Origin of the sequence: Sorangium sp. So ce145 (genome assembly GCF_051525985.1) — a bacterium.
Lineage (GTDB): Bacteria > Myxococcota_A > Polyangia > Polyangiales > Polyangiaceae > Sorangium > Sorangium cellulosum_B.
Window position 1 is genome coordinate 632,597 of the sequence record NZ_CP150315.1, and the last position, 56,942, is coordinate 689,538.

A 56,942-nucleotide genomic window follows, 5' to 3' on the forward strand; every position below is an offset into this window, starting at 1 on the left:
CCGGCCCAGAACGCCCGGTCGTGGTAGCCCTCGCAGAGGACGACCGACTCGACGGAAGCGCTCATCGCAGGTCGTCTCCGATCGCCTCGCGCGAGAGGCGCACCTCGCCCCCTTCGAGCCGGCTATGCCTCAGCTCGCCGCCGGCGAGCTTGAGCCGATAGAGCGAGAGCAGGCCGAGCTCGTCGTCCTTCAGCGTGCTCAACAGGGCGTCGAGCAGCTCCAGGCTGTGCGTGGAGAGGATGATCTGGAGCCCACGCCGGACACCCTCCACGATGCCCTGCGCGCTGGCCCAGATTGCAGCGGGGTGCTGGTGGGCCTCGGGCTCCTCGAGGAGCACGGTTCCACCTGGGCGCGCCGCGAGCTCGAGGCTCAAGCGGACGAGCGCCTGGACGCCATCTCCCGCGAGCGCGACCGGCACGCTCGAATCGGCGAAGGTGAGGTGGAGCCTAGGGTCGTTGTGCTCCGTCAGGATCTCGATGACGTCGAGCCCGGGGACGATCGCCGCGACGAGATCCCGAACGGCCTGCCTGCGGCCGCGCTCCGCGATGCGCGAGTACAGCTCGGACAGGGCGTGCCCGAACCGCGTGTCGACCATCCAGACGTCGAGGGGGGACTGCTCGTCCCGCGACTCCATGGAGACGTACGTGTTGTCAGCCGCGACTAAAGCGATCCCGCGCGCGTGATCCCAGGAGGTAGGCTCGTGCTTCAAGGGCGGCAAGTCCCAGGAAATGAGGGAAGAGTCCGGCTTGGCGCTGACCTCGATGGTGCTGAAGGGGTGTTCGGCGCCCTTCTCTGAGAGCTGCCGACGCAGGCTCTCGCCCAGAGCCTGCTCCGACCACACGATCGTACGACCATAGGCTCTTCGCGCCGCTGTTTGTACCACGATGGTCGCGTGGTTCTCCTGTGTGCCCCGCCAGAGCAGCCAGCGCGCGCCGTGCCGCAGGCCGGCCCTGCGCCGTACGGCGTAACCCGCGTTCGACGCAGGCTTCTGCCCTGCCCCGATGAGCAATGCATCCAGGACGGTGCTCTTCCCCGAGCTGTTCGGTCCGACCAGCACGACGAGGGGCGTCATCTGTTCGATGGATCCCGCGCGGATGCCGCGCAGATTCTCGATCCTCACCGAGGTGATCACGCCCAAGTCTTACGCTCGCCGGGCAGCGGCTGACAGAAAAGACCGCACCCGCGCGGCGTTTCCATGGTGTGCCTCGCCCCGTGCATGGGCTGCGCGCCTCGGCGCGCGGTCTGCCGCCCCGCCTGCCGCGGCTCCCGCCGCGCGAGCCGCCTCGACGCGCCCAGGCGGCTGGGCTAGTCGCTCCCCGTGGCTACCGTCCGACCTTTCCGCGCTTACCGACCCCCCCAGGCCCAGGCGGCTCGCGTCGCGAGCCCGCCGTACGACGTCATCTCCACCGCCGAGGCGCGCGTCCTCGCGGCGGGAGGCCTGCACAGCTTCCTCCGCGTCTCCCGCCCCGAGATCGACCTGCCCGAGGGGACGGACGAGCACGACGACGCCGTCTACGCCCGCGGCGCGCAGAACCTCGCCGATCTCATCGCGCGCGGCGAGCTCGCGCAGGACCCGGAGCCGCACCTCTACCTCTACGCCCAGAGGATGGGTGATCACCGGCAGATCGGCGTCGTCGGCTGCGCCGCGGTCGCCGAGTACGAGCAGGACGTCATCAAGAAGCACGAGAAGACGCGCCCCGACAAGGAGGACGACCGCACCCGCCACATCGAGGAGCTCGGCGCCCACGACGAGCCGGTGTTCCTCACGTACCGCGCCGACGCGGGCATCGACCGCGCGGTCGCGGAGGCCTTGCAGTCGCCGCCCATCTACGATTTCACGACCGCCGACGGCGTCGAGCACAAGCTCTGGGTCCTCGGCCGCGCGGCGACCGCCGACCTCGAGGAGCGCTTCCAGGCGGTCCCGACGCTCTACGTCGCCGATGGCCACCACCGCAGCGCGGCGGCGGCGCGCGTCCACAGGAAGCTGCGCGGCGACGGCGGCGAGCACGACGTCTTCCTGGCCGTGGTCTTCCCGCACGACCAGATGAACATCATGCCGTACAACCGCGTCGTGCGGGACCTCGCCGGCCGCAGCGCGGAGGCGCTGCTCGCGGCCCTCGGCGAGCGGCTCGACCTCGCGCCGGCGAGCGACGGCGCGGCCGCCACCCCGGCCGAGCCGCGGACCTTCGGGCTCTACCTCGGCGGCCGCTGGTACACCGCCAGGGTCCGCCCGGGGTCGTTCGACGCCAAAGACCCGGTGGCCTCGCTCGACTGCTCCATCTGCCAGGATCAGATCCTCGGCCCGATCTTCGGCGTCAGCGACCCCCGCCGGGACAAGCACGTCGATTTCGTCGGCGGCATCCGCGGCGTCGCCGAGCTCGAGCGGCGCGTCGACTCGGGCGCGTTCACGATGGCGATCCACCTCTATCCCACGCAGATCGACGAGCTCTTCGCGGTGAGCGACGCAGGGCTGCTCATGCCGCCGAAGAGCACGTGGTTCGAGCCGAAGCTCCGCAGCGGGCTCTTCATTCATACGTTCTGACGAGCGCGCCGCGCCGGGGGTAGACTGCGCCCCATGGTGGACATCAAGCGTGTATCCCCCCAGCAGGCCAAGAAGCTCATCGACGAGGAGGGGTATCTCTACCTCGACGTCCGGAGCGAGCCCGAATATGCGGCCGGGCACCCGAGCGGCGCGCACAACGTGCCGCTCATGCACGCCGGCGCCGGCGGCATGAAGCAGAACCCCGACTTCCTCGATGTGGTCCGCGCCCTCTATCCCAGGGACGCGAAGATCATCGTGGGCTGCAAGTCCGGACAGCGCTCGATGCGCGCGGCCGAGGCCATGGTGTCGGCCGGCTACACGGCCGTCATCGAGCAACGCGCCGGCTTCGAGGGGCCGCGCGACGCGTTCGGCGCGATCACCGAGCCGGGGTGGGGGCCGGCCGGGCTGCCCGTCGAGACGGCCACGCCCGGCGGCTCCTACGCCGAGCTCCGCAAGAGCGCTGGCAGGTAATACGTCCGGCGCGCACCGCTCGCGGCGCGGCGCCGGGCGCGTCGTCGCGGCGTCGATCGCGTTGCCGGAGGCCGCTCGCTCCGCTAGGAATCCGCGTGCTCCACGGTGCGCGCGTCGCAGTGGTCATCCCCGCGCGGGACGAGGCGCGATGGATCTCCGAGGCGGCGGGGTCGGTCCCCGCCTTTGTCGACCACGTGATCGTCGTGGACGACGCCAGTCGAGACGGCACGGCCGAGATGGCGCGCGCGCTCGGGGACGAGCGCCTCGAGGTGCTCGTCCACCCGGAGTGCCGCGGCGTCGGCGCGGCGATCGTCGCTGGCTACCGGCGCGCTCGCGCCCTCGGCGCCTCGGCCGTCGCGGTCATGGCCGGCGACGGGCAGATGGATCCGCGCGATCTCCCGCGCGTCGTCGCCCCGATCGCCTCGGGCGAAGCCGATTACGTGAAGGGCGATCGGCTGCGCCACCCCGACGTGTGGCGCGTCATGCCTCTCCAGCGGCTCGCCGCGACGGCGGCGCTCGCCGCGCTCACCCGCCGTGCGGCGGGGCTCGACGCCCTCTCCGACAGCCAGTGCGGGTACACCGCCATCTCGGCCCGCGCGATCGACGCGCTCGACCTCGACGGCCTCTGGCCCCGCTACGGCTATCCGAACGACTTGCTCGCCGCCCTCGCGGCTCGCCGGCTCCGCGTCTGCGAGGTCAGCGTGCGCCCCGTCTACCGCGGTGAGGCGAGCGGCCTGCGCGCGCGCCACGTGCTCACCATCCTTTTCCTGATCGCCAGGAACGCCATAAGGCAGTCCCTGAGCTGATCAGGAAAATCGCAGAACGCCCGCGCGCGGACGGAACATGTGAGTGGGAGTCGATCGAATCGACACGAACCGCTGCGCAAAACGGTCGACAACTCGCTCGTTGGTCTCATAGCAAAGCTGCCTGGCGACCTGACTCATCAACTTGGCGCGGAGGGGCCCGAGAGGCGCGAACCCCGCAGCCATGCTTCAACAAGGGGGGTGACGGACGTGGCCATCAGCCGAGCCGCCTGGGCTAGAATCTGGAATCCGGGGAGGTCGCGGACTCTGTCGTTCACGCCCCGGGTCGTGGCCTATGCATTCGGCATCGAGCTGCCGTACAGCCTGCTTGTCCCGGTCGCTCACCTGCGCCTCCTCGGCGTCGTGGACTCGGCGGTCCAGGCGCGGCTACTCGGGCTGATCGGGCTCATGTACCTCGTCAAGACGGGGGGGCTCATCGCGCTGCTCGTCCACATGCTGCGCCCGATCGAGCGCCTGCGGCAGTACGCCGTGGCCCATCGCCTCCAGAGCGGCGCGGGCGTCGAGGACACGAGCAGCGGCGGCGCGGCGCCCCCGGAGGAGGTCGTCCTCGCCGCGGCGAACGCCGCCTACGACACCCCGCTCGCGTTCGCGACGGTCTGGGCCGTGTCGTGGGGGCTCCTGTACCTGCCGGTCACGATGGCGCTCTACCTCATCGCGCCGGACCAGAGCCCGCTCGGCGTCCAGCGCGGCGTCGCGCTGGCCCTGTTCGCGCTGGCCCTGTTCGCGGCCGCGCTGCCGCTCGCCTACAGCATCCTCGGCCGCCTGCTCGCCCCCGCCGCCGGCGTGATCTCGCTCATCGCGCGCGAGCGCGGCCTCTCCATGCCCGGCAAGGGCTACTCGCTCGCCGTCCGCCTCGTGATCCTCGGCGCCTGCCTCGCCATCGCGCCGACGAGCTGGATGGCGGCGATGGTGCTCGGCGAGACGGCGGGGCCGGCCAAGCCCGGCCTGAAGCTCACCCTGGCGATCTTCTCGATGGTCGCGGTCACCTGGGCGCCCGTCTGCGCGGGCTTCCTCGCCGGCGCCCTCGCGGGCCCGCTCCAGCAGGTCGCCGCGGTCATCCAGAAGATCGTCCAGCGCGGCGAGGTCGACCGGCTGGAGCGGATCCCGGTCTATTTCAAGGACGAGATCGGCGCGCTGGCGGGCGGCGTCAACGCGATGGTCGATCGCCTGGAGGAGTCGTCCCGGCGCACGCGGAGATACCTGGCGGAGCGCGAGCGCCTGCTGCAGGACGCGGCGCAGCGCGCGGCGCAGCTCGGGGCCGTGCTGGACAACCTCGTCGAGGGGGTGTTCGCGTGCGACCGCCAGGGCCGGCTGACGATGATCAACGCCTCGGGGCTCAGGCTGCTCGGCCTCTCGGGCCGCTCGGAGCAGGCCGGCCGGATGGTCGAGGAGGTGATGGACCTCGGCCGGATGCGCCACAGCGACGGCCGCGCCTTCACGCGCGACGAGCTGCCCATGGTGCGGGCGCTCGCCGGCGAGACCATCGTGCAGGAAGAGCAGGTGCTCGCGGACGGCCGCGCGGGCCGCGACGTCTTCCTGCGGACCAGCGCGGCGCCGATCCGCAGCGAGGGCGGGGCGGTCCTCGGCGCGGTCGCGGTCGCCCGCGACGTGACGGAGCTCATGGAGCTCGATCTCGTCAAGGATCAGTTCATCCGGGTCGGCGCGCACGAGCTCAAGACGCCGGTCGCGATCATGAAGGGATACGCGCTCGCGCTCCTGCGCAACTCGAACGATCTGCCGGCGCCGCGCCGCAAGATGCTGGAGGCCATCGACCGGGGCGCGGACAGGATCAACCGCATCGTCGACGACCTCCTGGCCATCTCGCAGGTCACGCTCGACGTGCTCCAGGTCTCCGAGGAGGACGTCGATCTGAAGGAGCTCGTGCAGGAGTCGGTCGATCGCGTCGCGAAGTCGGCGAGCCGTCACCGGGTGCGGCTGTCGCTCGACGCCGAGCGGCCGCCCGTCGTGCGCGCCGATCCGGAGCGGCTGCGCCAGGTGCTCGCGAGCCTCCTCGACAACGCGGTGAAGTACTCGCCCGACGGCGGCGACGTCGACGTGCGCGTCGCCGTCGCCGAGCGCGCGCCGGCGTCGTCGCCGCCGTCCTCCTGCGACGCCGCGCTCTTCTCGCAGCGGCACGGCGCGGCGCCGCGCTTCGAGGCGGTCGTGTCCGTGCGCGACCAGGGCGTCGGCATCCCCGCCCACAGGCAGGAGCGGATCTTCGAGCGCTTCTTCCGCGCGCACACGGACACCCGACACGACTACGGCGGCATGGGGATAGGGCTGTTCCTTGCGAAAGACATGATCACGCGCCACGGCGGCCGTATCTGGTTCGAGAGCGAGGAGGACAGCGGCAGCACGTTTTATTTCACCCTTCCACTCAGCAGCGAGGCCCCCGCGGCCGATCGACGATGAGCGACAGACACGCAAAGACGGTGCTCCTCGTGGAGGACGACGCGGATCTCGTGGCGCTCGTCTCCCTCGTGCTCCAGGAGGACGGCTACCGGGTCAAGATCGCGTGCAACGGTCGCGAGGCGCTGGCCAAGCTGGAGCACGACCTGCCGGATCTCATCCTGCTCGACATGAAGATGCCGGTGATGAACGGCCCGGAGTTCGCGCGCGAGCTCGAGGTCCGGCACGGGCGCCAGGCGCCCATCGTCGTGCTCACCGCCGCGGCGGACGCGCACCGGCGGGCGGCCGAGGTCGGCGCGGACGCGTGGCTCGGCAAGCCGTTCGAGCCGGACGCGCTCCTCTCGACGGTGAGGCGTTACACGGGGTGAGCGCGGAGGAGCTGCCGCCGCTCGGCGAGGTCGCGCCGCACCTCGGCCCAGTACCGCGCGGGGAACCGGCGGTGATCGAAGCCGGTCGCGCGGAACACCCGTGTGATGCGGGCATAACGGCGCAGGCTCCACTCCCTCATGATCTGGAGCGAGGGGTGGAGGCCGCGCGCCTCGATGAACGGCGCCGCCCGCGCGTAGAGCGCTGGCATGACCTCATCGAGCCAGTACCGCATCAGGGCCTGGTATCCGGGCGTGTCGACGCACCGTCCGGAGATCACCTGAGCGCGCGCGACCCCATGGCGCGCGAGCTCCTCCTCGGGCAGGTAGCAGATGCCGCGATCGGCGTCCTCCTGCATGTCCCTCAGGTTGTTGAAGAACTGATCGAGCCGGCCGAACTCCCCGGCAGCGTCCCAGTGCTCCTTCGTCAGGAACGGAACCAGCTGAAAGATATGGCCTGACAGCCGCACCAGCATCGTGTCGTGCTCCTTCAGGGTGCGGATGAGCAGGCTGGGCGCGTGGTAGTCGGCGAGGGCGAGCAAGTAGGCGTCCCAGGCGGCGAGCGAGCGCGGTTGCATCTCGTCCAGGTCGGGACGATCGAGCGCGGGGCGGCGGAGCCACAGCGCGTGGATGGCCGAGAGCTCGCGCGCGAAGGGGCAGCACGGATCGACGAAGCCGCAGGAACGGACGCGCCTCCACGCCACCATGAAGCGGCTGAATCGCCGCGCGTGGGGCTCGATGCGCTCGTTCTCGGCGAGGCGATCGACGATCCGGATCCAGCGGATGCGATCGAGCCACGCCCGCTTCACGTCGGGCGCGAGGCCGAGCACCCACGCGGCGTTGTCCTCGTCCTTCAACGCGTCGTCCGACAGGGCGCGATAGTGCGATGAGCCGACGATCGCCGAGATCGGCTGGTAGGGAGTCCGCTCCGATGCCGGTGCGGCAGCGGGCAGGTAGGGCGGTCGAGAGGAGATGTGTTGAGTAGGTTTCACGATGTCGAGTGCCGCACGTTGAACGTGCTTGTCGCCGGTGTGTCGCCCTGGCTTCGCGCGCGGTCACTGGCGATTATGGACGTGGCTCACCCTGTTTGCTTGGGGCGCCTGCGTCGGTGATGGATGGTGGCTCTCTACCGTGTAGAACTTTCCGATCCTCCGAGAGATGCGCGGTGACGCCCGTTCGCCTTCCTTTATGAGGCCTTATTGTCCCCCAGTCGACGCGGAAATTCGTCGTCCAGGGCACGGGCGCCGGAGATAATGCATGGATTCCCTGTGTGTTTTGCCGGTGTGTTGGGAACACGCCGTCAATGATCGTCGGTGTATACCCTGGGTCGGTACATTGTCCAACGGATAACGTCAGTGAGGGCCTGACGGCTCGGCCCTCTCTCGCTCCGTCTCGGCGGTAGAACACGTGTTCTAGGCACATGGATTATTCCGGAGTTCCTGGCGGATAACCTCTGCGCCCCACGTGAGGGCGGGTGAGCGCCGGGGGCGAGCCTCTCTCTCCGCTGCTCGGTCTGTCTCGGTGAGCGGCGCGGCGGGAACGCTCCGACTCGCGATCGGACGCGATGCTAGACGCGCTCGTGAGAGGGGCGATTCAGCGGTTGTCATCGCGCCGTGCGTGCTGCGGTGAACGGCCCCGATCTGTGGTTGTGAGCACGATCCAAAGCGGTCATCCGCGCCCGGCGCGCCCGAGCGGCGTCCGCTCCAGACAGAGGAGATCGAGCCGCGTCCCCGCGCGTTCATCGTGTTCAGACCTGCAATCGAGAATCTCAGGTTCGAAAGACGTCAGGAGCGTCCTTAAGGTCGACTCCATGGGTCGAGCAAGGTCGGGCCCTGGCCCGTGTCCTGCTGAATGCCAAAGCGGAAGGGCAGAGCGCCCGTGACGGCCTCCCCCCCGCCGTCGAATGGGCGCTCTTTTTTGTGTTCTTCGTCCGGGACGCGAGGCCCTAGCGCTCGCGTAGCCGGGCGACCCGGTCGCGCCAGTACTGGAGATCGAGCGCGGAGAAGACCGCGGCGGCGCGCGCGATCTGGCGCTCGCGCTCCGGATCGCGGCGCGGGAGGTGCCGCGCGAGCTCGAAGCGGGCGCGCGCCTCCTCGACGGGCAAGCCGCGCTGCAGGGCGTCGTCGATCGCCGCGGCCCAGAGCCGCCTCGCGCGCGCGCGGCCGCCGGCGAGCCACGCGGCGAGGCCGCGCAGGCGGAGCGAGGTCGAGCGGCCGAGGGGGAAGATGCGCGCGTACCGGCCGAGCGCGCGGCACGCCTCCGCAGCGAGGTGGGAGAGCTCGCGCCGCTCCGCCGAGCCAGGGGCGTCCTCGAGCAGCGCGAGCAGCACCTCGCACGTCGCGGCATACCCGTACAGGCAGTGGTAGCCCGCCGGCTGTCCCTCGCGGAGCATGGGGAGCGTCCGCTCGGCGGCCGCGCGGGCCTCGCCCCGCGCGCCGCGGAGCAGGTGCCCCAGCGCGACCTGGCCGTGCGTGATCTGCTGCGTGCGGTCGCCGAGCCGCTGCACCTCGGCCGACAGGGCGTCGAAGATGGCGATCGCGCCCTCGCCGTCGCCGAGCAGCAGCCGGCACTGCGCGCGGCCGCTCTCCGCCCAGATGTGGCCCTGCGCGTTGTCGCTCTCGCGCGACGCGATCACCAGCGCGCCGTACAGGTCGAGCGCCTCCCTCCAGCGGCCCTCGGAGTACGCCGCGCCGGCGAGCAGCGTGATGCACTCCTCCTTGCGGCGGCGGTCGTGCAGCGCCTCGGCCAGCCGCTCGGCCTGGGTGAGCAGCGCCCGCGCGTCGCGGCACCGGCCCTCGCCGAGCGCCGTCAGCCCGCGCAGGCACGAGACGAACGCGACGCCTTGCGGATCGTCGAGCGCCGCGGCGACCGCCGTCGCGCGCGCGGCGTACGCGTCGACGACGGCCTTCCACGGGACGTACCCGAACGCGACGCTCAGGGTCGCGTACCCGCGCGCGAGCGCGAGCGACGGGCCGAGCCGCGCCGCGGCGTTGGTCGCCGCCAGCGCGGCCAGGAAGGCGAGCGTCGGCTCGTTGCGGAACAGGTAGGTCTCCGACAGCTTCTCCGCCGCGAGCGACGCCTCGGCGAGGCGCTCGCGCTCGGCCGCGTCGCGCGCGACCGGGGCCGGCAGGCCAGCGACGTGCGCGAGCTGCAGGCCGAGCTGCTTCAGCGAGGCCATCGCCGGGCGCAGCCGCTCCCCGAGGCCCGCGCGGCCGCTCGCCGCGCGCTCCCTCGCGCGGAGCCACGCGGCCTCGTCCCGGGAGAGCAGCTCCAGCGCCGCCGCGCAGTGCCGCTCCGCGCCGAGCAGATCGCCGAGGTTGTAGTGGGCCTGGCCGAGCCGCCGCTCCCAGCGCGCGCGCCGGATCGGCGGCGCGCGCTCCTCCGGCGGGTGCGCGCCGTCGAGGTCGAGTGCCCTCTTGTAAAAATCCACCGCGTCGCCGGAGGCGCCCGTCGCGAGGGCCTGGGCGCCCGCCTTGTCGAGGTACTCCAGCGTCTCCTGGACGGCGCCCGCGATTCCATAGTGGTGGGCGAGGAGCGGGTACGACAGCGCGAGGCCCGGCGCGTCGCGGTGGCGCTGCTCGATTGCGCGCGCGGCGGCGGCGTGCAGGGCCCGCCGCTCTTGCTCGGGGATGCCCGCGTAGGCGATCTCCCGCAGCTTGTCGTGCACGAAGCCGAGCCGCCCCGGCTCCGTCTCCTCGAGCACGTGGCGGCGGGCGAGCTCCGCGAGCGCGTCCATGGCGTCGACCTCGGCGAGGCCCGCGGCGCCGAGCAGCAGGCGCTCCTCGAGCTCGCGGCCCAGCACCGAGGCGAGCCGCGCGAGCGCGAGCGCCTCCCGGCTCAGCCCCGACAGGCGGCGCGCCACGAGCTCGCGCAGCGAGCCCGGCAGCGGCAGCGGTGCGGGCGGCTGGCTCCCGCGCGCGGCGCGGGCGAGCCGCTCCGCGGCGGCGCCCTCGGCGCCCGCGCGGATCCGCCACGCGTAGGCCTCGTCCCGGTAGATCACCCGCTCCTGGATCGCGGCCCGGAGGTACTCGGCGATGAAGAACGGGTTCCCCTCCGACTGCTCGAAGAGGTACTGCACGAACGCCTCCGGCGGCTCGTCCAGGGCGAGCATGTCGCGCACCATCCGCCCGACCGAGCCGCGGTCGAGCCGCCCGAGCTCGAGCCGCGAGGCCCAGGGGGCCCCGAGGAGCGAGGAGAGCGCGGGCGACGTCTCCTCGGTCCGGTACGCGCACAGGAGGACGACGGGGTGGGCCGCGAAGTAGTCGGCGTCGAGGTGCTCGAGGACGGCGCGCGAGTTCTCGTCGGCCCACTGGAGGTCGTCGAGCACGAGCAGGACGGGCCGCGTCGCGGCGAAGGCGGCGAGCGTGTCGGCGAGCGCGGTCCGCAGCCGGTAGCGGGCCGCGTCCGGCGGCAGCTCGGGCGGCTCGGGGTAGCGATCGTGGCCGTGGAGCTGGGCGAGCGACGGCTCGTGCGGCGCGAGGACCCGGCCGCGCGGACCGAGCAGCGCGTCGTAGCCCGCGGGGCCGAGCTCGTTGCACCGGTCGGCCACCGCGAGCAGCAGCGGGCGGAACGGGTGCAGCGGCGCGGCCTTGACCGCGCCCTCGCGCTCGATCTCGGCGGACACGGCCGCGCACGCGCCCGTGACCACGGCCATGCGGTTGAGCGCTGCCTGGTGCGCCGCCTCGACGGCGAGGCGCGTCTTGCCCACGCCGCTCTCGCCGCCGACGACGACGAGGCTGCCCTGGCGCCGCTCGTGGGCGCGCTCGAGCGCCGCGGTGATCTGCTGCAGCGCCTCCTCGCGCCCGGCGAGGCGCGGCCGGTACAGGTACGGCTGCGCATTCGGCACGCGCACGCGCACGCGCGCCGCGCCGCTCCAGTCGCGCGGCGGCGTGTCGGCCGCGCCGAGCTCGGCGAGGGCGGTCGCGACCTCGTCGGCGTAGCCGAGCCGGTCCTCGGGGCGCTTCTTCAGGAGCCGCGCGATGAGGGCGTCGAGCGCGGGAGGCACGTCGGCGACGAGCTCGGAGGCCGGGAGCGGCTCGGCGTAGAGGTGCATGGACAGCACGACGGAGCTCGAGTCGCCGAGGAACGGGACGCCCCCGGTCACGGCCTCGTAGATCATGCAGCCGAGCGCGTAGAGGTCCGCGCGCGCGTCGACGAGGTCGCCGCGGATCTGCTCGGGGGACATGTAGTCGGGGCTGCCCATCAGCCTGCCGCCCGCCTGGAGCACGTCGCGCCCGGTGTGCCCCTCGAACTGGAAAGCGAGGCCGAAGTCGAAGAGCACCGGCGTGCCGTCCGGGCGGATGAACACGTTGTCCGGCTTGAGATCGCGGTGGACGAGGCCCCGGCCGTGGACGTACGCGAGCGGCCGGCAGATCGCGCGAAGGAGCGTCAGCGCCTGGCGGAGCGCGCCGCCCGCCGCGCGGTGGAACGGGCGCGGCGCGAAGGGCTGGTACGAGCGCGGGATGATCGACGCGGGCGCGATCTCCGCCGTCGCGGTGCTGGCCTGCGCGTTCATGGCCGTGGAGACGCTCACGGTCGGCTCGCTGCTCACGCTCCCGCGGGCGCGCCAGCGCTCCTGGTTGTGATCGCGGAGCGTGCGCCCCTCGATGAGCTCCATCGCGTACCACGGGAGCCCGCCCTGGACCCCCTCGTCGAGCACCCGCACGACGCCCGGGTGCTCGACGCCGCGGAGCGCGTGGATCTCGCGGCGGATGCTGGAGACGAGGCTCTCGTCGCCCACGCTGACGGTCTTCAGCGCCGCGAGCGCGCCCGTGACGCTGTGCTGCGCGCGGTAGACGACCCCCATCCCGCCGCGGCCGAGCGGCGCGAGCACCCGCCACGGCCCGATGGACACCGGGACATCCGGGGGGTGCCTGGCCTGTCCCGAGCTCGGCGTCGTGATCATCGAGGGACCGACGCACCCTTGGCCCGGGCCTGGATTCGCCCCAGGTGGTAGGTCAAAAGCGGTTTCCCGACATCCACGCTGGAGCTGAGTACATCCACCCGACGGCGCGCGATGATGTCACGGCGCGGCCGACCGTACAACAGGTCTGTGTGGAGGCCAGCTCATCGCACGAACGCCGCGCGGCGGGGCTGCCGCACCGACAGGCGACTACACATGAGGCGGCGGAGCGTGGCTCGCGCGGCGCTCGGGCGGGGACGTCTCGGTTCCCTCGCGGCGCGCGGACCGCCGGGGATCGCCTGCTTTCCCCGCTTGGTGGATTCGACATCTCCGATGTCGTTGTCCCGTTTCATCGAGCTTCGACCGTGCCGTGCGATCCCATCGTGCACAGCTGAGCTCGCGGTACACGGTTTGCTCCCGGTGCGCTCGCGGCCCGCGCTGGCGGCCGCACTTAGAAAGGGAACCACGAATGAAGCATTCGACTCATCTCGGGGCCTTGTTGACCGTCCTGTCCCTCGCTGCGTGCGGCGGCGAAGGTGCAGATTCCGCCCCGACGGACAGCGCCGTGAGCTCCAAGCAGCTCAGGGATCTGACGGCCGATGACGTCCAATCCGCCTGCGATTCGCTCGCGGCGAGGGTGAAGCTCTCCAAGGAAGATGCCTGTGAGTACCTGGGCCTCGTCGCGTCTCCCGCCGTCGGGCAGCCGTGCGGCACGGTGAAGGACGAGTGCCTCTCCACGGCCGACGAGGCGGCCGCGGAGCAGGACGACCACGCGGCGGATTGCATGCCTCCGACCGAGCACCGCGCCGGCTGCTCCGCCACGGTGGCCGAGTACGAGGTCTGCTTGCTCGCCCAGACGCAGCGGGTCCGGGCGCTCACGTGCGACTCGGCGCTGAGCTCGCTCGAGACGGCTCCTCCGGAGTGTGATGCGGTGGCGCGCAAGTGCCCGCAGATCCTGGACATGGGCGGAGATCAGGGCGCCGAGAGCCCCTGAACACGGCGCCGGGGCGCGGGCGGCCACCGATCATCGGCCACCGATCATCGGCGATCGATCATCGATCATCGCGCTCGACGTGGACGCACGGCTCGCTGCCTGAACGAATCGCCGGTAGGCACGACACGGCCGCTTGGCGGCCGTGAGTGCCATTGTCCTACCTCTGTTTCCCTGGATCTTTTGATTCCTACCGATATTCGTGCTCGTCCGCGCCTTTCAGGGCATCTCGGCGTATGATGGGCTCCGCAGCCGGCGCGCCCGGGGAGGTTCAACCCTCGGCGTCTCGGCTCAGGCGAAGTCGCGGCTCGCGCCGAGGGTTCGCTGGCACAGAGGAGGATTTCATGAAGATCACCAAGGTTTCCGGAGTGCTCGCCCTGCTGCTGATCGCCGCCGCGGCTGCTTGCGGCAAGGGCGAGCAGCCGGCTGAGGCGAACGCGACGGTCGAGGTGACCGCCACCGCCGAGTCGGCGATCGGCGAAGGCGCCTACGTCGAGGAGCACGAGAGCGGCAAGGCCGCCTTCAATGTCGCTGCCGACGGGAACGTCAAGGCCGCGGTCACGGGCCCGGACGGCAAGCCGATCCGCGAGGACGTCAGCGGCACGCTGGTGTGGAAGGACGCTTCCGGAGAGAAGACCGTGCCGCTCACGCTCGACGCGAAGACCGGCCTCCTGGTCGCCGCCGGCCCCAAGCTGGAGGCGGATCTGACCGAGATCGGCTACACGCTCAACGTCGCAGGCAAGCCGTGGAACGGGACGCTGCACGTGCCCGCCGGCGGCACCGCCGAGCTCTTCGCCAACGCCAAGGCGTCGGCGGAGCTCGGGCTGCCGGAGGGCAAGCTCGGCCCGCACGGCGGGCGCATCGAGATCGTGGGCGACGACCGCCTCGAGCTCCTGGTCGACGAGGTGACCGGCGAGGTCCGCGTCTACGTGCTCGACGCCGATCTGAAGCCCATCGACATCGGCGAGCGCAAGATCACGCTCGGCGTGGTGGCCGAGGCGCCGCAGGTGGTCGTCCTCGCTCCGGCGGTCGCGACCGCGGACGTGGCCGCGACCGCGGCGGCGGGGGTGGCGGCGGGGGCGTACCTGACCGGCAAGCTCGCGCTCGCCGCCGATCCGCTGAAGCTGACCATCGCGGTGCGGAACGCGGGTCGCTCGGCCGTGGCCCTGTGCGGCTACCGGGCCGGGGCGGCGTTCGCCGTCCACGCGCGCGCCCCGCGGGTGAAGGTGCGCGTGAAGACGGACTGGGACGCGCACGTCCATGCCCTCGCGCAGGCCGACCTGAAGGCGAAGGCCGACATCGACCCGAAGGTCCACGTCCACGCGGGGGCCGGCGCCGCTGCGAGGGCCAACGCGAAGGCCAACGTGCACGTCAAGGCGCCGAGCGTCCGCGTGACGCCGCCGAGCGTGAACGTGCAGATCAAGGCGCCGAAGATCTCGATCCCCAAGCCGAGCTTCAAGGCGTCGGCGTCGGCCCGCGCGAGCGCGGGCGCGAAGATCGGGGCGCACTGACGCGCCCCGGCGGGAGGGGCGGGCGGCGCGGGCCGCCCGGCGAGCCCTCCCCCGACCCTCCTCCGAGGCGTCGGAGAGCGTGTCGTTGACGCGGAAGACCTCGGCAAAGCGGCCGCGGCGGACCTCTCCGCCCGCGGGCGCGGTGGCGGCTGTGGTGCTCGATCCGGCGTCGAACGCCCCGCTCCACCGGCAGGTTTACGAGGCGGTGCGCGGGGCGATCGTCGCCGGGCGGCTGCGGTCCGGGAGCAAGCTGCCGTCGACCCGGGCGCTCGCGGCGCACCTCAGCCTGTCGCGCAACACGGTGCTCGGCGCGTACGCGCAGCTCCTCTCGGAGGGGTACCTGCGCGGCCGGATCGGCTCCGGGACGTACGTCGCCGACGCGCCGCCGGAGCGCGTCCTGCTCGCCCGGCCGAGCTCGGAGCCGCAGCCAGCGCCCTCGCTGGATGGCGCTTCCCTCTCGCGGCGCGGCGCGCTCGTGGCGGGTGCGGCGTCGCCGTTCCTGCGCGCCACCGCGCCGCGCGGTCCTTCGGGCTGGGCGTTCCAGGTGGGCGTGCCCGCGTTCGACGCCTTCCCCGCCGCCGCCTGGGGCCGGCTGATGAGCCGGCGCTGGGACCGCTCGTGGCAGGCGCTCCTGACGCGCTGCGAGCCGCAGGGGTACGCGCCGCTGCGCCGGGCGATCACCGACTACCTCGTCACCGCGAGGGGCGTGCGGTGCACGCCGGACGAGGTCATCGTGGTCAGCGGCGCCCAGCAGGCGATCTCGCTCGCTGCCGAGGTGCTGCTCGATCCCGGCGATCCGGTCTGGGTCGAGGATCCGGGCTACACCGCGGCGCGCAGCGCCCTGATCGCGGCCGGGGCGACGCCGGTGCCGGTCCCGGTGGACAGGGAGGGGCTCGACGTGGCGACGGCCGTCCGGCGATCGCGCTCGGCGCGGCTCGCCGTCGTGACGCCGGCGCACCAGTTCCCGCTGGGCGTGACGATGAGCCTCGAGCGCCGACGCGCGCTCCTCGACTGGGCGAGGTCGTCGAGCGGCTGGGTTTTCGAGGACGACTACGACAGCGAGTTCCGCTACGCGGGCCGGCCGCTCGCCGCCCTTCAGGGCCTGTCGCCGGGCGCGCGGGTGATCTACGCGGGGACATTCAGCAAGGTGCTCTCGCCGTCGCTGCGGCTCGGCTACCTCGTGGTGCCGGAGGGGCTGGTCGACGCGTTCGTCGCGGCCAAGGCGCTGGCCGATGTGTCGTCGCCCTCGCTGGAGCAGGCGGTCCTGGCCGATTTTATGATCGAGGGCCACTTCGCGCGCCACGTGCGCCGCATGCGCGTGCTGTACGAGCGGCGCCAGGCCGCGCTGGTCGCGGCGGCGGAGCGAGAGCTGTCGGGGCTGCTCGAGGTCGCCCCGGCGCCCGCCGGCATGCACCTCCTCGGCTGGCTGCCTACCGGGCGCGCGGACGGCGCTGCGGCCGAGCGCGCGGCGGCGAGCGGCGTGCGGTGCGTCGCGCTGTCCGAGCTTCGCGCGCGCTCCGCCGGACGGGGAGCCCTGCTGCTCGGCTACGCGGCTTTGCCCGAGGACGAGATCGCCGAGGGCGTCCGGCGGCTGAAGGCCGCGCTGCGCCAGCGCTGAGCGCCCCGCACGTGGATCCAGCCGATCGGGACGAAGTGGATCTCGCGCTCGCCCGGCGCGCTGCCTAGAAAGTGCGTCCTAGCTCTACTGCGGGAAGTTGCCCCGGATCAGCAGAAAAACCGCCAAGGCGCCGAGGCCGCCAAGAGAAGAGGGGGAGGGCCGTCCCGGCATTCCCTCTTATTTCCCTGGTTTCTTGGCGGCCTCGGCACCTTGGCGGTTCGCTACTCAGGGCGACCTCCCGCGGTCGTGCTAGGTGCCCGCGCGCGGGGTGGCCGGCGCGCGGGCGAAGCGAAACCACGGAGGATGGACCCATGCAGTCACGCATGAATTACGAGAGCGTCGCCCCCGAGGCGTATCAAGCGATGCTCGGGCTGAGCTCCTACGTCAAGCGCTGCGGGCTGGAGAAGACGCTGATCTCCCTCGTGTTTCTCCGCGCCTCGCAGATCAACGGCTGCGCTTACTGCATCGATCTGCACTGGAAGGAAGCGCGGGCCGCAGGTGAGGACGAGCGGCGGCTCTACATGCTGAGCGCGTGGCGCGAAGCGCCCTGTTACAGCGAGCGCGAGCGGGCCGCCCTCGAGTGGGTCGAGGCGGTGACGCTCGTCGCGGCAGAGCACGTGCCCGATCGCGTCTATGACGCCGTACGCCAGCACTTCTCGGAGCGGGAGATCATGGATCTCACCTGGGCCGTGGTGACGATCAACGCCTGGAACCGCGTGGTGCTCGCCACCCGGGCCGTGCCTGGCTCCCACAGGTCGGCGAAGCGGGAGCAGGCGTGAGCCGGCGCGCGGCCGCGGGCTCCGTTCGAGCGGCCTGCGCGCCGTCGTCATTCAGAGCCGGCGGCGGATGACAATCTCCCTGTTCCGAACCGGAAGTACCTCGATCGCATGAGCCTGAGAGAGAAGCAGTGATGTTTGCTCACCCGGGGAGCGCGCGGTAATCGATCTTCCCCGTCGAGGTCCGCGGCAGCTCGTCCATCGCGACGATCTTCTCAGGGACCATGTACGGGGGCAGCCGCTCCGCAAGGTACAGCCTGAGCGAGCGGTCGTCCGCGTCCCCTGCGAGGGCGACGAAGCCGCGCAGCGTCTTGCCGAGCCGCGCGTCCTCCACGGCGATCACCGCGGCCTGGCGCACCGCGGGGTGCGACGCCAGCGCGGCCTCGACCTCGCCCGGCTCGACCCGGTAGCCCCGGATCTTCACCATCCGGTCGATGCGGCCGCGGAAGTAGAAGAGCCCGTCGGCCTTGCGCTCCACCCGGTCGCGGGTCCGGTACGGGCCGCCGTCCACGGTCGTCGGCCCCGAGACCACGAGCTCGCCCGTCCCGGGGCCCTCGATGACCCGGCCGCTCTCGTCGTCCGCGTCCAGCGCGAGCAGCGCGCAGGCGGCGTAGGGGCACGCGACGCCGATCGGGACCTCGCTCGCCCCGTCGAGCGCCGCGCGGTCGACCCGGTGGAACGTGCAGACGTTCGTCTCGGTCGGGCCGTACAGGTTGTAAAGCGCCGCGCCGGGCACCCGCGCCGCGAGCGCCGCGAGCTCGCGCGGCGGGAAGACCTCGCCGGCGAAGAGGATGGTGCGCACGGGGGGCGAGAGCGCGAAAGCCGGCGCCGGCGCGCCCGCGTCCGCCGCGGGGAGCGCCGCGACGAGCTTCATGAACATCGAGGGCACGCCGTAGATGACCGTCGGCGCGAGCGCGCTCACCGCGTCGCGGAGCGCGCGGCCCGAGGCGAGGTCGCGCCGCGACATCGTGGCGAGCGTCGCGCCCGCGCGGAACGTCGCGAGGTGGTCGAACCAGGCGAGATCGAAGACGAGCTCGGCCACACGGAGGACCCGATCCGCCGGCGTGAGCCCGACGAGGTCGATGCAGAAGGCCGTGAACGCGTCGAGCCCGGCCCACGTGATGGGGACCGGCTTCGGCTCGCCCGTGCTGCCCGAGGTGTGCAGGATGCACGCGACGTCCTGCGCGCGGTCGTCGCAGACGCCGCCGTCGCCGCCCGCGTCGGCGCGCGCCGCCCCGCGCAGCGCGCGCCCCTCGGCGTCGAGCTCCACGCGCGGCAAGCCGCCGCCGAGCTCGGCGTCCATGCCGTCCGCGAGGCCCGCGGCCGCGGCGTCGAGCACGAGCGCCCGGCACCCCCGGGCCCGCGCGATCCGCCCGAGCCGCGCCGGCGGCGCGGTCGCGTCGAGGGGGACCGCCACGGCGCCGGCCGTGAGCACCCCGGCCAGCGCCACCGGCTCGTCGTGCGCCCGGCCCAGCGAGAGCAGCGCCACCCGGTCGCCCGGGCGCACGCCCGCCCCGCCGAGCGCCGCGCCCACGGCCGCCGCGCGCGCCGCGAGCTCGGCGTAGGTCACCGCGGCGCCGCGCGACGCGAGCGCGACGGCGTCGCCGCGCGCGGCCAGGTCCTCGGCGCGCAGGCGGAACGTGCCGGCCACGCGCTCCCCGCTAGCCCTGCGCGGCCGCGATGCGGCCGGCGACGAAGCGCGCCATGCTGTCCACGGTCGACACCGCGTCGAGGTCCACCTCCTCGTCCGGGATCTTCACGCCGAAGCGCTGCTCGATGAACACGAGCACCCGCGTCAGCGACATCGAGTCGAAGCCGGACCCGCCGGCGAACAGATCCTCGTCCAGGGCGAGCGGCGCCTTGCGCAGCAGGATCTCCTTCGCGATATGGTCGTGCAGCGCGCGCCGCACCGTGTCGAGATCGTAGGTCACCGCAATCGTCCCTTTCCAGCCGGAGCTTCGGCGCTCAGCCGATGGCCGGCGTCGCCTTGCGGGCAAGATAGTCGATGAGGTCGATCTTGGACACGACGCCGAGCACCGTCTCCTTGTCGACGACGAGCGCGATCTTCGCGTCGCTCAGGACGCCCTTCAGGAGCTCGACCTTCGTCGCGGGCGTCACGGTCGCATAGTCGCTCTCGACGAGCCCGCCGATGCTCGAGTCGAGCGTGCCGCTCCCCGTCACGAGGTGCCGGAGCAGGTCGATCTCGTGGACCATCCCGCGCAGCTTGCCGTCCTGGGTCACCGGGAGCTGGCTTATCCCGTGCGATTTCATCATGTCGATGACCTCGCGGACCCGGGCGTTCGCGTCGGCGGTGACCACCGCCCCGCTGGGCTTGACGGCGAGCAGGTCGCGCACCGTCCCGAGGCCCTTGTCCTCCTCGAGGAAGCCGTTCTCTCGCATCCAGTCGTCATTGAAGATCTTCGAGATGTACTTGGACGCGCCGTCGGGCAAAAGGACGAGGATGTTCTCCTTCTTCCCGCTCTGCCGCGCATACTTGATCGCGCCGGCCACCGCCGCGCCCCCGGAGCCGCCCACGAAGAGGCCCTCGAGCCGCACGAGGTCCCGCGTCATGAGGAAGCACTCCTTGTCGTCGACCCGGATGATGTCGTCGATGATCTTGAGGTTCATCGTGCTCGGGAAGAAATCCTCGCCGATCCCCTCGACCTTGTAGGCAAACGGCTTCGTGATCCGCTGGGTCTTCACGTAATCGTAATAGAGCGAGCCGACCGGGTCGACGCCGACCATCTTGATCTCCGGCTTCCTCTCCTTGAGGAACTTGCCAATGCCGCTCAGGGTGCCCCCTGTCCCCATGCCGGCGACGAAGACGTCGAGCTCGTCGCCGCACTGCGCCCAGATCTCGGGGCCGGTGGACCTGACGTGGGCCTCGGGGTTCGACGGGTTGTGGTACTGGTTCGCGTAGAAGCAGTTCGGCGTCTCGTCGGCGATGCGCTTGGCCACCTGGTAGTAGCTGCGCGGGTCGTCGGGCTCGACGGCGGTGGGACAGACCACGACGCGGGCGCCATAGGCGCGCAGCGTCGCGATCTTCTCCTGCGACATCTTGTCCGGCATGACGAAGACGCACTTGTATCCCCGGATGGCCGCGACCATGGCGAGCGCGGCGCCCGTGTTGCCGCTGGTCGCCTCGACGATCGTCCCGCCCGGCTTGAGCCCGTTCGCCTCGGCGTCGCGGATCATGTTCAGCGCGACCCGATCCTTGTGGCTGCCGCCCGGGTTCAGGTACTCGCACTTCACATAGATGTCGCTCTCGAGCCCCTCGGTGACCCGGTTCAGCTTGACGATCGGCGTGTCGCCGACGGCCTTCGTGATATCGCTGCGCGCGCCTCGCATCATGGGGAGACCTCTTAGCCGCCGCGCGCCGCAGCGACAAGGGGAGCACGCGAGAGGCAGGCTCGCCGAGGCGCTGGCGAGAGCGCGCGCCAGCCGTGACGGCCGTGGCGGCTGGGCCCGGCCGCCGGTCATCCTTGCTGTCCTTCCGGAAGGAACGACAAATAAAACTGTGTTTACGATGGTGCCATATCGCCCCTGTCCGACACGTTATCGTCACGGGTTCAAAGGCCCTGACGGTGGCGAGCCAGAGCTCTCCTGCGCGAGCCGGGGCGCGGCGCTGGCGCGCTGACGCGCTGACGTCAACGCCACGCGGCGCCGCTTCGCGCGCCGGGGCGAGCGGACCGGCGGGCGATCTCGCGCCGCGCTCCCTGTGGTAGACTGGCGAAATGGCGTCCGAGCCGAAGATTCACCCGAGCGCCGAGACGGCGCTCCTCAAGGTCCGCTCCAAGGAGATCGCGTTCAGCCGCTTCCGCGTGCAGGTGACCGCCGGCCCGGACGCCGGGGCGTCCCAGACGTCGGACGCGACGGAGTTCGTGATCGGCACGGCGCCCGGCAACCAGCTCATCCTCACCGACCGGGCCGTGTCGCGGCACCATTGCGTGATCTCGGTCACCCCGCGGGGGTTCTTTCTCCGCGATCTCGGCAGCAAGAACGGCACGACCCTCTCCGGCTTCCGCGTCGAGGCGGCCTATCTCCTGCCGGGCGCCTTGCTCGGGGTCGGGCAGTCCACGCTCCGCTTCGAGCCGCTGGCCGAGGAGATCCGCGAGCCGCTCGGCGACGAGGAGCGGTACGGCCGGGTGCTCGGGCAGAGCGCCGCGATGCGCCGCATCTTCGGGGCGCTGCCGCGGATCGCCGCGTCGGACTCGACGGTGCTGATCGAGGGGGAGACGGGCACGGGCAAGGGCCTGCTCGCCGAGGCGATCCACGAGAGCAGCCCGCGCGCCGGGGGGCCGTTCGTCGTGATCGACTGCGGATCCATCCCGCCGACGCTCATCGAGGCCGAGCTCTTCGGGCACGCGAAGGGGGCGTTCACGGGCGCGCAGGCGGCGCGCGCCGGCGCCTTCGAGGCGGCGCGGGGCGGCACCGTGCTGCTCGACGAGATGGGCGAGCTCCCGCTCGACATGCAGCCGAAGCTCCTGCGCGTGCTCGAGGAGCGGCAGATCCGGCGCATCGGCACGATCGAGCCGACCAAGCTCGATATCCGGGTCATCGCGACGACCAACCGCGATCTCCGCCAGGAGGTGAACCGCGGAAACTTCCGGTCGGATCTCTACTACCGGCTCAACATCGTCCGCCTCCGCGTCCCCGCGCTGCGCGAGCGCCCCGACGACATCGCGCTGCTCACCGCGCATTTCTACCGGCAACTCGCGCAGGGGCAGGACCAGAGTCCCCCGGGCGAGCTGCTGGAGGCGTTCATGCGCCAGGACTGGCCGGGCAACGTCCGCGAGCTCCGCGGCGCCGTGGAGCGCGCGGTGCTGATGATCGATCCCGCGCTGTTCCGCGAGGCCGTGATGGGCTCCGAGGGGGCGGACAGCGGCGCTCCGGCGCTCCCGGCGCCCCGGGACGACGAGCTCAGCCTGTCGTTCCGCGAGGCGAAGGAGCGCGCCGTGGCGCGCTGGGAGCGCACCTTCCTCACGGCGCTCGTGCGCGCGAACGGCGGCAATCTCTCGCGCGCGGCCCGCGCGGCGCGGATGGACCGCAGCCACCTGCGCGAGCTCCTCCAGCGGCACGGCGTCTCGGCCACGGAGGCGTGACGCCGGGCCCGCGGGCCAGCGCCGGAGACGGCCGCGCGCGCGCGTCTGGTGAGCGGTGATCGGGCAGGGCGGCGCCGGATGCGGCCCGCCGGACCTCCGGCGGGCGGCGCCAGGGCGCGCCCTCTCGCTGGTTACTGATTGGCCTTCTGCCGGTTCTCTCCCTTGAGCTCCTTGGCCTTCCCTTCGGCGGCCATCTGCTCGTCGTCGACCAGCTTGCCGACTCGGTTCTTGATCGCGCCGGCGGCCTCCTCGAGCGTGCCCTTCGCGCGCTCCTCCGCCTTGGCCTCCTCCTTCTGTGCCTTTCCCCGGAGCTCCTTGGCGCGGCCCTCCGCTTCCATCTGCTCGTCGCCGAGCAGCTGGCCGAGGCCCTTCTTGATCTTGCCGCCCAGCTCTTCGGCGGCCCCTTCATTGCGATCGCTTGTGTTGCTCATTGTTTCCTCCTCGTGGCGTGGCTTCCGCAGAGCCTCTCTGCGGCGCGCCGCCGCCGTCGACCTCGCATTGGCAATGCTCCGGATGTAGCAACCGGTGCGCCATCGCATGGCAAACGGTCTTTTCGAGGACGCGGAAGGGGGATTGGGGCAGGCTACCTCGCCCGCGCTCCGTCTCTCGGCTCGTCTGAGGCAATACGCCACGCGGCGGCCAAGCAAGCAGTCCCACGATCCGACCGGACGGTCCCCGCTCTCCTGGAGGCGCACCGCGCTGCGGTCGGATTTCGCGGTGATCGCGGCGATGCGAGCGCTCTGTCCGCGGCGTTCAGCTCGGCTGGGCGTCTGTGGAGAGCCGGGACTCCAGGGCATGGCGCGGCGTTTGCTGAACAGCCTGCATAGCAACGAGGAGCGCTTCGCTCCTTGTCTGGGAGGTTCACCATGTCGTTCATTCTCTTTCTCCTGTTTGGCCTCGTCGTCGGTGCTCTGGCGCGCCTCATCGTCCCTGGACGTGAGCCCGGCGGGTGGGTCGTCTCGATGATCATCGGCGTTGTCGGCTCCTTCATCGGCGGGCTGCTCGGCCGCATGTTGTTCATGTACCGTGAGGGTGAGCCGGCCGGCTTCTTCATGTCGCTCATCGGCGCCATCCTGCTGACCGCCGGCTATCAGGCGATCGCGCGGCGCCGTACGGCGGTATGAGCGGGCGGAGCGATCCTCTCTTGAGGCGCCACGCCCGATACCGGCCCACGGCGCTGCATGAAGGAGCTCTCGATCCGCCGCCCCGATCTGTAACGTTCGGGAGCACCTCGGCCGAGGGCAGGAGGCGCGGAGGAGGCGCCGCGGTCCGTGAGCGCGATCTCGGCTCAGACGGCGCGGCGCGCTCCCCTCCCGCTCGGCAGGCCGGAGGGGCCCTGCTCGTCGCACGGCCCATCCCCCAGGGTCGTACGACCAGCACGGCCTTCCGCGGCCTGTCGCGCTCAGTCCGGCGCCGGCGCCGCGTTTCCGCCGGCGTCGCGCCCGCTCGCCGGGTAACGCTTGACGCCGCAGGACGCTTTGGGCTTGCTAGCGGGCTCCGCGCTTTTGCCCAAGGTCCTGGCCATGTCGTTCTCGATCCTGCCCCCGCCGATCACGCCCCTCGCCGCGATCCTGCCGTCCGAGCCGCTGCTGCTCATGGGCGCCGGTCCGGTGCCCATCCCGCAGGCGGTGGCCCAGGCGAACGGGGTCATCATCAATCACCTCGGCCCCACCATGGACCGCGTCATCCAGAACGTGAAGTACATGGCGGCCTATGCGTTCCAGACGCGCAGCGACAAGATCCTCGGCATCGCCGGGCCCGCGTCCGCGGCGATGGAGATGGCCGTGGCGAACCTGTGCTGGCCAGGGCGCAAGGTCCTTTGCCTGAAGGTGGGGACGTTCAGCGGGCGCCTCGGCGAGATGGCGCTCGGCGTGGGCGCCGACGTCACCTTCCTCGAGGGGCCGCCCGGGCGGCCCGTGTCGCTCGCGGACGTGCGGGAGGCGCTGAAGAAGCAGCGCTACGACGTGGTCACGATGGCGCACGGCGAGACGTCCTGCGGCGTCCGCATGGTCGAGATGCCGGAGATCTGCAAGCTCGCGAAGACGCAGGGCGCCCTCACGATCGTCGACGCGGTGGTCACGCTCACGGCCATGCCGGTGCACATGGACGAGTGGGGCATCGACGTCGGCATCGTCGGCGGGCAGAAGGCGCTGTCGTCGATCCCGGGCGTCTCGGCCTGCGCGTTCTCGCAGGACGCGTGGAAGGTCGTCGAGGAGCGCCCGCTGCCGCGCCCGCACTGGTGCTACGACGCGACGCGCGCGCAGCGGTTCTGGGGTTACCAGCAGTACCACTACACGGCGCCGGTGCCCGGTGTGCTCGCGCTGCACGAGGCGCTGCGCCTGGTCTGCGAGGAGACACTCGAGCGGCGGTTCCGTCGCCACGAGATGAGCTCTCTGGCCATGCAGGCGGGCCTCGAGGCCATGGGGCTCGAGCTGTTCGCGTCGAAGGACGTGCGCCTCAACAGCGTGCTCGCCATCAAGCTGCCGTCCGGCGTCGATAGCGCGCGGATCCGCGAGTACATGACCAAGGCCTTCCGCGTCGAGATCTCGGGCGCCTTCGGCCTCAACATCGTGCGTGTGGGCCAGATGGGCGAGCAGTGCCGCTCGCACAACCTGTTCAAGACGCTCTACGCGATGGGCATGAGCTTCCAGCGAGAGGGCGTGAAGCTCGACGTCGCCAAGGGAATGGCCGCGCTCGAGCAGGGTCTGGCGGGCGATCGCGATTACTTCGTGGACTAGCCCCGCTCGGCGGCGGCGGCGCGGCCCGGGACGGCCGGCGCTCCGCGTCGCTTCGCGGCGGCGAGGGCCTGCTCGCGGCGCTTGCTGGCGTCGATCCGGCTCCGGTGCGCGTCGAGCAGGTCGCTGCGCGTCAGGATGCCGAGCACCTTGCGGGGAGCCTGCCGGGACACGACGGGGAGCCTGCCTACCCCCTCGGTGACCATGTGATCGGCGGCTTCGCGCAGGGAGCTGTCCTCGAACACCACGGCGGGTGGCCGCCGGATCAGGTGGCGGATCGGGATGGTGCTCGCCTGCTCGTCGAGCACGTCGCGCTGGGTGACCACGCCGATGAGCTCCCCATGGGCGTCCACGACCGGGAAGCCCTGGTGGCGGGAGCCCTTCCCCTGTGACAGCAGAAACGCGCGGGCCGCCTCGACCGTATCGTCGGCGGCGAGCGTCACGGCGGGGCGCGAGGCGGCCTCGCCGGCGGTGATCTGCGCCAGGTGATCGGCCGCGTACTCGCCCGGCACACGCGCGCCGCGGCGGGCGATCTTCTCCGTCATGATGGAGTGCCGCATCAGCAGGCTGGAGACGAGGAAGGCCGCGCTGCAGCCGCCGAGCAGCGGCAGCAGCCCCATCGGCTGCCGGGTCGTCTCGAACGCGAAGACGACGGACGCGAGGAGCGCCCGGGACGCGCCCGCGAAGATCGCCGCCATCCCGACGAGCCCGGCGACGCGCGCGTCCACGCCGAGCTCGGGGAGGAGCGCGCTCGCGGCCAGGCCGAGGATCGCGCCGAGCGCGCCGCCGACGGTGAAGAGCGGCGCGAGCGTCCCGCCCGAGGTGCCGCTGCCGAGCGCGATCGACCAGGAGATGAACTTCAGCAGCGCGAGCGACACGAGGGCGGCGAGCGCCAGGCGGCCGCTCAGGATGTCGTCGATGTTGCTGTACCCGACCCCGAGCGTCCTCGGCGCGAAGTAGCCAACGACGCCGATCGCGACGGCGCCGATGGCCGGCCACCACATCCAGTGGAGGGGCAGGCGCTCGAACGCCTCCTCGATCGCGTAGATCGCGCGGGTCGCGCCCATCGCCGCGAGGCCGAGCGCCGCGCCGAGCACGATGTAGAAGGCGAGCGCGGGGCCTGTCGACGGCGCCACGGCGGGCATCTCGAACGCGGGCGCGGTGTGGCCTGCGCAGAGGCGCGCCGCGGTCGCCGTGGTCGCGGCGAGGGCGACGGGGATCACGGAGCGCGGGCGGTACTCGAAGAGGAGGAGCTCGATCGCGAGCAGCACGGCCGCCACGGGGCTGCCGAAGGTCGCCGACATGCCCGCCGCCGCGCCCGCGGCGAGCAGCGTCTTGCGCTCGTCCGCGGTGATCCGGAGCAGCTGCCCGACCAGCGAGCCGAACGCGCCGCCCGTCGCGATGATGGGGCCCTCCGCGCCGAACGGCCCGCCGGTGCCGATGGCGATCGCCGCGGAGAGCGGCTTGAGCAGCGTCATCCGCGGCGGGATGCGGCTCTCGTTGAACAGCACCTGCTCCATCGCCTCCGGGATGCCGTGGCCGCGGATCGCCTGGGAACCGTAGCGCGCCATCACGCCGACGATGAGCGCGCCGACGATCGGCACCACGAGAACGAGGAGGCCCAGCTGGTGATCGGCAGGCGACGCGGGGGCGGCGGAAAGCCGGCCGAAGAACGCGAGGTTCGTGATGACGGCGATGAGCGTGGTGAGCAGCTCCGCCGCGAGGAAGGCCACGCCGCCGAGCGCGATCGCGAGGCCGCTGACGAGGACGACCCGCCGGTCGACGGCGGCGCTGGGCGCGGGGACGCGGAGGTCCTCGAGGGTCGGGCCCATCGAGGGGGCGACCGGGATGCTCTCGGTGACTGTTGGAGGGGGGGCGTTCGATCTGGACAATTCAGCTCTCCTCGCGGTCTGTCGCTTCGGGTTCGGCTCTGGCGGGGGTCTCCTCGCCCTCGAAGAACAGCGGGGGGGCCTCGTCGCCGGCGCCGAGCGCCCCGGCGAGGGTGGCGAGGCTCTGCGCGAGCGCGCCGCGCTCGTCGGCGGGCAGGCGGTCGACGGCGGTGACGAGCTCGGCCTGCGCGGTGCGGGGCGCGCGGCGGAGCAGCGCGCGGCCGGCCGCGGTGAGCGAGATCTCGGTCCGGCGCGCGTCCTCGGGCGAGGCGCGCCGGGTGACCAGCCCTCGCTCGGCCAGGCGCGTCACCACGACCGACACCGAGCTCTGGTGCGTCAGCGTGCGCTGCGCGAGCTCGGCGATCGAGGACGCGGCGGCCTGATCGAGCTGCTGCAGCACGAACAGCTGCGCGCTGCTCAGGCCGAGCTGCCGCTCGCACGCGCGCGACGAGACGCGCAGGCGCTGCACGATCGCGCGGATCGCATCCATGACCCGCTGCGCGTCGGGCCCGCCGGGGGCCTGCCGCGCGGGGCTCTTCCGGCGCGCCGTCGAGGAACCATGGGCTCCCATATAATTGCGCGGAACCTACGCCGCTCGCCGGTCAACCGCAAGCAGTCTGCGGACCCCCCGAGGGGCATGGGCGGATCGAGGCGGGCCGTCCTCGACGGGGTGGGCCGCGGGCGGCGGTGGATGGCGGCGGTGCGGCGTCCGGCGCGCGGGCCCGGAGGCTGCGCGCCGGACGGACCGTGCGGGCGACGCTACGCGGGGCGTCGCCTGCGCGGGCGATCCAGGCTAAGAACCGGCCCTCCCATGACCTTCCAAGACCTCATTCTCACCCTGCAGAAGTTCTGGGCCGATCGCGGCTGCCTCATCGTGCAGCCGTACAACTCGGAGGTCGGCGCCGGCACCTTCAACCCGGCGACGTTCCTGCGCGCGCTCGGCCCCGAGCCCTGGAATGTGGCCTTCGTCGAGCCTTCCCGGCGGCCCGCGGACGGTCGTTACGGGGAGAACCCGAACCGTATGCAGCAGTTTCACCAGTTCCAGGTGATCCTCAAGCCGAGCCCGATCGACATCCAGGACCTCTACCTGGAGTCGCTGCGGGCGATCGGCACGAACCCGCTCGATCACGACGTCCGGTTCCTCGAGGACGACTGGGAGTCGCCGACGCTCGGGGCGTGGGGGCTCGGCTGGCAGGTGTGGATCGACGGGCTCGAGATCTCGCAGTTCACCTACTTCCAGCAGATCGGCGGGATCGACTGCCGCCCCGTGTCCGGCGAGCTCACCTACGGGCTCGAGCGGATCGCGATGTACCTGCAGGACAAGGACAGCATCTACGACGTCGTCTACTCGGACCGCGGCGGGAAGATCGTGCGCTACGGGGACATCTACCAGCGCGCCGAGTGGGAGTGGTCGACCTACAACTTCGAGGAGGCCGACATCGCCGAGCACTTCGCGGCGTTCGACGTCTGCGAGGCCGAGGTGAAGCGGCTCCTGTACCGGGGCGCGGATCCGGCGGCGAAGGGGGCGGCGATCGATCCGAAGAAGGCGCTGGTGCTCCCGGCCTACGATTTCGTCGTGAAGGCGGCCCACCGCTTCAACGTCCTCGACGCGCGGGGCGCGATCAGCGTCACCGAGCGGCAGCGCTTCATCGGCCGGGTCCGCGCGCTCGCGCGGGCGGTCGCCGAGACGTACGTCGCGCAGCGCGAGGCGCTCGGCTACCCGCTCCTCGGCGAGCAGCAGGCGAAGGCGGCGGAGTAGCGCGCAGCCGAGGCGGCGGAGCAGCGCGCAGCCGAGGCGGCGGGCAGCGCGCAGCCGAGGCGGCGGGCAGCGCGCCGTCGCCTCGGCCGAGCCCGCGCGTCGCGCAACCTCAGCCGGGAGGGTTGTCGGGGATGAAGTCGCGGCGGGTGCAGATCGCGACGACCGGCAGCCCCGCGGCGCGGATCGCCTCCGCGCCGCCCTCGAGGCGGTCGACCAGGGCGATCACGCCGACCACGGAGGCGCCCGCGGTGCGGAGCTTCTCGACCGCCTTCAGCGTCGAGCCGCCCGTCGTGATCACGTCCTCGAGGATCGCGACGGGCATCCCGGGCACGAGGCCGCGATCGCCCTCGACGAGGCGCCGCGAGCCGTGGTCCTTGACCTCCTTGCGCACGTAGAGCGCGGGGAGGGGGCGGCCGCGCAGGAAGCTCGTGAGCGACACGGCGCTCGCGAGGGGGCAGCCCCCGAGCTCGACGCCGGCGACGGCCTCGCACCGCGGGAGCGCGCCGAGCGCCTCGAACATGAGCGAGCCGACGAGGGCGTGGCCCTCGGCGGTCAGCACCGACTGCTTGCAGTCGATGAAGAAGTCGCTCTCCCGGCCGGACGCGAGGACGACGCGCTTCTGCTCGAACGAGCGCTCGCGCAGCAGCGCGACGAGCCGCTCCCGCTCCGAGGCGCCGGCGGCGCTCACCGGCCGCCCCGCTTGCGCAGCGAGGCCTTCGCGGCCCCCTTCCTGAGCGCGGGGACCACGGGCGGCGGCGGCCCGCCGGCGCTCTCGGCCGCCTCGGCCTCGTCACCCTCGCCGGCGGTCGAGCCCGACAGATCGGCCTCCTCGTCGTCGTGAGCGGCCGCGAGGCGCGGCTCCGGCGCAGGGGCGGGCGCGGGCCTCGCCTCGACGACCGGGGCGGGGCGCGCCGCCGGCACGGGGCGCGCGGGGGCAGGCGCGGCGCGCGGCGCAGGCCGGGCGGGCGGCGCAGGCGCGCGCTGCTCCGCCGGCGGACGCGCAGGCCGCGCGGCCGCGGCGCGCGGCGCAGGTGCAGCGGCGGCGGCCCGCGCCGGGGCGGGGGCGGCGGCCACGGCGAGCGGCGCGCCCGTGGTGACGTTGCCGCGCACAAGGGCGCCCGCGTGGATGCCGATCTGCGGCGCGCCGAGGTCGCCGACGACGCGCGCGCCGGGCTCGAGGATCACGGCCTCGTCGCCGGAGATGTTCCCGGCGACGGCGCCGCGGACGACGACGCGCCGCCCGCGGACGTCGCTCTGGATGAGCGCGCCCTCGCCGATGGTCACGTCGCCGGTCATGACGACGCTCCCCTCGACGCGGCCGAGGATCTCGAGATCCCCGTCGCCCTGCACGTTGCCGCGGATGGCCGTCGTCGGCCCGATCGAGGACTGGGCGGCCATCGGCTACACGTCCATGTCGACGTTGCCCTTGAACGAGGCTCCGTCCGCGATGGTCAGCCGCGACGCCTTCACGTCGCCGACGAGGCGACCGCCGGCGAGGAGATCGACGCGATCGGCCGCCGTGACGTTGCCGGTCACGTTGCCGCCCACCTGGAGCGACGCCGCCCCGATGTCCGCTTCGATCAGCGCCCCTGCGTCGATGGTGAGAGGCCCCTCGACGGTGAGCTTTCCGCGCACCGTCCCGGCGACGATCACCTCCTCGTCGGAGGTGATCTCGCCCTCGATCGTGAGCCCGTTTCCGATGATCGTACCCGCCACGTTCGTGCTCCTCGCCGCGCCCTCGCGGCGCGATTCTTCGTCCGTCAACGCGCGCTACCGCCCTGCCGGTTCGCGCCGGGGGGCCTGCCCGCGACCGCCGGTCGTCCGCTCCGAGAGCTCGGCCGGGAGGTCGAACTCCGCCTCGATGCGGCCGGCGAACGCCGCGCCTTCCTCGAGGATCACCTCGCTGCCGCCCACGTTTCCGGCGTACTGCGCGGTCGCCCGGATCGTGACGGGGCCGCGCGACACCACGTCCCCCGTGAGCTGGCCGGAGACGACGAGCGAGCTCGCCTCGACGTCCCCGGTGACCGTCGCTCCATCCTCGATCTCGAGGTCGCCAGCCAGCTGGATGTTCCCCTCGACGCTCCCCTCGACCCGGAGCGAGCCGTCGCCGTGGACGCGCCCGCGGATGCGGGCGCCCCGTCCGATGAGCGATTCGGCAGCGTCCGATTCGCTGCGCGTCGTTGTCGAGCCTCGGGCCATTCTCGTCTCCTGTGCGCGGGAGGGAGCCGCGCGAGCCGGGGCGCGCACCAGACCGCCCGGCTCGTCCGCTGGAGCTGGGCGAACTGGATCGCCCGGCCCCGCGGCGGCGCGGACGCTACTCCAAGCGGCTGCGCCTCGCAACCGGCGGGCGGGCTCGATGGCGGGGGCGCTCCATGGACTGACTGCAGGGGAGCCCTCGGGGGGAGGGGGCGTCGCGCGGGGGGGCGAGGGGGGCCCTCCCACGAACTCGCGCCTTTTGGTGGCAATGGCCGGCTGTACGGAGGTGGCGAGTCTGTGAGGCGTCGCTGCGATGCGGGCCGGCGCTCGGGTTCGTGGGGCCCTCCCCCTCGCCCCCCCGCACGACGCCCCCTCCCCCCGAGGGCTCTCTCCGGCGGGAAACGCGGAACGCGGAAGGAGAGCGCGGGGGGGCGGAGGGAACGGGGAACGATGCGCGGCGACGAAGGTTGCGAGCGCGCGGGGGTGGGCGCTTCCTGCGGGGCTGGCTCGGGTGATACGGTCTCTCTTGACTGGGCTTTCCTTGCTCGCGACGCCTGCTGTGCCCTGACGGCGAACCGACTCGGATGGCTCGGCGCGCGTCGTCCGTGGGGCGAGCGCAGACCAACCCAACCCGGGGGGTTCCTCATGCGGAAGATAGCTATCGTGGGGTCTGGACAGGCCGGCCTGCTCGCGGCGCACGCCCTGGTGAAGGCCGGCTACGAGGTGACGCTCTACTCGGATCGCACGCCCGAGCAGTGGCTCAACGAGTCGAAGCCGACCGGCATCGCGGCGCGGTTCGACGTGGCGCTCGCGTTCGAGCGCGAGCTCGGCCTGGCCTTCTGGGAGGACGCCGCCCCCAAGGGCCAGGGCGCCCAGGTGACCGCGTGCGCCGCCCCGGGCAACCGCCTGCTGACGCTCGCGGGCCGCCTGGAGCGGCCCTTCTTCGCGATCGATCTCCGGCTCCAGAGCCACCGGTGGATGCTCGAGCTCGAGCGGCGGGGCGGCAAGATCGCGATCGAGCCCGTCACGATCGCGCGGCTCGACGCGATCGCCGCCGAGAACGACCTCACCGTCGTCGCCGCTGGACGGGGCGATCTGTGCAACCTGTTCGAGCGCGATGCCGCGCGCAACGTCCATTCGGAGGCGCAGCGCAACGTCGTCATGATGTGCGTGACCGGCCCGAAGCTCGGGTTCGACGGCATCCCCATGCTCCCGGTCAAGTTCAACCTGTTCGCGGGCATCGGGGAGGCGTTCTGGGTGCCCTACCACCACAAGGACGTGGGACCGAGCTGGAACTGTCTCTTCGAGGCGGTGCCCGGAGGGCCGCTGGACAGGTTCCAGGGCGCGAGGTCAGGAGAGGAGATCGTCGCGATCGCCAAGGGGCTGATGAAGGAGCTCATCCCCTGGGACTACGAGTGGTTCAAGGGAGCCGAGCTGTCGGACCAACACGGATGGCAGAACGGGCGGGTCGTCCCCGCGGTGCGCAAGCCCGTCGGACGGCTGCCCTCCGGCCGGATCGTGACGCCGCTGGGCGACACGGCGATGTCGATCGATCCGATCGGCGGCCAGGGGGCCAACAACGGCAACAAGATGGCGCGCAACCTGGTCGAGTGCATCGTGCAGCACGGCGAGCGCCCCTTCGATGCAGACTGGATGACGCGCACCTTCGATCGCTTCTACGCGCGGCACGGCGGGCCCACCGACCGGTTCAACAACATCCTGCTCGCCGGGGTGTCGCCCCCGATGGCCCACCTCCTCATGGCGCAATACGGCAGCGACGGGCGGGCGGACAACACGAGCGGGCAGCAGGCGCTCGCCAACGCCTTCGTGAACAACTTCAACGATCCGGCGCGGCTGACGGCGGTCCTCGAGGACGTCGGGCGGGTGCGCGCCTTCATCCGGCAGACGACCGGGAAGCCCTGGCCCCTCGCGCTCGCCGCAGGGGGCGTGGGCGTCGGCATCGCGCAGGTGCGGCAGCGCATCGGGCTCCTGCCCGGGCACCCGGCGTAGCTCGCCACGGTTGTACGTGGTCGCGGAGATGGCTCCGCGACGGCTACGTCAGGACGGCGGCGTAGCGCCCGCTGAGCGTGACGATGACGGCGGGCCGCGCCCCGGTCGAGCAGCGGGAGCTCAGTGGTTCCCGAAGGGCCTGCTGAACCAGACGTTCGCGATCGAGCCGAGCCGCTCGGCGACGAGCGCCGCCGTCGCCGTGTCTCCCGGCAGCACGAAGACACGGAGGCCGGCGATGGAGGCATCGGGCGCCCATGCGTGCAACGCCGAGCCGACCGCCGGCTCCTTCCTGAGCGCCTCGAGCGCTTGCTGCGCGAGCTCCCTCTGCTTCCGCGTGTGACAGCCGGGACGCAGCTCGACCGGGACGCGCCTTGGAACCGGGATCTGGGCCTGAATCGATGCCCAATCCTGGAAGTCCGGCTCGAAGACGACGACGATCGACCGCCGCTTCCGCTCGGGCACCACCCCGATGAACGACGGGTGTTTCGAGAGCAGATCGTGCAGCGGCTGGTAGTCGGTCACGCGGAGCGCCGGCCATGCCATCTCGCCGGCCGGGCTCGTGCTGCCGGGCGCCTGAGCCTCCGGCTCGCAGTAGGGCTGCAGGTTCACGCCGACCGCGTGGTCCCCGGTGATCTCGTGCTGCGCGCGCTGGATCGTCTCGAGGGTGACCGGGCTGAAGGCCGCTCGATCAACGGCGGGAGGGACATCGTTCGATCGACTTGCCGCCGGGGCGGCCTCCGGCCTCGAGGACGACGGCGCGGCCGACGTGGAGGCCGGGGCTCCCTGTGGTTTCGCGCCGGTGGTCGCTGCATCGCCGCCGCTCCCCGGTGTACGAGCGTTGCACCCGGCCACGAGGAGGAGGGAAGCGGCGAGCGGTCGGGCCGCGGCGAGGCTCCAATCAAAACGCAACGGTGACTCCTAGCTGAGATTCGATGTCGCCGACCGAATGAAACCAGGTCTGGTCGAAGGGGGCCACCACGAACCCGGCGATGTGCATCCCGACGATCGCAGCGTTCCCGGAGCCGACGGGGATGTAGATCGGCGCGCCGGAGTCAGTGGGAGCCGCGATGTTGACGCCCGTCCGGCGGCCGAACCACACGTTCGAGCGGGCACGCCCGTCGATGACCCAGGTGGACTGCATAGTGAAGATCTCGACGCTGCACTTGGCCAGATAGTTCCTGCCGCTGAACCACACGGCCTGCCCGTTCGCGGGGGCCACCTTGGTCGTGACCGGTCGGGTGACTGGGCAGCACGGGTCTGTGTGAATTTGCGCGGAGTATGTCTCCGGCGGGAACGAGGGACCGATGTACACCATGTCCCACGCCGTCGTGTTCGCGGGGAAGTGGCCGGCTTCACCCCAGAACTCAGGGCCGGAAAAGACGAATTTTCCCGCCGCGCTGACGCAGTGCCCCGCCGTGACCGCGCCACGAATGAGCCCCCAGTTCACGACGAACCCCGCGGTGCAGATCCCAGGAGCTCGCCACGGTTCTACGTGGTCGCGGAGATGGCTCCGCGACGGCTACTCCAGGACGGGGTGGTACCGCCCGCTCGGCGTGACGATGACGTGGGCCCGGAGCGGGACATTCAGCGCGTAGGAGAGATCGCGCAGCTCCTCGGTCATCGCGTGGTCCTCCGCGGTCGGCGTCGGATCGCCGCTCGGGTGGTTGTGGGCCAGGACGAAGCCGACGGCCGCCATGTCCAGCGCCGTGCGCAGGATGGTCGAGCGGCCCGCGTGGACGGCGTCGTCGACGCCGCGGGCGAGCATGCGCGTCTCGCGCACGCGGCCGTGGCTGTCGAGCGCCGCGATCCAGAGCTCCTCGTGGACGAGGTGCGCGAGCCTCGGCCCGAAGTACCGCGCCACGCGCGCGGCGTCGGTGAGGAGCGCACCTCGGCGAGCCCGCGCGGCGTGGGCGCGGCGGCCGAGCTCGAAGGCCGCGGCGAGCCGGGTCGCGTCGAGCAGCGCGATCTGGGTTCGCTCGGCGATGGCCGCCGGAGAGAGGCGACCGAGAGACGGGAGCGCGGCCGTGCCGAGGACGCGCGGCCCCACGGCCGGGATGCCGAGCACCATCTCGATCAGGCCGGCCTCGGTCGCGGTCGGGATCTCGGCCGCCGTCTCGGCGGGGGCGTCGATGGGTGCGCCGCTCATCGGGGCCACCTCCGAGCGCGGGTGAGCGAGCGGGCGAAGAGGCGGCGAGCGAGGCGGAGCCGCGTGGCCACCGTCGGCCTCGGGATCGCGAGCGCCGCCGCGATCTCGCGCGTCGTCAGGCCGGCGGCGGTGAGCGCCAGGACCTCGCGAAGCTCCGCGCGGAGACGGTGAAAGGCGCGGAGCAGCCCGCGCGCGACGATGCGCTCCTCCGGCGAGGGAGCTGCGAGGGGAGCGAGCCGATCGGGATCGACCGCGGGCACCTCGTGCCGGCGGTACGCCTTGTCGCGGTGGTGCGACGCCTGCCGCAGGGCGACCGCGGCCAGCCAGGCGCGCAACGCGTCGCCCGGCGGCTGATCGGGGGACGGCCGGAAGCGCCCGGCGCGCATGCTGCAAAAGGCGCCGAGCACGGTCTCCTGCGTGACGTCGTCGAGATCCGCGGCGCGGACGCCGCGGGCGCGTAGCGCGCTGCGGATGAACGGGCGCTGCGCGAGGAGTGCGGAGGCGTCGAGGTAGACAGCGGGGTGCGGCGATTCTCGATGGGGCTTGGGCGGGCGGGCGAGCTGGCCGCGCGCTGTGGAGCGCAGGCGGCGGCGTGAGGGCGGATCGATCTCTTGGCCCTGTTCGGGGCGTGGACGTACCGTTTCCATGTCGGACCTCGTTGCTGCGGGGTTCGGCCACGCTGCCCGGACGGTTGGCGCCGTCGCGGGCAGCACTTGCTTGTGGGGAGCCTACGTGCTGCCGAGGAACCCAGCAATCCAAATATGCCATATGAGGCGCTATTCCAGATCGGACGAGAGCCGACTCCTTCGCCATGCCTGATGCGCGGCTGGACGAGGTGCTTCGCTCCATTGGGGCCAACGTCCGCCGCATCCGCGAGAAGCGCGGCATGACGCAGCAAGAGCTCGCGGACGCGGCCGAGATAGCCCTCCGCTTCCTGCAGAAGGTCGAGCACGCCCAGACGAATGTCGGGGTGGCTATCCTTGTGAGGCTGGCCGACGTGCTGGGCGTCCGTCCTGGGGTGCTGTTCCGCCAGCGGGAGCTTCCGCCGGTCAAGCGGGGCCGGCCACGCAAGGCGCGACCCCGCGCGTAGTGATCCCGAACGTTGGGCAAGCGCTTCGAGGCCGCTGCGGAACGAGGCGGCGCCCACGTTACGTGCGTGGCGCGCGGCATCGCCCATGGCACGCCGACGCCCAGAGCCTGAGCCGCCCGCCTGCTTCGGCACGGAACTGCCCCGGTGGGCGTGACGATGACGGGATCGGCGAGGGGGATGCCCATCGCGAGCGCGCGGCGTGGACGCTTCGGCCGAGCTCCAGTCGTCCGGTGTGAAGCCCGCACGAACACGCGCTGGTCTCCTTGACAAGGCGGGGCAGGCGTCAGCTACGCTACGTTTCCACGATGAGTGGGGCCGGCACGACGGGGTGGGGTCGGAGCTCAAGGCGCTCCCCGCCGACGTGGCGGTCAGCGGCGAAGGGGGCTGATGACGCCGAGAGGGCCACGGTCAACGATGTGGATGTCGATCCTCGTGGTCCGCCCATCTTTGTGGCCAAGCAGCGTCTGGATCGTCCGGATGTCGATGCCCGCCTCGATCAGGTGGGACGCGAAGCTGTGGCGGAGGGGTCGGCATGTCGCGCGCTTGGCGAGCTCCGCGGCGCGTCCGGCATCGTGCACGGCCCTTTGCACTGCCGATATTGGTCGTCGATCGAGGTCGACGTCTTTGATGCGAATCGAAAGCGCTTCGAGGAGCCGGAGGCCGTTTCCGTAGAGGAGCTCGCCGATGAGCCGAAATGGCGGGACGAAGTCTTCGAGCAAGGTGAGGGTCTCCTGTCGCGAGAGGACCGAGGGGAGGTGCTCCGGCCGGCGTGCGCGTTCGAGCGCTTCGAGCCGGGGTATCTGCAGGTCGAGAACCCGCTTGTAAAGGAAGAGGAGCGCGCACAGCGCTTGGTTCTGCGTGGATGCCGCGGTGCGGCGTGCGACCGCAAGCTCGTCAAGGAAGGCTGTGACCTCTTCCGCGCCCATCTGCCGTGGGGGCTTGCCGCTGTGGAAGCGGATGGGTACCCAGCCGTCGGCGTGAATCTTGCGCGACGACACACCGTCGCCGTCCGAGACCCAGCATCGGGAATACGTAGATACGCAGCGGCGGTCTATCTCCGCAATCCCGCGGATAGGCTGCGGAAGGTCGCGGCCTATCCGCGGGATTGCGGAGATAGGCCATGATGGGCCGCGACTTATCCTCGGGAATATGGAGATAGGGTGCCACGGTTCGCGGCCTATATGTGAAAATGCGTAGATATGTCATGCATCACAGCTAATTGCGACGTTGGGCCGCGGCACGTTGAGGCTGGGACACCAACCCCACCCTGCTGGAGGTCCTGGCGTCTAGCAGACCTATCCAAGAGGATAGAAAGCACGACCGTTCGCCTCTTTAGGCGCAGAAATCGTTGGCATGGCAGCTGTAGGGGCGCTGCTGCTGGAACATGAAGGCGCGGCCGACCCTGCCGAACGGCATCAATGCTGGAGACCCAATGGCGCGAAGTCCGAAACTTGAGCACGTTAGATCGAAGGTTCAAACGCGCGGAGATATCCGCGAGGTTGGTTCGAAGTACCTGTCGCGGCTGCATCCCGTCGTACACCATATGCATCAAGTGCTCGGCCGTCATTCGGATGACAAGAGCTCGCTTCAGATTGGCACGCGGCAATACGTGATCGCACTTGCCGGCCACCTTGAAACCTTCTTTCGCGACATCTTTCGATACATCCTCGAAAACAATCCAGAAGTCTACAACCAGATCGTTCAGGGGGAGCACATTCGCGTGCCTGTGGAGCGTGATTTGGCAGCTCATGGAGTCAATCGCCACGACTTCGTCGCTGAGGCGTTTACGTTGCAGAGCGCCGGATCTATCGCGAGCGCTCTCGACCCCCTGTTTTCGCCGAAGGGGTTCCGGTTCGCCGTCGAGCACTCGCAATTAGAATACGCGGTCCCTGCCAGATCGGCGATGGGTCGCGGCTTTCCGCTGTCCGCATTCCCCGACTGGTGGCAAGACCTCTCGAAGATCCTCGATTTGCGGCACGAGTTCGCGCACGACGCCAACTCCACTGCGTCCGTAGACGCCTTCGAAATGGCGAGACTGGAATCGCTGGCAGTACTTTTGCCTCAGTATGTGACGATCATGGTGGGCGCTGTTCGCCTCGTTGCCGGAAGCCCGTGTCATGAAGAACTTCCAGTCATGCTTCTGGTCGAAGACCTGCTCGCGAATGACTGGCAAATCGTACCGACGTCTGATCTTTCGACCGACGCGGCCCAACAACCCGCTGCACCCGACGAGGCGGGCAGCCGCGCTCCGCGCGGCAACCCGCCCCGCGGGTGAGCGAGGATACGTTAGACTGAGATCAGGCGGGCGCCCCCTACGACGCAATCCGCCTTTCAACGCGACGATAAAGTCGGAGCAGTAGCATGGATGATATTCTCGATGACCTGGTGCGATTAGCTCGACGCTGCGAGCGTGCGGCGAACACACTTGACGCCGAGCCGATCGCGTCGATGTGCGCCCGTCTGCGCACCGCGGCCGACAGCGTTGGCCGAGCGGCCTCGGGCGGATGGCTGGGATATCATGCAAACATATATATCGAAGACCTGCGACCAAAGACGGCTCGTGACTACTTCGACACCGAGTGGGGCAGCGAAGGCGCGTACAGCAATCAGACCCAAGGTGGGCCGTGGGTCATCTACGAGTACGAACCTCTTCTGGAAGAGATCAAGAGACGGGCTCAGGTTGACGACACCAGCGTGATCGAACGAACTGCCGAGGCGGTTGGCGAGGTTTTCACCGAATGCCGCGATGAGCTGCTTCCAACCATCGACGCGCTCCTTAGCACCAAGCCTGACGAGGCGATCAAGAAAGTGCGCGGCAAGGTGTCGTCCCTCAAGCCGTATCACACGGAGATGGAGTTCTTTCAGGCTCTTGTGTCAGGGAAACAGTTCATGTCTCGAGACGCTCGCGCAACATCGGGAGGCATCCAGGCGCCACCACATGTCAAGGTCGGCCTTTGGCTGACCTCACAGCTCTCTTACCGAAACAGCGCGCAGGAACTGGCGAAACACGCGCGTTATATCGCGAAGTACCTTGAGAAGACCCGAAAGATGAAAGGCAAAACTGTGGCAAAGACGGACGGCAAGATTTTTATCGGTCATGGACGATCCCGCGTGTGGAAAGACCTGAAGGACTTCCTCCAAGATCGACTCGGTCTCACGTGGGACGAGTTCAATCGTGAGGCCACCGCAGGCGTCTCCGCCAAGGAGCGCTTGGAGACGATGCTAGACGAAGCGTGCTTTGCATTCATCGTCATGACTGCGGAAGACGAGCAAGCGGACAAGACCAAGCATGCGCGCGCAAATGTCATTCACGAGGTCGGGCTCTTTCAGGGTCGCCTTGGTTTCAAACGTGCAATCGTTCTGCTCGAACAGGGTTGTGAGGAATTCTCGAACATCACCGGACTCGGTCAGATCCGGTTCCCTCCTGGCGATATCGCGAGCAAGTTCGAAGAGATTCGCTTGGTCTTGGAGCGTGAGAAGCTCGTGTAGCGAGCGCTGCCGGGAAATATGCGATACGTGGCACGCTTCCAGTCTAACTCGCGCATGGATCTGACGGCCGGGACTCGCGGCTCATGCGCACGTTGGGCAGACCAGTGCGACGACTACCCGCCAATATGAATCCCGCCTCGACGAGCCCCTGGGGCCGGACAACGTGGCAGGACCGTGCAGAAGTGTCCCGGCGGGGCATGCGGCCCTGCGCCATGCACGGCAACCCAGCGCCCCCTCCTTGGGGGAATAATGCACTAGTGAGACACTATGCCAGGGCGAACTATCCACGACTTTACCCGGCCGATCCAGCGCCTCACCTGGGTGGAGGACGCGCACGCCTACCACGGTGCCACAGAGAATCGGCTTGTAGCCGAGACTGGGGTACCCGCAGACTCGCTGCGGCAGGGGCTCTACCTATATCTGTACAGTAACCGCGGTGAGACCCACCCAATCAGGAACAAGAATCGGCACCAGCACCCACCTGACGGAGCCGTGGTCTGTCCGCCCGATTTCTGCACGCTCAAGAGCGGAAAATTTCAAGACGGTCTGCATGAGCATATTAGGAGGAACCTTCATGGCCATCTCTGGCGTCCGGACGCCACACCCCGACAAGATCACGTGACCCCACACGTCATTGTTTGGTTCCTCGCGTTTGAAACCGACCCGCTTGGCCCTGGACCTCCCGGCGCAAGACAGCGAACTCGAGAGAAATACTACAACTTCACCGTGCGCGAATGGCTATCCGGCCGCAGTCTGAACGATGTCCGACAGAACGGACGATCCGAGCATCGTTGGATTCCCCCTCATACGACAACGCTTCCGGTCACTCTGGAGGATGGGCGGAGTTTTCTCGAGAGCCTCCTCGTGCGCAATCCAGCCTGGTAGGCTCGACGTGCAGCGTGCCATTGTCTCCAGGGCGCGGACATACGCGCCCTCTTGCGACTTGCCGCGTACGGAGAGCCGGCTGCCCAACTCCGGTTTGCAGCAGACGTCGCCCTCGCGTTCGCTCGGCCGGCGCAACTGAAACCTGGTACGTTGGGCGGGCAGGCGTGAGCCGAGGCAGTTATGGCTCCAGCGGAGTACAGCCTCTCAGGCGTCTGCCCCTGGAGGGCTCGCGCGGACGGGCCCGTCTCTACGATCGAGGATGCGCGCTCGAGCCCGGATGGGCCCGTCTCGACGACCAGCAGGCCGCCCACTCTCCGAACCGCCCTGATCCTCCCGACTTTTCCGATCAATACGAGGACTTGCGCGGGACGACCTGGGCGCGCGTGCCTGGGCCTGGTATGCTCCAGGTGCGTCGGCGGGAGCGCGCCTTCGCTAGGAGCTGCCCGTGAAACCGCGCGTCTATGTCGAAACGTCAATCTTGAGCTATCTGACCGCGCTGCCAAGCAGAGATGTCATCCAGGCCGCCCGCCAGCAGGTCACGATCGGCTGGTGGGCGCGGCGAGACGAGTTCGAGCTGTTCCTCTCCGACCCGGTGCTGACCGAAGCGCGCCGGGGCGACCCCGCGGCAGCTGCTCGGCGGCTCGGGGCAGCCGCGGGGATCGCTGTCCTCTCAGGAGCCGAGGAAGCGGAGATGCTTGCCGCGGCCCTCATCAAGCAGGCAGCCATGCCCGCAAAGGCAATCGTCGACGCCGCGCACGTGGCCATAGCCGCCGTTCATGGCCTCGATTTTCTGCTGACATGGAACTGCACGCATATTGCGAATGCTACGATGCGGCCACGCATAGAGTCCGTGTGTAGACACAGTGGGTTTCGACCGCCCATCATCTGCACGCCAGACGAGCTGCCGCCACAGGAGGAGAAATGATTCGCGATGCCATCGTCGATGAAGTCCGCGCAATTCGCGACGAAATTGCGAAGGAATGTGGTTATGACGTTCACGAGCTGTTCAAGGCGTTTCGACGCCTTGAAGCAGGCAGCGCCACGGACCACGTTTCGATCGTTCCGCGTAGCGGTGGCCCGGAGGCCGCCCAACAAGGCAACGCAGCGGACGAGGCGAAGGCGACGACGCCCGCACCTCGCCGCTGATTGCCAAGGCGTCGTTCGGCCCGCGCCCGCCACGGGCGACTGGGCGCCTCGTGATCCGAGCGCGGCGGCCGCACAGGGAGGCCGCCGCGGCGCGGCGCGCGTGGCTCGCCGGCCGCCCGCCGTCGCGCGGAGTCGCGAGCCCTCGCGCCGCGGCGCGCCGCTTCCACGGAGCTCGCTCGCGGCGCGCGCCCTCGGCGCAGGCCGGGTCTCCCCGCCGCTCCCGCCCGCGCCGCGCCCAGGCCGAAGACCCGCGCCGCAGCCCCCCTCGCAGGCGCTCCCGAAACGGCCAGCGCGCGTCGATGAGGACCTGCCGCGGCTCGCCGACTTCGTGCGATGCCTCGCGCGGGGCGCGAACAGGTCAACCTGGTCTTCCCGGAGGTGAGCCCGGCCCCGGCGGAGCGCGACCGGTTGGGTCAGGCGCTCCTGCCGGAATGACGGAGGCGTTGCGGCGGGTCCGCAGCGCCAGCGCGCCGTGTTCTCGAGCCGGCGCGGCGTCAGACCGGCGCGCCTGTCGGCTCGACCGGCGCAGGCTCGGGCGGCGCCCGCTCGTCGGGCGCGGCGGCGCTGCCGCGGCGCTTCGGGCGGAGCCGCCGCAGGGCGCTGCGGAACGAGGTGGCGCTGAAGCGGCGCTTGACCTCGGGCATGTCCCAGCAGGCGTTGACTCCGGCGGCGCGCGCCTCGTTCCCGAGCAGCGTGGCGTACGTCACGATGGAGTTGCGGAGCACCATCGCCTCTTCCCGGTTGCGCAACCCGAGGATGCCGAGCAGGTCGCGGCCGCTCACCTCGTCGAGCAGCGCGCTGCCTTCGCGCAGGAAGTCCTCGGTGAGGCCGACGAGCGCAAGGCGGGCCTGGTGCTGCTGGGCGAGCCGGAGCAACATGGCGAGATCGCTTGTCTCCTCGGTGAGTGTGCCGCTCGTGTTCACGTCGGCGAACGGCGAGGACATCCAGGGTACCGAGGATACATCGTTGTGCGACCGCCTGTTGGTTTGAACGACCACGGATGATATCTGTGCCGGGGTGACGCTCTTTGACTTCTGTGGCTTTCAGTTTGGTCGAATGCGTCTGCGCGTTCAGTTCCAGCGGCCATGAATTGGTACTCGATGCGTTCAATAAGTGCATCAGCCGTGATGTGAGCATTTGGGCTGTCTTGACGCCCCCGGTCTAACTCCGCATTGCAGACCGACGGACCGGGCAGGCTCGCTTCGCTCGCCAGCCCGGCCCGTGGCTGAACGCGAGACGTTAGGCAGACGATTGCGCTGAGCGTGGCACAGCAGAGGAGACCGATCGGCTGCGCGTCGGTGCCTTACGGCGCCGAGCTTGCTTGCCGCGACGGCCCGTCGTAAACTAGGATATGGCCGTTCGAGCCGTTACGGTAAACCTGCCCGAGCCGCTGTACGAGCGCCTGGCTCGCCGCGCGCAGAAGACGCAGCGAACCGTCGAGGCCGAGCTCGTCGACGCGGTGATAACGTCCCTCCCTGACGAGCCCGACGAGCTGCCGGCCGACATGGCGGACGCCATCGCCGCGCTGCACTTGCTGGGTGATGAGGAGCTATGGCGGGCCGCCAGGCAGGGCCTCGCCCCGGAGAAGGCCGCGGACCTCGAGGCGTTGCACCTCAAGCGCCAGAGCGACGGGCTCTCCGCTTCGGACGTCGAGGCGCTCGCGACGCTCATGAAGGAGTACACGCGGATCATGCTGGTTCGTTCCCGATCTGCCGCTTTGCTCAAGCAGCGAGGTCATGACGTCTCGGTGCTTCACCAAGGACATGAGCCGTAGCTACGTCGGGAGGGCGCTGCGTGAGCAGGTCGCCAGTGAGGCGCGCCATCGCTGCGGCTACTGCCTGACCTCGGCGCGCATCATCGGTACGCCGATGGAGATCGATCACATTGTACCCGAGTCGCTGGGCGGACCTACTACAAGGGAAAACCTCTGGCTCGCATGCTCGATGTGCAACGACCACAAGGGGAATCGAATCGCTGCTCCCGACCCGCCTACCGGTGAAGTCGTGCGTCTCTTCAACCCCCGACAGCAGGTCTGGCCGGATCATTTCTGCTGAAGCACGGAGGGATCTCTGATCATCGGCAAGACGCCGACTGGCCGAGCTACGATCGCTGCGGTTCGCCTGAACCGCGTCGAGCTCGTGGAAGCCAGGCGAGGCTGGGTCATCGCTGGTTGGCATCCGCCGGAGGATTGAACCATGGAGAACCTGGCGTGGCTCGCCGACTTCGTGCGGTGTCTGGCGAGGGGCGCGGAGCAGGTCAACCTGGTCTTCCCGGAGGAGAGCCCGGCCCTGGCGGAGCGCGACGCGCGACCGGCTGCGCGAGGCGCTCCTGCCGGAATGACGGAGGGGTTGCGGCGGGTCCGCAGCGCCAGCGCGCCGCGTTCTCGATCCGGCGCGGCGTCAGACCGGCGCGCCTGCCGGCTCGACCGGCGCCGGCTCGGGCGGCGCCGGCTCGTCGGGCGCGGCGGCGCTGCCGCGGCGCTTCGGGCGGAGCCGCCGCAGGGCGTTGCGGAACGAGGTGGCGCTGAAGCGGCGCTTGACCTCGGGCATGTCCCAGCAGGCGTTGATGCCGGCGGCGCGCGCCTCGTTCCCGAGCAGCGTGGCATAGGTCACGATGGAGTTGCGGAGCACCAACGCCTCTTCCCGGTTGCGCAACCCGAGGATGCCGAGCAGATCGCGGCCGCTCACCTCGTCGAGCAGCGCGCTGCCTTCGCGCAGGAAGTCTTCGGTGAGGCCGACGGGCGCAAGGCGGGCCTGGTGCTGCTGGGCGAGCCGGAGCAGCATGGCGAGATCGCTTGTCTCCTCGGTCAGCGTGCCGCTCGTGTTCACGTCGGCGAACTGCTCGGCGACGTCCGGCTCGAACGCGAACGCCTGGTCGGCGAACGCCTTGAGGCGCGCGCGCCAGGGCCGGCTCGCCTTGATCACCTGGTCGATGGGCCGCACCTGATAGGCGCCGGTGCGCTTGCCCTCGCCGAACCAGAGGTTCGCCGTGTCGAGGAGCTGGATGGCGCCGCGGAGCAGCGCGCGACGCTCGGGGCCATAGGCCTTGCTCGCGAGCTGCGCCTGGTGCTGGACGACGGCCAGATAGAGGTCCCGGAGCTCCGTGAGGGTGGTCGAGACGGGTTGGCTCGGCTCCATGACCTCGCGGACGATGCGGTCCATCTCGGGCCGCGCGGTATCGAGGATGGCCTGGAACTCCGCGGGGGTCGCGACCGCGCGGGTTTCCTTCAGGACTGCGTGTTGTTCTTGTGAGAGTTCGATTCCCATAACCTACCTCCAGTGAAGGTGGCGAGCGGGCGAGCGTAACACCGCGGTTGAGCCCGGGGCGACACAGACGGACGCAGCCGTCCGGAGAGCACGTTCTCAACGCCGGGGGCTGCGCCGGCGCGCCCGGGGCGCATCCCAGCAGGCCGGGGCGCGAACCCAGCAGACCGTGGAGCGCGGCCAGCGGGCCGGAGAGCTCGACCAGCGCCGCCGAGACGGCCGGGAATCGTGCCAGCAGATCCGAGGAGACGTACCAGCAGATCCGGAAAGCCGTACCAGCAAGCCCGATTAGCCGTACCAGCATGTCCGAGGAAGCGTACCAGCGGATCCGAGGAGGCGTACCAGCAGATTCGGAGAGCCGTACCAGCAAGTCCGAGGAGCCGTACCAGCATGTCCGGGGAGCCGTACCAGCAGGTTCGAGGAGCCGTACCAGCATGTCCGGTGAGCCGTACCAGCGGGTGCTGGCAAGCATCCCGGGGCTGATGGGGAGTCGCCGGGAGGCGCTGGCACGGCGCCGGGAGTTGCTGGCAGTCGACCTGGCCGAGGCGCGCGATAGCCTTCGCCGCGAAATGCGGGCCAGAGCTCACCTGCACGAGCACGTCCGCAAGGCGCTAGTCCGCGGCGGCGTCCCAGCGGAGCGGATCGCGCACGCGTTCTCCTCGGACGCCCCCTAACGTTGCTCCGACGTCCTCGCTGCGTGAGCGCGGCCGCCGCCTGGGTGGCGCCGCAAGCACACGGTCTCCCTCGACGTCGCGTCCGCCTCGCGATGGCCGAGAATCCATGTCACAGGCGAGCGGGGGAGGGCCGCCCGTGCGCCACGCTACCGCGTGATCTCTCGGGGCGGCGCCGCCGCCGACGCTCCGAACGCGTAGGACACGCCCACTTCGGCGCGGAACGGGACGAGCGGGGGCGGCTCGAGGCCGTGGGTGGAGCGATAGCCCGCGCGCAGCCCGAGCTCGACGCCCGGGCCGATCGACAACCCGAACGCGAGGCTCGCGTCGAGGTAGCCCCCCGTGGGCGCATAGAAGCCGTCGCGAGTGCCCTCGTAGGTCGCGCGCGCGCGATCGCTCGCCGCGATGTACGTGCTCAGGATCGCCGTGTACTCCACCTCCAGCGCGATGAACCAGCCGCGCTGGAAATACCCGCCCGCGAGCCCGGGGTGCGCGCCCACGCTCACGAACCGAAACGCCTGGTTGTCGCCCGTCTGCGCCGGCAGCCCCAGGCGCCCGGCGAGCCCCCAGCCGCCGTGCTGCAAGAGCGTCGCGCGCGCCGCCGGCTCCAGGCGGAAGGAGTCGAGCGCCGGCACGAGGAAGACCGGCAGCGTCAGCCCGATCTCGAGGTCGAGGCGGCGCACGAGCCGTTCCACCGGGATCGCCCGCCCGTAGGCGAGCTCCAGAGCGGGCGCGGAGTTCCATCCGAGAGTGACGTGCGTCGCGTTCTCTTGCTCCCCTTGATACCCGCTGATGGGCGCGGCCGACGCGACCGCGGAGACCGCCGTCGCGGCGATCGCCGCGGCGAGGGCGACGGCCCTCATCTCGCCCCCTCGTAGGCGCCGAGATGGGCGCGCAGGACCTCCATGACACGATCGGGGTGCTTGTTCACCCAGCCGTGGTCCTCGCCTTCGATGCGGACGAGCTCGACGTCGCAAAAAAGAGGGGCGTGGCGGCTCTCCTGTTGCTCGAACCCGATGACGGTGTTGATCGTCGTTCCGATCAGGGTCACCGGCTTGCAGAAGCGGTCGAGGCCGGAAGAGAAATCGAAGTCCCACGCTCCGTCCGTCTTCGCCGAGCTCTGCAGGTCCCGCATCGCGCGCGCGCCCAGGCGGAAGGCCTTGAAGTTGTCGGGATCGTCCGGGTCTTCGTAATACCCTGGCTGCGACCAGCCCTGTCCCAGGGAGAGGAGGAAGTCTGCGCGCGCGTCTCCGTCGGGGCTCATGGCCCACTCCGACCAACCGAGATCGTTCAGCCCCTCGGCGGTGAGGCCGAACGTGAAGAGCTCGGTCTCGTTCGCGATCGCCGCGTTCAGGAAGCCCGGCTCGCTGAGGACGGCCTCTCCGACGCGGTCGGGGTGCCTCTGGATATAGAGGGCCGCGTACATGGCGCCCCACGAATGCCCGAACAGCGTGACCGGCGCGTCGGGGGAGAAGCGCTGGACGAGCTCGTGGAGATCCGCCGCGTACGTCTCGACGGTGAAGTCCGATGAAGGGACGCGCTCCGAGAGGCCGGTGCCTCGCTGATCCCAGTGGACGACGAAGTACCGCTCGGCGAGCGCGCCGAGGCCGAGCATGCCGCGCATGTCGCCGCCGGGGCCGCCGTGCAGCGTGATGAGGGTGGGGTTCTTCGGGTCCCCTTGCGTGCGAAGGTGAATGAGGGCGCCGTCGCGGAGGGTGAAGCGAGGCAGCGTGTCGTCCTCCGCGACCGTCCTCGGGACGAGGTTTCCAGGCGCGTCCGGATCCAGACAGCCCGAGGCGAGCACGACGCACGTCAGACAACAGCGGCGGGCGAACGAGCGCATGACCGGAGCGTACGAGCCCGGGCCGCCCCCGGCATTGTGCCGCCACGCCAATCGATTGTCCGGCGGCGCCCTCGGCTACGCGCTACGCCATGGAGCGCTCGCGGAGCTGGCCCGGCGTGCTCCCCGTCCACCGCCGGAAGGCCTTGTAGAACGCACTCACATCGGAGAACCCCACCAGCGAGCCGATCTCCGCGAGCCCGAGGGCGGGATCCTCCAGGTAGCGCAGCGCGAGCTCTTCGCGGGTCTTCTCGACGAGCGCTCGGAAGGGAAAGCCGTCCTCCGAGAGGCGTCGTTGCAGCGTGCGCGCGCTCAGCCCGAGCCGCTTCGCCACCGTCGCCAGCTTGGGAGCACCGCCGTGCAGCTCGAGGGCGAGCGCGTGCCGCGCGCGCTCAACGAGGCTCGCCTGGGCGGGCGGGAGCTTCTGCACGAGGAGGGCGGCGTGGCGCTCGAGGACGGCACAGAGCTCGGGGGCGGCCCCTCTCATCGGCGTCGCGAGCGCCGCGCGCGGGAGGACGATCGCGTCGCCGGGCGCTCGAAATCGAACCGGGCAAGCGAAGATCCGGGTGTACGCCTCGAGCTCGGCGCAGCGCGGGTGACGGAACTGGATCGAGGAAGGCGACAACGGCGTGGCGGCGAGCGCGCGGAAGCGAAGGACGATGTTCGCGAAGCCGAACTCGGTCGCGACCCGGTGCGGGGCCGCGCCGGGGACGTGCTCCCGGACGAGCCGGGCCTCCGTGCGATCGACGTGAAGGACATGGCGCACGGCCGTGCTGATGACGGCGAAGTGCCGCGAGAACCTCTGGAAGGCGTCTCCCACCGTGTCGCTCGACGCGACGACGTAGTCCATCACATCCCAGTGGCCAATCGAGAGCGCCTCCGCGGCGCGGAGCCCGACGCCCGGATCGCCGGCCCTCTCGACGACATCGTCCCAGAGCGCGATCCACCGGCGATAGGAGAGCCGGAAGTCGGGGTTGCGCAGCTCCTCCGGCGCGAGCCCGTGCGCTCGGGCGAGCGAGCTCCCGTCGATCCCGGCAGCCTCCGCGGCCCCGAGGACGCTCCGCAGCGCCTTCACGCCGACGCTCAGCGCGCGCTCGCCCTCCGCCTTCACGAGCGGGTCGAGCCCCCGACGAGAGCTCACGAGGCGGGGCCTGCGCGACACTCGCGAAAGTCGCACGGCCGGTCAGCGACGTCAACCACGCCCGTGGGCTTCGCGTGGCGCAGGCAGCTCGGGTTCAGGCGCCCGAGCGAGATCCCGTGGTTCACCTGGAACACGGTTCAAGTCGAGGCTACTCGCTCACGAGGGCCCCTGCGCGGCCCCCGAGCCCTTCAACGGGTTCTGGGGCGTTGGGCAGCTCCAAGTGAGACAACGCGTGGCGGGAGTTCCGATCCTCGCCACGACGCGCTTTGGGTGTAGATCCTTGGCGACGACAAAAGTTCGTGCGATTTCATAGTGTTGTGCGGCAGGTGCGGTCCCTGGGACCGCGCACCTATCCCCTCGATGCAGACGCCCGTCGACGAAGCCGGTGGACTTGGCCCCCTGAGGCATCCCCTCATTTGACCTCGAAGAAATGGCTGAAGAACGCATGCTCGCGGACGATGCGGTCAAAGGCATCCACCAGGCGGCGAAGCCACTCCTCCCGCATCGTGGGGATGCAGTGGTACCAGTACAGCCCCTGGCGATAGAGCGAGTGCGTTCGCTTCTTGACCGTGTTGACCTTCAGAGTTCGATCGAGCCGAGCACCACGGCGCCCACGGCGGCACGCTTGTCCGTCACTCGCGCGCCGACCAACGACTTCGGCCGGCCGTTCGACGGCACCCAATCCTCGGCGGCACGCACCGCGCCCTCGGCCGATTCGACGAGGATGCAGCCTCGGAACCGGATGACGAAGTCCCAGCCGAACGCTTCCAAGAGCGCATAGAGCTCCTGGTAGCCGAACGCCCGGTCGGCCAGGAGCGTGATGTTCACGTTCTCGGGCAGCCAGGTGTGCAGCCGCTCGACCATCTCCAGTTCATGTCCAGTGCGCTGATCCTTCAGCGCCGACTTCTTCACCGTCTTCCAAGCCAGCGGCATCGCCCGACCGTGGGTCGTCACCATGTAGGCGCAGAGCGTTGTGTGGTCGTCCTTGTCGAAGTCGGTCCAGTCGAGGGCGATGAGAATCGACGCGTTCTCTCCCACGACGAACCGGACCCAGCGCGCCAGCACGATGTCGAGCGACAGGGCGTCGTTACCCAACAGGCGGTCGACCTGCTTGACGCCGCTCTTGGCGGTGATCTTCGCCACGTTCGCGTAGGCCTGCCCGATGGCGTGGATCGACAGGACGGCGGCGTTCAGGACCCCGGCGACGCCGTTTGCCAGCGACAGCACGCGCAAGGCGTGCAAGTCGGCGCCGAAAACGCGGTCCGCGAACTCCCGGGTGTGCTCCAGGCCGAGCTTGTCGCGGTCGGGCTTCTGGGTCGAAAGCGAATCGGCAATGGTCACGGGTGGCATCATGCCGCATCAACCATCCGCCGGGCGATGGATTCCCGGCTCCGTTACGAACAAGGGGATCCCTCAGGTTGGGACCCTGAAGCCGGCAAAACCTATTCCGTAAGCGTCTCGGGAATCTCGGCGACCATCGCCTACGACGTCGTGTTCGTCGACTGCGAGTAGAGGATCCTCGTTCCCCTTCAGCTCGGGATCGCGAGCGTTTGGGGCCAAGATCCCTGGCGCCAGACGTGCACCCGTCCTTTTGACAGACGCCGGCTCACCCAGCTCGGCGTCCGGCCGAACGCGGTGGGATGGGCTGGAGGCTGGTCCCTCCGCTGGAGGCGCCTGCCTCCACCTCCCCGATTTGTCCCCGGCCTCCGCCAGCATGGCTCCAAGACGACGCCTGCCCAGGCAGGGCACTCCAGCTCTCGCAGGTTTGCCAGCGGCACGTCGGCTGCTTGAGCGTCGTCAGCCGGGAAAGGCCGGCGACTGGAGAAGACATGCGAGCATTGTATTTTATCTGCGGGATCGGAGCCTCGATCATCTGGGCCGGTTGCACGATCACGCCGTCGGAGGACGAGCTCTCGTCTGTCGCGAGCGAGACCGACCCGCTCTACGCCGACAGCACCACGATCTGGAAGCGGCTCAAGATCCCCGTTTGCTTCGAAAATGCCACCGGCGGAAATGCCACCGGGCGCGGCTGGGTGCGGGACGCCATCACCGCGACTTGGCAAGAGCACTCGAAGCTGATCTTCACCGGCTGGGGCAAGTGCGCCTCCGATGCCGACGGCATCCGGATTCGCATCGAGGACACCGAGGACGAGCCGCACACCATTGACCTCGGGCGCGATCTCGACGGCGAAGAGGACGGGATGTCATTGAACTTCACGTTCAACCACTGGGGCACAGCGTGCTCCGACCCATCGCGGCGCGAGTTCTGCGTCAAGACCATCGCCGTCCACGAGTTCGGTCACGCCCTCGGCTGGTCGCACGAGCAGAACCGACCCGACCAGCCGGCGAGCTGCACCGACGAGCCGCAGGGCCACGACGGCGACACTCTCGTCGGCCCGTTCGACGATGAGTCGGTCATGAATTACTGCAATCCCAGCTGGGCCAACGGCGGCGTGCTCAGTAGCGGCGACATCCGGGGTCTCCAGGCCTACTACGGCCACCCGAACGCCGCCAGCATGCGCATCGCCGCGGTCAATCTGGGCGAGGACAAGTTCTATTTCTTCCGCGGCGCGTTGTATAGCCGGGTCGACGCCGACGACCTAAAGATGGATGACCATTATCCGCGCAACATCGCCAGCAACTGGGGCAACTGGCCGTCGAGCTGGTCCGGCGGCATCGACGCCGCGATCCGCTGGAATAGCTCCACCGCGTACTTCTTCCGGGATAGCCAGTACGTGAGGATTGACATCGCCAGCAAGTCGGTGCTCGCCGGCTACCCGAGGTCGATCGCCGGCAACTGGCGCAACTGGCCGTCGAGCTGGACCAGCGTCGACGCCGCGGTCGACTGGGACAACGGCAAGGTCTACTTCTTTCGCGGCAGCGACTACCTGCGCTACGACAAGGCCAGCGATCAGGTCGACGCGGGCTATCCGAAGCCGATCTCGGCCCACTGGCCGGGCCTGTTCGGCGCGAACATCGATTCGGCGCTCAACAACGGCGACGGCAAGGCGTACTTCTTCAAAGGCAACGCTTACGACCGAATCGACATCGACGACGGCACCTTCGTGGTCGACGACGGCTATCCTTCCATCATCGCGGGGAACTGGCCGGGCGCCCTGTTCTAGACCGCGATTTCCGCAGAAAGTTGAGGGAGCGTTCTGGCTGGCCGCCCGGTGACATCCTCACGAGCGGCCGCTTCTGCAACCATAGTGCTAGCACCGAGCCGTGCGCGGCACGGTCGCGCTCTGCCGTGTCACAACCGCCCACGACGTCGCGCCAGGATCTTCTCTGCCGCCGTGAGCGGCCGTCCCTCCGGCGCCGCGCCGCCCGCGCCGGTTGCGCGCGCTCCCCCTGAGGACGCGGGTTGAGGCCCCGCCGCCGACCCAGGTTGAGGCCCCGGCGTGGACGCCGACGGCGCTGTTCTCTCGGTCGGCGTCCACGCCGGCAGCGCTGTCCTCCCTGGCACCGTCCCCGCCGGCGCGCGCTCGCCGCGCTCGCCGCGCTCACCGCCCTCTCCCCTCTCGCGCCGCCCATCACTCCGCGCCGCCGGCCTCACCTGCGCCCCCTCTCTCCCCGCCCGCCCCCTCTCCCTCGCCGACAGCAGCGCCCCCACCGTCCTCCCCGCGCGCGCTGCCTCCGCCTCCTCCCCTCGATCCCACCGCCTCGCCCGCAGCCGCTCTCCCGCCCGCGCGATCCACGCGATCACCGCCTCCGGCAGCGCCAGCCGCCGCGCCGCCACCGCGAGCAGCAGCGCGAGCGCGGCGAAGAACACCAGGCTCGGCGTCGCGTCCCGGTACGCGAAGCGCTTCGAGGCCCGATCCTCGAAGATGCCCGCGAGCGTGTCGCGCCGCTTGCCCCCGGTGAACTCCGCGATCCGCCCGAGCAGCGACAGATCGCTGCCCGTCGGGCGCAGCTCCTCGCCGGCGGTCATCGCCGCCCCCGTCGTCCCGACCGCCTCCCCCGTGAGTTCGTCCCGGGCAACAGCCACGTAGGTCCCCGGCCGCGACAGCGGCAGCTTCGCCGTGTACGCGCCCGCGCCCGTCGCCTCGAGCGGGAGCTCTCGCGAGAAGCCGTCGGGCCCGGCGACGTGCACGACAAGCCGGCGGAACGACTGCGCACGCCCGTCGTCGCCGATCACGCTCGCCCGCACCGACAGCTCGCCGCCCGACGCGTCCGCTTCCAGGCGCACGCGCGGATCCTCCTCCTTGCGCGTCACGTCGCGCGCGGCCTGCGCGATCATCCGCGCCGCGCCGGGCCAGCGCGTCCACGCGGCGCCCCAGCGGCCCTTGAGATCGCTCGTGAACGCGGCGGCCCGGCCGAGCCCCGCCGACCACACGGCGAGCACCGGATCGCCCTCCGGCCCGGACAGCAGCACCGTGGACCGGCTCTTCGGGACCGTCACCACGTAGCCCCCGAGCGGGGGCGCCTCGCCGAACGGCACGCCGGCGGTGATCGACGACGGCGCGCCCAGCGCGACGTGGAACGGCTCCTCCACGATCGCGCTCTTCGCCGCCATGATGGTCTCCTGCGTGAACACCGCGGGCAGCCGCGTGGCGTCCTCGACGAGGTAGAAGCGGCCGCCGCCGATGCGCGACAGCGCCTCGAGCTCCGGCACGTCGCTGCCCTGGCCCAGCGCCACGACGCTCGTCGTCGTCCCGCGGCGCATCGCCGCCTCCACCATCGCGCGGCACGGCCCCATGTTCTCCGCGTCCGACCCGTCGGCGAAGAGCAGCACGTGCTTCAGGCTCGAGGTGTCCCGGTCGAGCGCCTGGTAGGCCGCCTCGAGGGTGATGTCGACGTAGATGCCGCCGCCGCCCGGGCCCACGGCGCGGATCGCCTTCTCGATCGCGGCGCCGTCCGCGACCGGCCCGAGCGGCACGCTCCACCGCACCGCCGTGTCGACGTGCGCGACGCCGAGCCGATCGCCGGCGCCGAGCAGCGAGGCGGACCGGGCCGCGGCCTCGTTGGCGAGCTCGAGCTTCGTGTGGGCGCCGGCGGTCGCCGCCATCGACCCGGAGATGTCGATGCCGATCACCTCGGCCAGGCTCGCCCGCCGCCGCTCCTGCTTCAGGTCGAACGCGACGGGCGAGATCTCCTCGAGCGGCGTCCTCGCGTAGCCGCCCGGCCCCATGCTCCGGTCGCCGCCCATCAGGAGGAGCCCGCCGCCGAGATCGCGGACGTAGCTCGCGAGCGCGTCGATCTGGCCCGGCGACAGATCCGACGCGCGGATGTCGCTGAGCACCACGACGTCATAGCCGGCGAGCTCCCCGAGATCGGCGGGGACGCGGCTCAGGCCGCCCTCGTCCACGCGGAACGCGCCGTCCGCGAGCGCCCGCGCGATGAACGCGCCCTGCCCGGCGTCGCCCTCCAGCACGAGGGCCGCCGCGGCCCCGCGGACGCGCAGGAACGCGCTCGCCGCGTTGTCCTCGGCGGCCTCGTCGAGCCTCGGATCCTTCGCGGTGATCTCGACGTCGTAGCGGTGCAGCCCGGGCCCCGGCGCCTTCTCCCGGATGCGCAGCACGTCTTCCCCCGCGGCGATCGAGGCCTCGGTGCGGGCGATGAGCTCGCCGTCGCGGCGGAGGCGGATCTCGACCTCGGCCGGCGACGGAGACGACGTGACGAGCCGCAGATCGAGCGCCTCGCCCTCGTCGGCCCGCGCGGGCGCGCGGAGGGCGACCACGCGGACGTCGGGGACGAGCCGCTGCTCCAGCGGGATCACGTCGACAGGGAGGCCGGCGGCGACGGCGGCGGCGGCCGCGGCCATCGTGTCGCCGCGGGTCGCGACGCCGTCGCTGAGCAGCACGACGCGCGCCGCGGAGTCCGGCGGCACCTCGGCGAGCGCGCGCCGGATGCCGGCGGCGAGGTCCGTCCCGTCTCGACCGAGCGCGACCCGCTGCGGGGCCGCGAGCTGCGAGCGCGGGCGCGGCGGATCCTCGGTCGCCGCGCCCGCGGCGAACGCGATGGTGGCGATCCGATCGTCCTCGCGCATGCCGAGCTCGGCGACGGAGAGCTCCTGCGCGACGCGCCGGTCGGCGCTCGGCACGAGGTCGATCGAGCGGCTGCGATCGATTGCGACAAGGACGGTGAGCCGGTCGAGTGGCCGGCCAAGCTCTGGCCCGGCCACGGCCATGGCCGCGGCGAACGCGGCGAAGGGGGCGAGGGAGTCGCCGAGCCGCGAGCGCCACGCCCCCTGCCGGCGGGCGTGCGCCGAGGCGAGCGCGAGCGCGAGGTACCGGAGCGCGATGAACGACGTGGCGCCCAGCGCGAGCAGCGCGCCCCAGGGCCGCGCGAGCCGGAGATAGGCGTCCGGGAGCAGGCCGCACCAGACGAGGCCCACGTAGAGCGCCGGCAGCGCGCCTGCCACCATCCAGCCGAGCAGGAGCGGGCGGCGGAGCGCGCCGCGCCGGAGGGCGAAGCGCAGCAGCGCCGCGAAGACGAGCGCGCCGGCGAGCGTGGCGGCGTAGGGGAGGGCGCGCAGCGCGGCCGCCGGGATCAGGGAGGCCTCCGTTCGGTCCGCATGCGGGGGAGCCGCAGTAAATCATCTTTGCGCGGGCCCGGGGACGCCGCTTCGGCGGGTGTGGCCGAGTGCCCCATCGGCGGCGCCGTGGGGCGTCTCTGTCGGTGTCGAGCGGGTTTCATGGGGCGCTCCGGCGCATCGGAGCACCTTTCCATGGAGCAGCTTTCCATGTTTGTCAGGGATGGCACGCCGTCTGCTTTGGAGCCGTTACGAGCGGCCATGGGTGCGGCGAGGCCGCGCAGCCGGGGCAGGAGACATCATGTCGCGCATCGAGACCACGGACACCTGGAGCGGCACGGACGGCGGCACATGGGATCTCGATGAGGGCCTGGGCGAGCCCGCGCGCGGCGTGCACCACCAGGACGGGGATCTCATCGCGGGCAAGTACCGCCTGGTCCGCAGGATCGGCGAGGGGGCGATGGGCACGGTCTGGATCGCGACGCACGTGGCGCTCGGGTCGGAGGTCGCGATCAAGCTGATGCGGCCCGAGCTCCGTTCGCCGGAGCTCGCGGAGTACTTCGTCCGCGAGGCGCGCGCCGCGGGCCGGCTGAACCACGCGGAGGTCGTCCGGATCTTCGACCTCGGCGAGACCGCGGCGGGGGACCCCTACCTGGTGATGGAGCTCATCGAGGGCGAGTCGCTGCGGAGCGCGCTCTCGCGCGAGGCGGCGATGGCGCCGGAGCGGGCGATCGCGCTGCTCCTCCCGGTCGCGGGCGCGATGCACGCGGTGCACGAGAAGGGGGTCGTCCACCGCGACCTCAAGCCGGACAACGTGATGCTGGTGCGCCGCGGCGGCGGCCGGCTCCAGCCGAAGATCGTCGATTTCGGCGTCGCGAAGATCGTCTCCGAGCGCGAGGCGAGCCAGGCGTCGGCGAGCTTCGAGGTCTTCGGAACCCCGGACTACATGCCGCCGGAGCAGGTGCTCGCCGTCCCTGACATCGATCGCCGCGCCGATATCTGGTCGCTCTGCGCGATGCTGTACGAGCTCCTGTCGGGCCGGCCCCCGTTCTCGTCAAGGAACGCGCTGGACGGCCTGCGGGCGGTGCTGCAGGACGCGGTGCCGTCGCTCGTCGACACGCGCGGCCTCGACGCGGATCTCTGGGCGATCGTGGAGCGCGGGCTGCGGAAGGAGCCGTCGTCGCGCTGGTCGAGCATGCGCGAGCTCGGCGAGGCGCTCGCCGCGTGGCTGAGGGCGCGGGGCGTCCGGGAGGACGCGCGCGGCGTGTCGCTCGCGGGGGAGTGGCTTCCTTGCGAGGAGCCCTGTGTGCCTGCGGGCGATGGCGCGACGCCGCGCGCATCCTGGTGGGTGGAGGAGCGGAGCCGGCCGAGCCGCCGGTGGTCGTCGCGCCGCCGGGTGCACCGGGTGCACCGGGGCCGGCCTCACGGCGAACAGACGGCCTGCCCTTGAGAGAGCCCCCTGATGCGGTCGGCGTTCGCCTGGTGGCGGCGAGCGCAACGCGGGTCGAGCGGCGGGAGTGGCGGCGGTGTACGCTGGCGACAGGTCGCGCATGAACCTCGCCGAGAAGCTCGTCCGGTTCGCCACGCTCGCCGATCTCGACGAGCTGCCGCCCGGCTGGCGGGGCGAGATCATCGACGGCACGCTGTACGCCTTTCCGCGTCCCCGCTTCGTTCACGCGAACATCGAGGACCTGAT

The 56,942-nt window shown here is 70.9% G+C and carries 50 protein-coding genes (2 of these 50 running past the window's edge); 24 read left to right on the top strand and 26 right to left on the bottom strand.

The genetic code is table 11. The features are described from left to right. Both WMF34_RS02330 and WMF34_RS02335 read right to left on the bottom strand, forming a co-directional pair. Nucleotides 1–65: the start of a hypothetical protein gene (locus WMF34_RS02330; RefSeq protein WP_437992273.1), read on the bottom strand. 718 nt of this gene lie to the left of the window's left edge; the window shows 65 of its 783 coding nt (coding positions 1–65); its start codon is at nucleotides 63–65; its stop codon lies off the left edge, out of view. Further along, entirely contained in the window at nucleotides 62–1,132 is a 1,071-nt protein-coding gene (locus WMF34_RS02335; RefSeq protein WP_437992274.1) for an AAA family ATPase, read from the bottom strand. Before WMF34_RS02335 ends, WMF34_RS02330 begins: the two co-directional genes overlap by 4 nt. Before the next feature lie 186 nt (nucleotides 1,133–1,318). On the opposite strand from WMF34_RS02335, the gene WMF34_RS02340 reads away from it, so the two are divergent. From WMF34_RS02340 to WMF34_RS02360, 5 genes are all read left to right on the top strand, one after another. Next, nucleotides 1,319–2,542, top strand: a complete 1,224-nt coding sequence (locus tag WMF34_RS02340) for a DUF1015 domain-containing protein (protein WP_437992275.1) — start codon at nucleotides 1,319–1,321, stop codon at nucleotides 2,540–2,542. A gap of 33 nt (nucleotides 2,543–2,575) precedes the next feature. Beyond that, complete coding sequence (locus WMF34_RS02345; RefSeq protein WP_437992276.1) at nucleotides 2,576–3,013, top strand: rhodanese-like domain-containing protein; 438 nt, start codon at nucleotides 2,576–2,578, stop codon at nucleotides 3,011–3,013. Nucleotides 3,014–3,108: 95 nt separating this feature from the next. Further along, nucleotides 3,109–3,819: a glycosyltransferase family 2 protein gene (locus tag WMF34_RS02350; protein WP_012233062.1), complete on the top strand. Its 711-nt coding sequence runs from the start codon at nucleotides 3,109–3,111 to the stop codon at nucleotides 3,817–3,819. A 285-nt stretch (nucleotides 3,820–4,104) separates the two neighbouring features. Continuing rightward, a complete protein-coding gene (locus tag WMF34_RS02355) occupies nucleotides 4,105–6,249 on the top strand; it encodes a HAMP domain-containing sensor histidine kinase (protein WP_437992277.1) in 2,145 nt (714 codons plus the stop codon). Continuing rightward, nucleotides 6,246–6,614, top strand: a complete 369-nt coding sequence (locus WMF34_RS02360) for a response regulator (protein ID WP_012233064.1) — start codon at nucleotides 6,246–6,248, stop codon at nucleotides 6,612–6,614. Before WMF34_RS02355 ends, WMF34_RS02360 begins: the two co-directional genes overlap by 4 nt. Here WMF34_RS02360 and WMF34_RS02365 read toward each other — a convergent pair. Then, complete coding sequence (locus WMF34_RS02365; RefSeq protein WP_012233065.1) at nucleotides 6,602–7,603, bottom strand: squalene/phytoene synthase family protein; 1,002 nt, start codon at nucleotides 7,601–7,603, stop codon at nucleotides 6,602–6,604. The two genes, WMF34_RS02360 and WMF34_RS02365, sit on opposite strands and share 13 nt — an antisense overlap. 953 nt (nucleotides 7,604–8,556) lie before the next feature. Further along, a complete protein-coding gene (locus WMF34_RS02370; RefSeq protein ID WP_437992278.1) occupies nucleotides 8,557–12,516 on the bottom strand; it encodes a serine/threonine-protein kinase in 3,960 nt (1,319 codons plus the stop codon). Nucleotides 12,517–13,078: 562 nt separating this feature from the next. Between WMF34_RS02370 and WMF34_RS02375 the strand changes: the two genes are divergently transcribed. The 4 genes from WMF34_RS02375 (at nucleotide 13,079) to WMF34_RS02390 (ending at nucleotide 17,412) form a co-directional block, all read left to right on the top strand. Beyond that, nucleotides 13,079–13,507: a hypothetical protein gene (locus WMF34_RS02375; RefSeq protein ID WP_437992279.1), complete on the top strand. Its 429-nt coding sequence runs from the start codon at nucleotides 13,079–13,081 to the stop codon at nucleotides 13,505–13,507. Between the two features lie 341 nt (nucleotides 13,508–13,848). Beyond that, nucleotides 13,849–15,015, top strand: a complete 1,167-nt coding sequence (locus WMF34_RS02380) for a hypothetical protein (RefSeq protein ID WP_437992280.1) — start codon at nucleotides 13,849–13,851, stop codon at nucleotides 15,013–15,015. 79 nt (nucleotides 15,016–15,094) lie between these two features. Beyond that, the gene (locus tag WMF34_RS02385) at nucleotides 15,095–16,633 is read left to right on the top strand and encodes a PLP-dependent aminotransferase family protein (RefSeq protein WP_437992281.1); all 1,539 of its coding nucleotides are present in this window, start codon (nucleotides 15,095–15,097) and stop codon (nucleotides 16,631–16,633) included. Between the two features lie 311 nt (nucleotides 16,634–16,944). Beyond that, the gene (locus tag WMF34_RS02390) at nucleotides 16,945–17,412 is read left to right on the top strand and encodes a carboxymuconolactone decarboxylase family protein (RefSeq protein ID WP_012233070.1); all 468 of its coding nucleotides are present in this window, start codon (nucleotides 16,945–16,947) and stop codon (nucleotides 17,410–17,412) included. Between the two features lie 139 nt (nucleotides 17,413–17,551). On the opposite strand, the gene WMF34_RS02395 is transcribed toward WMF34_RS02390, so the two are convergent. From WMF34_RS02395 to WMF34_RS02405, 3 genes are read right to left on the bottom strand one after another with little or no spacing between them, the layout of a single operon-like run. Continuing rightward, nucleotides 17,552–19,060, bottom strand: a complete 1,509-nt coding sequence (locus tag WMF34_RS02395) for an AMP-binding protein (protein ID WP_437992282.1) — start codon at nucleotides 19,058–19,060, stop codon at nucleotides 17,552–17,554. Between the two features lie 10 nt (nucleotides 19,061–19,070). Beyond that, complete coding sequence (locus tag WMF34_RS02400) at nucleotides 19,071–19,340, bottom strand: acyl carrier protein (protein ID WP_012233072.1); 270 nt, start codon at nucleotides 19,338–19,340, stop codon at nucleotides 19,071–19,073. Nucleotides 19,341–19,374: 34 nt separating this feature from the next. Then, on the bottom strand, nucleotides 19,375–20,760 hold the full coding sequence (locus tag WMF34_RS02405; protein WP_012233073.1) for a cystathionine beta-synthase: 1,386 nt from the start codon (nucleotides 20,758–20,760) through the stop codon (nucleotides 19,375–19,377). A 383-nt stretch (nucleotides 20,761–21,143) separates the two neighbouring features. Here WMF34_RS02405 and WMF34_RS02410 point away from each other — a divergent pair, with 383 nt between their 5' ends. Further along, a complete protein-coding gene (locus WMF34_RS02410; RefSeq protein WP_437992283.1) occupies nucleotides 21,144–22,511 on the top strand; it encodes a sigma 54-interacting transcriptional regulator in 1,368 nt (455 codons plus the stop codon). Nucleotides 22,512–22,642: 131 nt separating this feature from the next. Here WMF34_RS02410 and WMF34_RS02415 read toward each other — a convergent pair whose 3' ends face one another. After that, entirely contained in the window at nucleotides 22,643–22,942 is a 300-nt protein-coding gene (locus WMF34_RS02415; RefSeq protein WP_012233075.1) for a CsbD family protein, read from the bottom strand. Between the two features lie 435 nt (nucleotides 22,943–23,377). Here WMF34_RS02415 and WMF34_RS02420 point away from each other — a divergent pair, with 435 nt between their 5' ends. Beyond that, on the top strand, nucleotides 23,378–23,635 hold the full coding sequence (locus WMF34_RS02420) for a GlsB/YeaQ/YmgE family stress response membrane protein (protein WP_044963752.1): 258 nt from the start codon (nucleotides 23,378–23,380) through the stop codon (nucleotides 23,633–23,635). Between the two features lie 399 nt (nucleotides 23,636–24,034). Continuing rightward, entirely contained in the window at nucleotides 24,035–25,249 is a 1,215-nt protein-coding gene (locus WMF34_RS02425) for a pyridoxal-phosphate-dependent aminotransferase family protein (protein WP_437992284.1), read from the top strand. Here the strand turns inward: WMF34_RS02425 and WMF34_RS02430 are convergent. Then, nucleotides 25,246–27,078 (bottom strand): chloride channel protein, encoded by a 1,833-nt coding sequence (locus tag WMF34_RS02430; RefSeq protein ID WP_012233078.1) that lies wholly within the window; start codon nucleotides 27,076–27,078, stop codon nucleotides 25,246–25,248. The genes WMF34_RS02425 and WMF34_RS02430 overlap by 4 nt on opposite strands. A 61-nt stretch (nucleotides 27,079–27,139) precedes the next feature. Continuing rightward, the gene (locus WMF34_RS02435) at nucleotides 27,140–27,706 is read right to left on the bottom strand and encodes a MarR family winged helix-turn-helix transcriptional regulator (protein ID WP_437992285.1); all 567 of its coding nucleotides are present in this window, start codon (nucleotides 27,704–27,706) and stop codon (nucleotides 27,140–27,142) included. Nucleotides 27,707–27,946: 240 nt separating this feature from the next. On the opposite strand from WMF34_RS02435, the gene glyQ reads away from it, so the two are divergent. Continuing rightward, nucleotides 27,947–28,894 (top strand): glycine--tRNA ligase subunit alpha, encoded by a 948-nt coding sequence (gene glyQ / locus WMF34_RS02440; RefSeq protein ID WP_012233080.1) that lies wholly within the window; start codon nucleotides 27,947–27,949, stop codon nucleotides 28,892–28,894. A gap of 109 nt (nucleotides 28,895–29,003) precedes the next feature. Here the strand turns inward: glyQ and pyrE are convergent, their stop codons facing one another. Genes pyrE through WMF34_RS02460 form a run of 4 tightly spaced genes read right to left on the bottom strand, consistent with a single transcriptional unit; the run spans nucleotide 29,004 to nucleotide 31,093 of the window. Next, nucleotides 29,004–29,582, bottom strand: a complete 579-nt coding sequence (pyrE, locus tag WMF34_RS02445) for an orotate phosphoribosyltransferase (RefSeq protein ID WP_012233081.1) — start codon at nucleotides 29,580–29,582, stop codon at nucleotides 29,004–29,006. Then, entirely contained in the window at nucleotides 29,579–30,292 is a 714-nt protein-coding gene (locus WMF34_RS02450) for a bactofilin family protein (protein WP_437992286.1), read from the bottom strand. Before WMF34_RS02450 ends, pyrE begins: the two co-directional genes overlap by 4 nt. A gap of 3 nt (nucleotides 30,293–30,295) precedes the next feature. Continuing rightward, nucleotides 30,296–30,610: a bactofilin family protein gene (locus tag WMF34_RS02455; protein WP_012233083.1), complete on the bottom strand. Its 315-nt coding sequence runs from the start codon at nucleotides 30,608–30,610 to the stop codon at nucleotides 30,296–30,298. Between the two features lie 54 nt (nucleotides 30,611–30,664). Then, the gene (locus WMF34_RS02460; RefSeq protein WP_012233084.1) at nucleotides 30,665–31,093 is read right to left on the bottom strand and encodes a bactofilin family protein; all 429 of its coding nucleotides are present in this window, start codon (nucleotides 31,091–31,093) and stop codon (nucleotides 30,665–30,667) included. 642 nt (nucleotides 31,094–31,735) lie between these two features. Between WMF34_RS02460 and WMF34_RS02465 the strand changes: the two genes are divergently transcribed. Next, entirely contained in the window at nucleotides 31,736–33,100 is a 1,365-nt protein-coding gene (locus WMF34_RS02465; RefSeq protein ID WP_437992287.1) for a styrene monooxygenase/indole monooxygenase family protein, read from the top strand. 120 nt (nucleotides 33,101–33,220) lie between these two features. On the opposite strand, the gene WMF34_RS02470 is transcribed toward WMF34_RS02465, so the two are convergent. The 4 genes from WMF34_RS02470 to WMF34_RS02485 all read right to left on the bottom strand — a co-directional run bounded on the left by WMF34_RS02470 (nucleotide 33,221) and on the right by WMF34_RS02485 (nucleotide 35,893). After that, nucleotides 33,221–34,009, bottom strand: a complete 789-nt coding sequence (locus tag WMF34_RS02470; RefSeq protein ID WP_437992288.1) for a hypothetical protein — start codon at nucleotides 34,007–34,009, stop codon at nucleotides 33,221–33,223. Beyond that, entirely contained in the window at nucleotides 33,999–34,547 is a 549-nt protein-coding gene (locus tag WMF34_RS02475; protein WP_437992289.1) for a hypothetical protein, read from the bottom strand. Before WMF34_RS02475 ends, WMF34_RS02470 begins: the two co-directional genes overlap by 11 nt. A 72-nt stretch (nucleotides 34,548–34,619) precedes the next feature. Further along, the gene (locus WMF34_RS02480) at nucleotides 34,620–35,246 is read right to left on the bottom strand and encodes a JAB domain-containing protein (RefSeq protein ID WP_437992290.1); all 627 of its coding nucleotides are present in this window, start codon (nucleotides 35,244–35,246) and stop codon (nucleotides 34,620–34,622) included. Further along, nucleotides 35,243–35,893, bottom strand: coding sequence for a sigma-70 family RNA polymerase sigma factor (locus tag WMF34_RS02485; protein ID WP_437992291.1), 651 nt, complete (start codon nucleotides 35,891–35,893; stop codon nucleotides 35,243–35,245). The genes WMF34_RS02480 and WMF34_RS02485 overlap by 4 nt, the downstream gene beginning before the upstream one ends. Nucleotides 35,894–36,057: 164 nt before the next feature. On the opposite strand from WMF34_RS02485, the gene WMF34_RS02490 reads away from it, so the two are divergent. Then, complete coding sequence (locus WMF34_RS02490) at nucleotides 36,058–36,336, top strand: helix-turn-helix domain-containing protein (protein WP_437992292.1); 279 nt, start codon at nucleotides 36,058–36,060, stop codon at nucleotides 36,334–36,336. Between the two features lie 368 nt (nucleotides 36,337–36,704). Here the strand turns inward: WMF34_RS02490 and WMF34_RS02495 are convergent, their stop codons facing one another. Further along, nucleotides 36,705–37,334, bottom strand: a complete 630-nt coding sequence (locus WMF34_RS02495) for a tyrosine-type recombinase/integrase (RefSeq protein ID WP_437992293.1) — start codon at nucleotides 37,332–37,334, stop codon at nucleotides 36,705–36,707. 386 nt (nucleotides 37,335–37,720) lie between these two features. Here WMF34_RS02495 and WMF34_RS02500 point away from each other — a divergent pair, with 386 nt between their 5' ends. The 4 genes from WMF34_RS02500 (at nucleotide 37,721) to WMF34_RS02515 (ending at nucleotide 41,856) form a co-directional block, all read left to right on the top strand. After that, nucleotides 37,721–38,611, top strand: a complete 891-nt coding sequence (locus tag WMF34_RS02500) for a HEPN domain-containing protein (RefSeq protein ID WP_437992294.1) — start codon at nucleotides 37,721–37,723, stop codon at nucleotides 38,609–38,611. Between the two features lie 86 nt (nucleotides 38,612–38,697). Then, entirely contained in the window at nucleotides 38,698–39,825 is a 1,128-nt protein-coding gene (locus tag WMF34_RS02505) for a TIR domain-containing protein (RefSeq protein WP_437992295.1), read from the top strand. Nucleotides 39,826–41,155: 1,330 nt separating this feature from the next. Then, complete coding sequence (locus tag WMF34_RS02510) at nucleotides 41,156–41,635, top strand: type II toxin-antitoxin system VapC family toxin (RefSeq protein ID WP_437992296.1); 480 nt, start codon at nucleotides 41,156–41,158, stop codon at nucleotides 41,633–41,635. Next, entirely contained in the window at nucleotides 41,632–41,856 is a 225-nt protein-coding gene (locus WMF34_RS02515) for a hypothetical protein (protein ID WP_437992297.1), read from the top strand. Before WMF34_RS02510 ends, WMF34_RS02515 begins: the two co-directional genes overlap by 4 nt. A 494-nt stretch (nucleotides 41,857–42,350) precedes the next feature. Here WMF34_RS02515 and WMF34_RS02520 read toward each other — a convergent pair whose 3' ends face one another. Next, complete coding sequence (locus WMF34_RS02520; RefSeq protein WP_437992298.1) at nucleotides 42,351–42,800, bottom strand: hypothetical protein; 450 nt, start codon at nucleotides 42,798–42,800, stop codon at nucleotides 42,351–42,353. 407 nt (nucleotides 42,801–43,207) lie between these two features. Between WMF34_RS02520 and WMF34_RS02525 the strand changes: the two genes are divergently transcribed. Then, nucleotides 43,208–43,630, top strand: coding sequence for a hypothetical protein (locus WMF34_RS02525; RefSeq protein ID WP_437992299.1), 423 nt, complete (start codon nucleotides 43,208–43,210; stop codon nucleotides 43,628–43,630). Beyond that, nucleotides 43,620–43,910: an HNH endonuclease gene (locus WMF34_RS02530; RefSeq protein ID WP_437992300.1), complete on the top strand. Its 291-nt coding sequence runs from the start codon at nucleotides 43,620–43,622 to the stop codon at nucleotides 43,908–43,910. Before WMF34_RS02525 ends, WMF34_RS02530 begins: the two co-directional genes overlap by 11 nt. Before the next feature lie 345 nt (nucleotides 43,911–44,255). Here WMF34_RS02530 and WMF34_RS02535 read toward each other — a convergent pair whose 3' ends face one another. The 5 genes from WMF34_RS02535 to WMF34_RS02555 all read right to left on the bottom strand — a co-directional run bounded on the left by WMF34_RS02535 (nucleotide 44,256) and on the right by WMF34_RS02555 (nucleotide 50,112). Continuing rightward, nucleotides 44,256–45,122 (bottom strand): hypothetical protein, encoded by an 867-nt coding sequence (locus WMF34_RS02535; protein ID WP_012233098.1) that lies wholly within the window; start codon nucleotides 45,120–45,122, stop codon nucleotides 44,256–44,258. 817 nt (nucleotides 45,123–45,939) lie between these two features. Further along, on the bottom strand, nucleotides 45,940–46,653 hold the full coding sequence (locus WMF34_RS02540) for a hypothetical protein (protein ID WP_437992301.1): 714 nt from the start codon (nucleotides 46,651–46,653) through the stop codon (nucleotides 45,940–45,942). After that, the gene (locus WMF34_RS02545; RefSeq protein WP_437992302.1) at nucleotides 46,650–47,633 is read right to left on the bottom strand and encodes an alpha/beta fold hydrolase; all 984 of its coding nucleotides are present in this window, start codon (nucleotides 47,631–47,633) and stop codon (nucleotides 46,650–46,652) included. Before WMF34_RS02545 ends, WMF34_RS02540 begins: the two co-directional genes overlap by 4 nt. An 82-nt stretch (nucleotides 47,634–47,715) precedes the next feature. Beyond that, nucleotides 47,716–48,771 (bottom strand): AraC family transcriptional regulator, encoded by a 1,056-nt coding sequence (locus WMF34_RS02550; RefSeq protein ID WP_437992303.1) that lies wholly within the window; start codon nucleotides 48,769–48,771, stop codon nucleotides 47,716–47,718. 579 nt (nucleotides 48,772–49,350) lie between these two features. Continuing rightward, nucleotides 49,351–50,112: a hypothetical protein gene (locus WMF34_RS02555; protein WP_437992304.1), complete on the bottom strand. Its 762-nt coding sequence runs from the start codon at nucleotides 50,110–50,112 to the stop codon at nucleotides 49,351–49,353. A 446-nt stretch (nucleotides 50,113–50,558) separates the two neighbouring features. Between WMF34_RS02555 and WMF34_RS02560 the strand changes: the two genes are divergently transcribed. Further along, complete coding sequence (locus WMF34_RS02560; RefSeq protein ID WP_437992305.1) at nucleotides 50,559–51,896, top strand: hemopexin repeat-containing protein; 1,338 nt, start codon at nucleotides 50,559–50,561, stop codon at nucleotides 51,894–51,896. 128 nt (nucleotides 51,897–52,024) lie between these two features. Here WMF34_RS02560 and WMF34_RS02565 read toward each other — a convergent pair whose 3' ends face one another. Beyond that, nucleotides 52,025–55,138, bottom strand: coding sequence for a VWA domain-containing protein (locus WMF34_RS02565; RefSeq protein WP_437992306.1), 3,114 nt, complete (start codon nucleotides 55,136–55,138; stop codon nucleotides 52,025–52,027). A gap of 409 nt (nucleotides 55,139–55,547) precedes the next feature. Between WMF34_RS02565 and WMF34_RS02570 the strand changes: the two genes are divergently transcribed. Together WMF34_RS02570 and WMF34_RS02575 are read left to right on the top strand one after the other, a co-directional pair. Beyond that, a complete protein-coding gene (locus WMF34_RS02570; RefSeq protein ID WP_437992307.1) occupies nucleotides 55,548–56,696 on the top strand; it encodes a serine/threonine-protein kinase in 1,149 nt (382 codons plus the stop codon). 100 nt (nucleotides 56,697–56,796) lie between these two features. Beyond that, on the top strand, nucleotides 56,797–56,942 hold the 5' end (the start) of the coding sequence (locus WMF34_RS02575) for a Uma2 family endonuclease (RefSeq protein WP_437992308.1). The gene runs 439 nt beyond the window's last position; only the first 146 of its 585 coding nucleotides appear in the window; its start codon is at nucleotides 56,797–56,799; the stop codon falls past the right edge of the window.

Coding starts and splice junctions, on each gene's coding strand:
- WMF34_RS02530 (WP_437992300.1), top strand. CDS start 43,620: ATGAGCCGTAGCTACGTCGGGAGGGCGCTGCGTGAGCAGGTCGCCAGT.
- WMF34_RS02380 (WP_437992280.1), top strand. CDS start 13,849: ATGAAGATCACCAAGGTTTCCGGAGTGCTCGCCCTGCTGCTGATCGCC.
- WMF34_RS02345 (WP_437992276.1), top strand. CDS start 2,576: ATGGTGGACATCAAGCGTGTATCCCCCCAGCAGGCCAAGAAGCTCATC.
- WMF34_RS02520 (WP_437992298.1), bottom strand. CDS start 42,800: ATGTCCTCGCCGTTCGCCGACGTGAACACGAGCGGCACACTCACCGAG.
- WMF34_RS02360 (WP_012233064.1), top strand. CDS start 6,246: ATGAGCGACAGACACGCAAAGACGGTGCTCCTCGTGGAGGACGACGCG.
- WMF34_RS02540 (WP_437992301.1), bottom strand. CDS start 46,653: ATGAGGGCCGTCGCCCTCGCCGCGGCGATCGCCGCGACGGCGGTCTCC.
- WMF34_RS02490 (WP_437992292.1), top strand. CDS start 36,058: ATGCCTGATGCGCGGCTGGACGAGGTGCTTCGCTCCATTGGGGCCAAC.
- WMF34_RS02535 (WP_012233098.1), bottom strand. CDS start 45,122: ATGGGAATCGAACTCTCACAAGAACAACACGCAGTCCTGAAGGAAACC.
- WMF34_RS02410 (WP_437992283.1), top strand. CDS start 21,144: ATGGCGTCCGAGCCGAAGATTCACCCGAGCGCCGAGACGGCGCTCCTC.
- WMF34_RS02420 (WP_044963752.1), top strand. CDS start 23,378: ATGTCGTTCATTCTCTTTCTCCTGTTTGGCCTCGTCGTCGGTGCTCTG.
- WMF34_RS02425 (WP_437992284.1), top strand. CDS start 24,035: ATGTCGTTCTCGATCCTGCCCCCGCCGATCACGCCCCTCGCCGCGATC.
- WMF34_RS02525 (WP_437992299.1), top strand. CDS start 43,208: ATGGCCGTTCGAGCCGTTACGGTAAACCTGCCCGAGCCGCTGTACGAG.
- WMF34_RS02460 (WP_012233084.1), bottom strand. CDS start 31,093: ATGGCCCGAGGCTCGACAACGACGCGCAGCGAATCGGACGCTGCCGAA.
- WMF34_RS02430 (WP_012233078.1), bottom strand. CDS start 27,078: ATGGGCCCGACCCTCGAGGACCTCCGCGTCCCCGCGCCCAGCGCCGCC.
- WMF34_RS02545 (WP_437992302.1), bottom strand. CDS start 47,633: ATGCGCTCGTTCGCCCGCCGCTGTTGTCTGACGTGCGTCGTGCTCGCC.
- WMF34_RS02415 (WP_012233075.1), bottom strand. CDS start 22,942: ATGAGCAACACAAGCGATCGCAATGAAGGGGCCGCCGAAGAGCTGGGC.
- WMF34_RS02500 (WP_437992294.1), top strand. CDS start 37,721: ATGAAGGCGCGGCCGACCCTGCCGAACGGCATCAATGCTGGAGACCCA.
- WMF34_RS02450 (WP_437992286.1), bottom strand. CDS start 30,292: ATGGCCGCCCAGTCCTCGATCGGGCCGACGACGGCCATCCGCGGCAAC.
- WMF34_RS02505 (WP_437992295.1), top strand. CDS start 38,698: ATGGATGATATTCTCGATGACCTGGTGCGATTAGCTCGACGCTGCGAG.
- WMF34_RS02435 (WP_437992285.1), bottom strand. CDS start 27,706: ATGGGAGCCCATGGTTCCTCGACGGCGCGCCGGAAGAGCCCCGCGCGG.
- WMF34_RS02515 (WP_437992297.1), top strand. CDS start 41,632: ATGATTCGCGATGCCATCGTCGATGAAGTCCGCGCAATTCGCGACGAA.
- WMF34_RS02565 (WP_437992306.1), bottom strand. CDS start 55,138: ATGGTGGCAGGCGCGCTGCCGGCGCTCTACGTGGGCCTCGTCTGGTGC.
- WMF34_RS02465 (WP_437992287.1), top strand. CDS start 31,736: ATGCGGAAGATAGCTATCGTGGGGTCTGGACAGGCCGGCCTGCTCGCG.
- WMF34_RS02570 (WP_437992307.1), top strand. CDS start 55,548: ATGTCGCGCATCGAGACCACGGACACCTGGAGCGGCACGGACGGCGGC.
- WMF34_RS02485 (WP_437992291.1), bottom strand. CDS start 35,893: ATGGAAACGGTACGTCCACGCCCCGAACAGGGCCAAGAGATCGATCCG.
- WMF34_RS02405 (WP_012233073.1), bottom strand. CDS start 20,760: ATGATGCGAGGCGCGCGCAGCGATATCACGAAGGCCGTCGGCGACACG.
- WMF34_RS02390 (WP_012233070.1), top strand. CDS start 16,945: ATGCAGTCACGCATGAATTACGAGAGCGTCGCCCCCGAGGCGTATCAA.
- glyQ (WP_012233080.1), top strand. CDS start 27,947: ATGACCTTCCAAGACCTCATTCTCACCCTGCAGAAGTTCTGGGCCGAT.
- WMF34_RS02480 (WP_437992290.1), bottom strand. CDS start 35,246: ATGAGCGGCGCACCCATCGACGCCCCCGCCGAGACGGCGGCCGAGATC.
- WMF34_RS02370 (WP_437992278.1), bottom strand. CDS start 12,516: ATGATCACGACGCCGAGCTCGGGACAGGCCAGGCACCCCCCGGATGTC.